At 52.4% G+C, this 57,671-nt stretch carries 54 protein-coding genes, 1 tRNA gene and 1 other annotated feature (2 of these 56 running past the window's edge); of the genes, 18 read left to right on the top strand and 37 right to left on the bottom strand.

What is annotated here, in order from left to right; translation table 11 throughout:
- On the bottom strand, positions 1 to 619 hold the 5' portion of the coding sequence (locus NQU17_02105) for a YegS/Rv2252/BmrU family lipid kinase (GenBank protein UUM12374.1). It extends 275 nt beyond the left edge of the window; the window shows 619 of its 894 coding nt (coding positions 1–619); it begins with the start codon at positions 617 to 619; the stop codon falls past the left edge of the window.
- Between the two features lie 321 nt (positions 620 to 940).
- On the opposite strand from NQU17_02105, the gene NQU17_02100 reads away from it, so the two are divergent.
- The gene (locus NQU17_02100; protein ID UUM12373.1) at positions 941 to 1,477 is read left to right on the top strand and encodes a CDP-alcohol phosphatidyltransferase family protein; all 537 of its coding nucleotides are present in this window, start codon (positions 941 to 943) and stop codon (positions 1,475 to 1,477) included.
- 336 nt (positions 1,478 to 1,813) lie between these two features.
- Here NQU17_02100 and sdaAA read toward each other — a convergent pair whose 3' ends face one another.
- The 3 genes from sdaAA to NQU17_02085 are packed head-to-tail and all read right to left on the bottom strand — an operon-like array spanning position 1,814 to position 4,985.
- Positions 1,814 to 2,722 carry an L-serine ammonia-lyase, iron-sulfur-dependent, subunit alpha gene (gene sdaAA, locus NQU17_02095; protein UUM12372.1) on the bottom strand — a complete coding sequence of 303 codons (909 nt, stop codon included), beginning with the start codon at positions 2,720 to 2,722 and terminating at the stop codon, positions 1,814 to 1,816.
- Positions 2,722 to 3,399: an L-serine ammonia-lyase, iron-sulfur-dependent subunit beta gene (sdaAB, locus tag NQU17_02090; protein UUM12371.1), complete on the bottom strand. Its 678-nt coding sequence runs from the start codon at positions 3,397 to 3,399 to the stop codon at positions 2,722 to 2,724. Before sdaAB ends, sdaAA begins: the two co-directional genes overlap by 1 nt.
- Positions 3,396 to 4,985: a nucleoside kinase gene (locus tag NQU17_02085; protein ID UUM12370.1), complete on the bottom strand. Its 1,590-nt coding sequence runs from the start codon at positions 4,983 to 4,985 to the stop codon at positions 3,396 to 3,398. The genes sdaAB and NQU17_02085 overlap by 4 nt, the downstream gene beginning before the upstream one ends.
- 201 nt (positions 4,986 to 5,186) lie before the next feature.
- On the opposite strand from NQU17_02085, the gene NQU17_02080 reads away from it, so the two are divergent.
- The 3 genes from NQU17_02080 to NQU17_02070 all read left to right on the top strand — a co-directional run bounded on the left by NQU17_02080 (position 5,187) and on the right by NQU17_02070 (position 9,561).
- Positions 5,187 to 5,744, top strand: coding sequence for a CYTH domain-containing protein (locus NQU17_02080; GenBank protein UUM12369.1), 558 nt, complete (start codon positions 5,187 to 5,189; stop codon positions 5,742 to 5,744).
- Between the two features lie 87 nt (positions 5,745 to 5,831).
- Positions 5,832 to 6,035 (top strand) — a binding site (T-box leader).
- Positions 6,036 to 6,246: 211 nt separating this feature from the next.
- Complete coding sequence (gene leuS, locus NQU17_02075) at positions 6,247 to 8,649, top strand: leucine--tRNA ligase (GenBank protein ID UUM12368.1); 2,403 nt, start codon at positions 6,247 to 6,249, stop codon at positions 8,647 to 8,649.
- A gap of 573 nt (positions 8,650 to 9,222) precedes the next feature.
- On the top strand, positions 9,223 to 9,561 hold the full coding sequence (locus NQU17_02070; GenBank protein ID UUM12367.1) for a HesB-like protein: 339 nt from the start codon (positions 9,223 to 9,225) through the stop codon (positions 9,559 to 9,561).
- 98 nt (positions 9,562 to 9,659) lie between these two features.
- On the opposite strand, the gene NQU17_02065 is transcribed toward NQU17_02070, so the two are convergent.
- From NQU17_02065 to nagE, 10 genes are all read right to left on the bottom strand, one after another.
- Positions 9,660 to 11,009: a VWA-like domain-containing protein gene (locus NQU17_02065; protein ID UUM12366.1), complete on the bottom strand. Its 1,350-nt coding sequence runs from the start codon at positions 11,007 to 11,009 to the stop codon at positions 9,660 to 9,662.
- The gene (locus NQU17_02060) at positions 10,993 to 12,069 is read right to left on the bottom strand and encodes an ATP-binding protein (GenBank protein UUM12365.1); all 1,077 of its coding nucleotides are present in this window, start codon (positions 12,067 to 12,069) and stop codon (positions 10,993 to 10,995) included. The genes NQU17_02065 and NQU17_02060 overlap by 17 nt, the downstream gene beginning before the upstream one ends.
- A gap of 5 nt (positions 12,070 to 12,074) precedes the next feature.
- Entirely contained in the window at positions 12,075 to 12,719 is a 645-nt protein-coding gene (locus NQU17_02055) for a hypothetical protein (protein ID UUM12364.1), read from the bottom strand.
- Between the two features lie 278 nt (positions 12,720 to 12,997).
- Positions 12,998 to 13,792 (bottom strand): GTP pyrophosphokinase family protein, encoded by a 795-nt coding sequence (locus NQU17_02050; GenBank protein ID UUM12363.1) that lies wholly within the window; start codon positions 13,790 to 13,792, stop codon positions 12,998 to 13,000.
- 423 nt (positions 13,793 to 14,215) lie between these two features.
- Positions 14,216 to 16,729 (bottom strand): FAD-dependent oxidoreductase, encoded by a 2,514-nt coding sequence (locus NQU17_02045; GenBank protein UUM12362.1) that lies wholly within the window; start codon positions 16,727 to 16,729, stop codon positions 14,216 to 14,218.
- Positions 16,722 to 17,012: a metalloregulator ArsR/SmtB family transcription factor gene (locus NQU17_02040; protein UUM12361.1), complete on the bottom strand. Its 291-nt coding sequence runs from the start codon at positions 17,010 to 17,012 to the stop codon at positions 16,722 to 16,724. Before NQU17_02040 ends, NQU17_02045 begins: the two co-directional genes overlap by 8 nt.
- Positions 17,013 to 17,139: 127 nt before the next feature.
- Complete coding sequence (locus NQU17_02035) at positions 17,140 to 17,838, bottom strand: metallophosphoesterase (GenBank protein UUM12360.1); 699 nt, start codon at positions 17,836 to 17,838, stop codon at positions 17,140 to 17,142.
- A 3-nt stretch (positions 17,839 to 17,841) separates the two neighbouring features.
- Entirely contained in the window at positions 17,842 to 19,068 is a 1,227-nt protein-coding gene (gene tyrS, locus NQU17_02030) for a tyrosine--tRNA ligase (protein UUM12359.1), read from the bottom strand.
- Between the two features lie 201 nt (positions 19,069 to 19,269).
- A tRNA-Val gene (locus tag NQU17_02025) sits at positions 19,270 to 19,345 on the bottom strand.
- A 115-nt stretch (positions 19,346 to 19,460) separates the two neighbouring features.
- A complete protein-coding gene (gene nagE / locus NQU17_02020) occupies positions 19,461 to 20,960 on the bottom strand; it encodes an N-acetylglucosamine-specific PTS transporter subunit IIBC (GenBank protein UUM12358.1) in 1,500 nt (499 codons plus the stop codon).
- 380 nt (positions 20,961 to 21,340) lie between these two features.
- Here nagE and NQU17_02015 point away from each other — a divergent pair, with 380 nt between their 5' ends.
- Positions 21,341 to 22,066 (top strand): hypothetical protein, encoded by a 726-nt coding sequence (locus NQU17_02015; protein UUM12357.1) that lies wholly within the window; start codon positions 21,341 to 21,343, stop codon positions 22,064 to 22,066.
- Between the two features lie 620 nt (positions 22,067 to 22,686).
- Here the strand turns inward: NQU17_02015 and NQU17_02010 are convergent.
- Together NQU17_02010 and NQU17_02005 are read right to left on the bottom strand one after the other, a co-directional pair.
- Positions 22,687 to 23,220: a hypothetical protein gene (locus NQU17_02010; protein ID UUM12356.1), complete on the bottom strand. Its 534-nt coding sequence runs from the start codon at positions 23,218 to 23,220 to the stop codon at positions 22,687 to 22,689.
- A 141-nt stretch (positions 23,221 to 23,361) separates the two neighbouring features.
- Positions 23,362 to 23,778, bottom strand: a complete 417-nt coding sequence (locus NQU17_02005; protein ID UUM12355.1) for a hypothetical protein — start codon at positions 23,776 to 23,778, stop codon at positions 23,362 to 23,364.
- Between the two features lie 299 nt (positions 23,779 to 24,077).
- Between NQU17_02005 and NQU17_02000 the strand changes: the two genes are divergently transcribed.
- The 4 genes from NQU17_02000 (at position 24,078) to trpS (ending at position 26,864) form a co-directional block, all read left to right on the top strand.
- Entirely contained in the window at positions 24,078 to 24,239 is a 162-nt protein-coding gene (locus NQU17_02000) for a zinc-ribbon domain-containing protein (protein ID UUM12354.1), read from the top strand.
- Between the two features lie 405 nt (positions 24,240 to 24,644).
- Positions 24,645 to 24,932, top strand: coding sequence for a hypothetical protein (locus NQU17_01995; protein ID UUM12353.1), 288 nt, complete (start codon positions 24,645 to 24,647; stop codon positions 24,930 to 24,932).
- Positions 24,933 to 24,990: 58 nt separating this feature from the next.
- Entirely contained in the window at positions 24,991 to 25,404 is a 414-nt protein-coding gene (locus NQU17_01990; GenBank protein UUM12352.1) for a hypothetical protein, read from the top strand.
- Positions 25,405 to 25,844: 440 nt separating this feature from the next.
- Positions 25,845 to 26,864, top strand: coding sequence for a tryptophan--tRNA ligase (gene trpS, locus NQU17_01985; GenBank protein ID UUM12351.1), 1,020 nt, complete (start codon positions 25,845 to 25,847; stop codon positions 26,862 to 26,864).
- Between the two features lie 300 nt (positions 26,865 to 27,164).
- On the opposite strand, the gene NQU17_01980 is transcribed toward trpS, so the two are convergent.
- From NQU17_01980 to NQU17_01940, 9 genes are all read right to left on the bottom strand, one after another.
- Positions 27,165 to 27,647 (bottom strand): hypothetical protein, encoded by a 483-nt coding sequence (locus NQU17_01980; protein UUM12350.1) that lies wholly within the window; start codon positions 27,645 to 27,647, stop codon positions 27,165 to 27,167.
- Between the two features lie 12 nt (positions 27,648 to 27,659).
- Positions 27,660 to 28,769: an FAD-binding oxidoreductase gene (locus NQU17_01975; protein UUM12349.1), complete on the bottom strand. Its 1,110-nt coding sequence runs from the start codon at positions 28,767 to 28,769 to the stop codon at positions 27,660 to 27,662.
- 15 nt (positions 28,770 to 28,784) lie between these two features.
- On the bottom strand, positions 28,785 to 29,384 hold the full coding sequence (locus tag NQU17_01970; protein ID UUM12348.1) for an NADH:ubiquinone reductase (Na(+)-transporting) subunit E: 600 nt from the start codon (positions 29,382 to 29,384) through the stop codon (positions 28,785 to 28,787).
- A complete protein-coding gene (locus NQU17_01965) occupies positions 29,384 to 30,049 on the bottom strand; it encodes an NADH:ubiquinone reductase (Na(+)-transporting) subunit D (GenBank protein UUM12347.1) in 666 nt (221 codons plus the stop codon). The genes NQU17_01970 and NQU17_01965 overlap by 1 nt, the downstream gene beginning before the upstream one ends.
- On the bottom strand, positions 30,049 to 30,651 hold the full coding sequence (locus tag NQU17_01960; protein UUM12346.1) for an FMN-binding protein: 603 nt from the start codon (positions 30,649 to 30,651) through the stop codon (positions 30,049 to 30,051). Before NQU17_01960 ends, NQU17_01965 begins: the two co-directional genes overlap by 1 nt.
- 1 nt (position 30,652) lies before the next feature.
- Entirely contained in the window at positions 30,653 to 31,633 is a 981-nt protein-coding gene (locus tag NQU17_01955; protein ID UUM12345.1) for an RnfABCDGE type electron transport complex subunit D, read from the bottom strand.
- A 183-nt stretch (positions 31,634 to 31,816) separates the two neighbouring features.
- The gene (locus tag NQU17_01950; protein UUM12344.1) at positions 31,817 to 32,488 is read right to left on the bottom strand and encodes a LemA family protein; all 672 of its coding nucleotides are present in this window, start codon (positions 32,486 to 32,488) and stop codon (positions 31,817 to 31,819) included.
- An 89-nt stretch (positions 32,489 to 32,577) separates the two neighbouring features.
- A complete protein-coding gene (locus NQU17_01945; GenBank protein ID UUM12343.1) occupies positions 32,578 to 34,563 on the bottom strand; it encodes a DUF2207 domain-containing protein in 1,986 nt (661 codons plus the stop codon).
- Between the two features lie 136 nt (positions 34,564 to 34,699).
- A complete protein-coding gene (locus tag NQU17_01940; protein UUM12342.1) occupies positions 34,700 to 35,155 on the bottom strand; it encodes an 8-oxo-dGTP diphosphatase in 456 nt (151 codons plus the stop codon).
- A 291-nt stretch (positions 35,156 to 35,446) separates the two neighbouring features.
- Here NQU17_01940 and NQU17_01935 point away from each other — a divergent pair, with 291 nt between their 5' ends.
- Positions 35,447 to 35,797, top strand: coding sequence for a hypothetical protein (locus NQU17_01935; GenBank protein ID UUM12341.1), 351 nt, complete (start codon positions 35,447 to 35,449; stop codon positions 35,795 to 35,797).
- Between the two features lie 196 nt (positions 35,798 to 35,993).
- Here NQU17_01935 and NQU17_01930 read toward each other — a convergent pair whose 3' ends face one another.
- Together NQU17_01930 and NQU17_01925 are read right to left on the bottom strand one after the other, a co-directional pair.
- Complete coding sequence (locus NQU17_01930) at positions 35,994 to 36,389, bottom strand: hypothetical protein (protein UUM12340.1); 396 nt, start codon at positions 36,387 to 36,389, stop codon at positions 35,994 to 35,996.
- 12 nt (positions 36,390 to 36,401) lie between these two features.
- Positions 36,402 to 36,800, bottom strand: a complete 399-nt coding sequence (locus NQU17_01925) for a hypothetical protein (protein UUM12339.1) — start codon at positions 36,798 to 36,800, stop codon at positions 36,402 to 36,404.
- 529 nt (positions 36,801 to 37,329) lie between these two features.
- Here NQU17_01925 and NQU17_01920 point away from each other — a divergent pair.
- Positions 37,330 to 38,916 carry a peptide chain release factor 3 gene (locus NQU17_01920; protein UUM12338.1) on the top strand — a complete coding sequence of 529 codons (1,587 nt, stop codon included), beginning with the start codon at positions 37,330 to 37,332 and terminating at the stop codon, positions 38,914 to 38,916.
- Positions 38,917 to 39,109: 193 nt separating this feature from the next.
- On the opposite strand, the gene NQU17_01915 is transcribed toward NQU17_01920, so the two are convergent.
- The 4 genes from NQU17_01915 to NQU17_01900 form a co-directional block, all read right to left on the bottom strand.
- On the bottom strand, positions 39,110 to 39,631 hold the full coding sequence (locus NQU17_01915; GenBank protein UUM12337.1) for a hypothetical protein: 522 nt from the start codon (positions 39,629 to 39,631) through the stop codon (positions 39,110 to 39,112).
- A 104-nt stretch (positions 39,632 to 39,735) separates the two neighbouring features.
- Positions 39,736 to 40,116, bottom strand: a complete 381-nt coding sequence (locus NQU17_01910; GenBank protein UUM12336.1) for a hypothetical protein — start codon at positions 40,114 to 40,116, stop codon at positions 39,736 to 39,738.
- A gap of 196 nt (positions 40,117 to 40,312) precedes the next feature.
- Positions 40,313 to 40,705, bottom strand: coding sequence for a desulfoferrodoxin (locus tag NQU17_01905; protein UUM12335.1), 393 nt, complete (start codon positions 40,703 to 40,705; stop codon positions 40,313 to 40,315).
- Between the two features lie 48 nt (positions 40,706 to 40,753).
- Positions 40,754 to 42,040 (bottom strand): M18 family aminopeptidase, encoded by a 1,287-nt coding sequence (locus NQU17_01900; GenBank protein ID UUM12334.1) that lies wholly within the window; start codon positions 42,038 to 42,040, stop codon positions 40,754 to 40,756.
- Between the two features lie 231 nt (positions 42,041 to 42,271).
- On the opposite strand from NQU17_01900, the gene NQU17_01895 reads away from it, so the two are divergent.
- Complete coding sequence (locus tag NQU17_01895) at positions 42,272 to 43,441, top strand: cation diffusion facilitator family transporter (protein ID UUM12333.1); 1,170 nt, start codon at positions 42,272 to 42,274, stop codon at positions 43,439 to 43,441.
- Positions 43,438 to 44,019 (top strand): hypothetical protein, encoded by a 582-nt coding sequence (locus NQU17_01890; GenBank protein UUM12332.1) that lies wholly within the window; start codon positions 43,438 to 43,440, stop codon positions 44,017 to 44,019. Before NQU17_01895 ends, NQU17_01890 begins: the two co-directional genes overlap by 4 nt.
- Before the next feature lie 191 nt (positions 44,020 to 44,210).
- On the opposite strand, the gene NQU17_01885 is transcribed toward NQU17_01890, so the two are convergent.
- The 4 genes from NQU17_01885 to lepB are packed head-to-tail and all read right to left on the bottom strand — an operon-like array spanning position 44,211 to position 50,510.
- Complete coding sequence (locus tag NQU17_01885) at positions 44,211 to 46,352, bottom strand: AAA family ATPase (protein UUM12331.1); 2,142 nt, start codon at positions 46,350 to 46,352, stop codon at positions 44,211 to 44,213.
- 42 nt (positions 46,353 to 46,394) lie between these two features.
- Complete coding sequence (gene ftsH / locus NQU17_01880) at positions 46,395 to 48,476, bottom strand: ATP-dependent zinc metalloprotease FtsH (GenBank protein UUM12330.1); 2,082 nt, start codon at positions 48,474 to 48,476, stop codon at positions 46,395 to 46,397.
- Between the two features lie 24 nt (positions 48,477 to 48,500).
- Complete coding sequence (locus tag NQU17_01875; protein ID UUM12329.1) at positions 48,501 to 49,961, bottom strand: Sapep family Mn(2+)-dependent dipeptidase; 1,461 nt, start codon at positions 49,959 to 49,961, stop codon at positions 48,501 to 48,503.
- 30 nt (positions 49,962 to 49,991) lie between these two features.
- Entirely contained in the window at positions 49,992 to 50,510 is a 519-nt protein-coding gene (gene lepB / locus NQU17_01870; protein ID UUM12328.1) for a signal peptidase I, read from the bottom strand.
- Positions 50,511 to 50,839: 329 nt separating this feature from the next.
- Between lepB and NQU17_01865 the strand changes: the two genes are divergently transcribed.
- Genes NQU17_01865 through NQU17_01855 form a run of 3 tightly spaced genes read left to right on the top strand, consistent with a single transcriptional unit; the run spans position 50,840 to position 53,896 of the window.
- The gene (locus tag NQU17_01865; GenBank protein ID UUM12327.1) at positions 50,840 to 51,565 is read left to right on the top strand and encodes an ABC transporter ATP-binding protein; all 726 of its coding nucleotides are present in this window, start codon (positions 50,840 to 50,842) and stop codon (positions 51,563 to 51,565) included.
- A complete protein-coding gene (locus NQU17_01860; protein UUM12326.1) occupies positions 51,558 to 53,222 on the top strand; it encodes an ABC transporter permease in 1,665 nt (554 codons plus the stop codon). Before NQU17_01865 ends, NQU17_01860 begins: the two co-directional genes overlap by 8 nt.
- Complete coding sequence (locus NQU17_01855; protein ID UUM12325.1) at positions 53,219 to 53,896, top strand: DNA-3-methyladenine glycosylase 2 family protein; 678 nt, start codon at positions 53,219 to 53,221, stop codon at positions 53,894 to 53,896. The genes NQU17_01860 and NQU17_01855 overlap by 4 nt, the downstream gene beginning before the upstream one ends.
- A gap of 289 nt (positions 53,897 to 54,185) precedes the next feature.
- On the opposite strand, the gene NQU17_01850 is transcribed toward NQU17_01855, so the two are convergent.
- Both NQU17_01850 and ung read right to left on the bottom strand, forming a co-directional pair.
- Positions 54,186 to 54,713 carry an NUDIX hydrolase gene (locus tag NQU17_01850; GenBank protein ID UUM12324.1) on the bottom strand — a complete coding sequence of 176 codons (528 nt, stop codon included), beginning with the start codon at positions 54,711 to 54,713 and terminating at the stop codon, positions 54,186 to 54,188.
- A 14-nt stretch (positions 54,714 to 54,727) separates the two neighbouring features.
- Positions 54,728 to 55,396: a uracil-DNA glycosylase gene (gene ung / locus NQU17_01845; protein UUM12323.1), complete on the bottom strand. Its 669-nt coding sequence runs from the start codon at positions 55,394 to 55,396 to the stop codon at positions 54,728 to 54,730.
- 176 nt (positions 55,397 to 55,572) lie between these two features.
- Here ung and NQU17_01840 point away from each other — a divergent pair, with 176 nt between their 5' ends.
- Together NQU17_01840 and NQU17_01835 are read left to right on the top strand one after the other, a co-directional pair.
- Positions 55,573 to 56,946, top strand: coding sequence for an ISLre2 family transposase (locus tag NQU17_01840; protein UUM12322.1), 1,374 nt, complete (start codon positions 55,573 to 55,575; stop codon positions 56,944 to 56,946).
- 146 nt (positions 56,947 to 57,092) lie between these two features.
- Positions 57,093 to 57,671: the beginning of an ectonucleotide pyrophosphatase/phosphodiesterase gene (locus NQU17_01835; protein UUM12321.1), read on the top strand. It continues 711 nt past the right edge of the window; the window shows 579 of its 1,290 coding nt (coding positions 1–579); the start codon lies at positions 57,093 to 57,095; its stop codon lies beyond the right edge, outside the window.

Genomic DNA, 57,671 nt, shown 5'->3' with positions numbered 1-57,671 from the left:
TGGCCAGTTTCATCCGGCCGACACTGATGCCGTTAAACACGGTGCAGAACAGCATATCTCCCTCATACTGCGCCTCTTTGGCCGTGATCCGGACCTTGACGGTCCGAAGCTCCCGCATCACTTCAAAGGATTTCAGGACATAGGCCAGATATCCGATGCTGGTCTTCAGATCATTGTCCGTCCGCTGCACAAAATCGGTAAAATAACCACCGGCAAAGACGTTCAGGAAATATCGGTCATTGACTTTGCCCAGATCCATCTGCTGCGGCGGCAAGGTCAGAATCTGACGCAGGGATTCCTCGACATTCTGAGTCATTCCGATGTAGGTTGCGTAATCATTGGATGTGCCCATGGGCAGAAATGCCACCGGCGTCTCAATGCCTCGAGCCAGCATTTCATTGACAATAATATCGCAGGTTCCATCGCCGCCGGCGATGAGAATATGATCATACGTATCGGCCGGTTCAGGAAACAGATCCATCTCCTGCGAATTTTCATCCAGCCGCAAGACATCGACCTGATAGCCGTACTTCTGATACATCCAGAAGACAACATCCAGCTGCTTGCGCATCTTGCCGTCTCCGGACTGTGGGTTATATAAAAACTTAACGCGTTTCATCACAATCACCTCATGCAAAATCTGTGCCTGACAAGGCCATTGCTTTATTCTAACTTCATTTTACACGCAAATGCCGGAAGGGTCGAATTGTTTGATAAAAATTCAATCTTTTACCACAAATCCCCTCGCCCAGCTCTTCCGAGCATTCCTGGTCGTGGAGTCAGCGCATTGTCCCAGCGGTCTCTCACTTCCATTGATTCGTTCCTAAAATCTGGAAGGGAGCCCTCAATCTAAACGAATCAGTTTGAAGCAATCGATTGATTGCATCAGGTTATTTTTTTCACGGGAATATGCTAGAATAGGAATTCGGAGGATGCAACTATGAATTTCAAAGAACGTTTTTTTTGCAAGTCCCATGTCCCAAACTGCCTGACGTTTCTCAACCTGGCTTTTGGTGTGGCTGCCCTGATGGAAATCCTGCCCGGGCGCTACGGAAATGCCGGCCTGTTCATTCTGGCAGCTGGCATTGTGGATCGCTATGACGGCCGGATTGCCCGACTGATTGATGCCGAGTCCCTGATCGGACGGGAACTGGATTCCCTGGCGGACAATGTCTCTTTCGGAGTGGCACCTGCGATTCTTCTCTATCAGCAGTTTCAGCTAAGCCAGATTCCGGTGCTCGGAACTCTGATCCCCATCCTGTACTGCATCAGTTCAACCTTTCGCCTGGCCCGTTACAACTCCAGCGAATTTGACGGATATTTCACCGGCATTCCGGTAACGGTGGCCGGACCAGCCCTGGTTGTGGTTGCCCTGTTTATGAAGAACCAGGGAATCGATCCGGCTCCGCCCATGCTGCTGCTGATGCTGCTCTTTGCCTGGCTCATGTCCAGTCAGCTGCGCTTTCGCAAGCAGTAACCGAACTTCGCCGGATCCCGGGACGCAGCACCGGATGACGCTTCACCCAGCATCCCGGAACACTGCTTTGCCGCGGACCAGGCGCACTGCCTGAGCTTGAGATCTATCTCTCCGGTCCCGATCCAGTGTCTGATTTGCTGAGTGCCCGGTCGCCCAAACGCTGATCTGCCTGGTGAGGACCCGCTGACCGACCAGTCGCCTTTGACCGCTCTGCGCAATTATTCTATTTTCGAAAAAAACCGGCTGATCGGGGCTCAAAAAAGCGAAGCGTACAATGAACGCTTCGCTTTTTTCATGCAGCCAGTTCCAGTGGATCGATTGAATCCCGGAATTTGGCTATTTGTGGTCTTTATGGACTTCGTGGATCTCGGCCTCGCCAAATACCATCTGTTTGAGCCGTTTTCCGGTGGGTGTGCCGGCGATTCCGCCGATGCCGGTTTCCCGAAGGTTTTCGTTCATGGAACGGCCTACTTCGTACATGGCGATCACCGCTTCATCAAAGGGAATGCGCGAGCGGACGCCAGCCATGACCATATCGGCCGTGGTCAGGGCGTTGACAGCCCCCTGGGCGTTGCGGTAGACGCAGGGGATCTCAACCAGACCTGCCACCGGGTCACAGACCAGTCCCAGCATATTCATGAAGACAATGGCGCCGGCATCCAGGCACATGGCGGGGGTTCCGCCCAGCAGGTGAACTGCCGCGCCTGCGGCCATGGCCGTAGCGGAACCGGTCTCGGCCTGACAGCCGCCTTCGGCACCGGAGATCGTCGCGTTCTGCCCGATGATGATGCCCATTGCGCCGGCGACGGCCAGCGCATCGATGAGCTGATCCTCGCTGCACTGCCGTTCATCGGCGAATGTTTTCAGGATGGCCGGGACAATGCCGCAGGCACCGGCGGTCGGCGCTGCCACAATGCGGCCCATGGCCGCGTTGACTTCGGAGGAGCTCATGGCAAAAGCCATGGCATTGGTCATGACGCTGCCGCTGATCGCCTGCCCGGTTTTGGCATAGGCGGATATTTTGGTGGAGTCGCCGCCGATCAGTCCGGACAGAGAAAATACCAGACGGCGTTTTCCTTCGGTAGCTGCGACCTTCATCACTCGGATAACCTCCGCCAGATCCGACCGGACCTCTTCTCGGCTCACACCGGATTCTTCCATCTCATGTCGGATGGCGGCTTCCCCCAGATGAATCCCTTCCTCTTCACAGATTTTCAGCAGTTCATGCGCGTATTGCGGAAACATTACTCCACCTCCTGCAGGTTCAGATAGCTGACCATGGATACCCCGGACAAGGTTCTCAGTTCCGCCAGAACCGATTCCGTCACCGCTTCATCCGTTTCAAACACCATGGTGGCGCCGCGGCCGCGCGAGGACCGGAACACTTTCATGAACGCGATGTTGATGTTGGACTCAGACAGCGAGCGGGTGACCTGGGCGATCACTCCCGGCACGTCCGTATGGCGGACAATCAGGGTTGGGTAGTCCCCGGTAAAATCCACTTCATCGCGATTGATGGCAATGATGCGGATATTGCCGCCGCCGATGGAGGATCCGGTAATGGAGTATTCTTTGCCCGCCTCATCGGTGACAATGGTGCGCACGGTGTTGGGATGAACGTCCCCCAGATCGGTAGGGATGAACCTGAACTCAATGCCCCGGCCTCTGGCAATGAACAGTGCGTCCTTAATGTCCTCCGACCAGGTGGAAAAGCCCATGAGTCCGGCCAGGAGAGCTCGATCCGTGCCATGTCCCTTATAAGTCATGGCGAAGGAGCCATGGAGATGAAACTCAACTTTGACAATGCGGCCCGTCACCAGAGCCCGGGCGACCCGGCCCAGCTTAACCGCACCGGCCGTATGTGAGCTGGAGGGACCGATCATGGTCGGTCCCAGAATGTCGAACAAACGATATTTCTTCAATCGAAAAAACTTCCTCCTATGAATTCTCTTAATATGGAGTTGGCAGGCACCAGCTCATCGGGCAGGTCTTCGACAAAGTTCAGCATGGCGGTAATGCGCCGCGCTTCGTCATAGACCGGGGAATCACTGGCAATCGAGGTCAGCAGCGGCAAAGCGTGTTTTTTCAGGATGGGCAGCTCATAAACCAGCGTGGTATTGAACATTTCATCGGCCTGATCCTGAAAGGGGAATATGTTCTTCTTCTCGCCGATTGTAACCCGGGTAAACAGATCCAGGGTCTGTTCCGAGGTCCAGCCGCGCTTGCGGTGATCCCGCACAATCCGGCGGATTTTTCGGACATCGGTAGTGGAAATGCGGTTGTGCGCATCCATGTTGAGCTGGGTCAGCGCGCTGACATAAACCTTGAATTTGAAGCGGTCTTCGATATTGCGCAGCAGCTCCGGATTGAGGGCATGAATGCCTTCAATAATCATGATGCCGTCAGGGGGGATAGTCAGTTCATGGTCCCCCGGCAGGGAGAGCCCCTGCTTGAAGTCAAACACCGGAGGCCGCACCGTTTCGCCGGCCATCAGGCGGCTGATATCCTCACTGAACTGGTCCAGCCGTATGGCATGAATGGACTCAAAATCAAAGGTCCCGTCCGGCAGAACCGGCGATTTGTCCCGATCCACGAAATAATTGTCCATTTCGATGGGATAGGGCTTCATGCCGTTGACCATCATCTGGATCGCCAGCCGGCGGGACGAGGTCGTTTTGCCGGAAGAGGACGGACCGGCGATCAGCACGACCCGGACATCGCCCTTCTGCTTGATCCGGTCCGCGATGTGGGCGTACTTTTTTTCATGCAGCCCCTCGGACACTCCGATCAGGCGCTTGGCATCCCCTTCCCGGATCGCCTGATTGAGTTCGCCAAGAAATGAGGTCCCTAAAATGGCATCCCATTCCCCGGTTTCACGGAAAATCTCATAGAGTTTTTCCTGAGAGTAAAACTCGGGAACCCGGTCCGGGATGGTCTGCGAGGGGTACATCAGGACAAAGCCGGCTTTATAGGGAATCAGGTCGAACAGTTTCAGATCTCCGGTATTCGCCGCCAGCGGCCCGTAAAAGAACCCGATCAGACCGTCCAGTTCATACAGCTTGATTTCGCTGAAATCCGTTCCTTCAAACAGCTTGACGACCTCGGGCCGCCGGCTGGCGCGGAAGCGGCGCAGCGCTTCGGTCTTTTCCATTACTTTCGGGATGATGGGCAGATCTTCCCGGACCAGAGCAGTCATTTCGGCTTTCAGATCCGCCAGTACGGCGTCGGTCACCGGCAACCCCTTCAGCTCACAGAACAGACCGCGCGATATCGAATGCTCAATAATGACGGTGGCGTCGGGATCCAGCCGTTTCAGCGCACGAATCATGAGGAAGCAGATGCTTCTTTCATAGGCCCGGTTCCCGGATGGATGATCCGTGGATACTACCTTGTAGTCCATGGTTTCATCCAGGACTTCCTTGCTGAGTTCGACAAACTCATCGCCGATTCGGATCAGCATTGGCAGGCCGTCATAGCCGTTCTCTCTTAAGATCTCACGATAATTCACTGCGTTACCTCCATGGATGAGTATTAGGTTCATTATACTCGATTCGCCCTTTGCCGTCAGTGGTTCTGGGTCAGTGTGACCGCCATCGATCCGTTTTTTTATCACTTTAATTCACACAATATTCAGAATGAAGATCCTCCTTCAATGCTAGAATGGTAGTAAGTATTCGAACAGGTCCATCCAGGGACAAGGAGGACTTCCATGAACGAAATCGAAGTGAAGATTCTGGATATTGACAAGGCGGGCATCCTGGCCAGACTCCGCGAAATCGGCGCTGAGCTGGTGAAGGACGAAGCGCAGGTCAATACCATTTATGATTATCCCGATCTGCGCCTGCTCGGCAAAAAAGGCTATGCCCGCATCCGGGAGATCAAAGATCGGATCACGCAGCGGGAAGCCGTCTATATGACGCTGAAAACCATGCTTTCTCAGGAAAAGTACAAAATCATGGATGAGCGGGAAACCAAAATCGAAGATGCACAGGCTGGCCACGGCATCTTTACGGGTCTGGGACTGATCGTGCGCAAGATCCTGATCAAGGATCGAATCAGCTATCTCTACAAACACTCCCTCATTGAGATCGATGATGTGAAAGACCGGGAATATCCTTTCCCGCTCCTGGAAATCGAAACGCAATACGAGGAAGAGCTGCGCGAAATTGTCGAACTGCTGGGTTATGCCATGACGGACACAACATCCATGACTATGACGGAAATCATGGAAAAGCGCCGAAACGCCATGAACATCGCTTTAAAATGAGGCTGGTCCCTCAGAAAGAGCCAGTCCCCGCCAGCCATTGACGAAATGGCCGGGGATTGGCTATAATCATTGATAGATTCCATATCATCAACATCGCTGAAATCGGAGCAGTAAGAATTGAAACCACCAAAGAGAGCCCTGGGTCGGTGCGACAGGGTGTGGCTAAAATCCTGAACTCGCCGGTGGAGATGGTCCCAGGCAATGGGGATCCGCAAACCCGCGTGAAGGGAATAGAGTGAAACAACCCTGTTGTTTAACTAGAGTGGTACCGCGCATGACTTCGTCTCTATATCCGAGACGGAGCTTTTTTATTTCTCAAGCCAAAACAGGTCAGCCACGCCACCGTGCAACAGTTCATATGAGGAAAGATCAGTCAGTATCAAAAACGCCCTCATGAGACAACAGACAGAAAAAGAAGGATGAATCATCAAGCAGCATGGCAGCTTCACAAACTGTGCCTGCTTGCGAGCAGAACGAACGAACAATCCCGGGAGGAGATCTTATGATAAACATTCGTGAAACCGAACAAAAATGGCAGAAGCACTGGCTGGAGAATCACACGTTCAGTGCCTCCAATCAATCTGAGAAGGAAAAATACTACTACCTGATCGAATTCCCCTATCCCTCCGGCTCCGGCCTCCACGTCGGCCATTGCCGCAGCCACGTGGCACTGGATGTCATGGCGCGCAAGAAACGAATGATGGGCTACAATGTCCTGTTCCCCATCGGCTGGGATGCCTTCGGCGCTCCGGCGGAGCAGTATGCCGTCAAGAACAAGATCCACCCGAAAAAAGCTGTGGAGGAAAACATCCGGACCTTCAAGGCTCAGGTTCAGTCCATGGGAACTTCCTTTGACTGGGACCGGGAGTTCTCCACCACGGACCCCGATTATTACAAGTGGACCCAGTGGCAGTTCCTGAAATTCTTTGAAGCCGGCCTGGCCTACAAAGCGGAGAAAAACATCAACTGGTGCCCCTCCTGCAAAACCGGTCTGTCCAATGAGGATTCCTCCGGCGGAGTCTGCGAGCGCTGCGGCACGCCCGTCGTTCAAAAATCCAAGGCGCAGTGGATGCTGAAGATGCAGAGCTACGCGGAACAGCTCCTGGAAGGTCTGGATGACACCCATTTCCAGGAGAAGATTAAACTGGCGCAGGTCAACTGGATCGGAAAATCCGTCGGAGCTGAAATCGACTTTGCCATCGCCGGAACGGACGAAAAACTGAGGGTCTTCACCACCCGGCCGGATACGATCTATGGCGTCACCTTCATGGTTCTGGCCCCGGAACACCCCATGATCGAAACCTACCAGGAGCGGATCACCAACCTGGATGAAGTCCGCAGCTATCAGCATGAGGCAACCCACAAATCCGAATTCGAGCGGACGCAGCTCAACAAAGATAAAACCGGAGTGGAAATCAAGGGACTCAAAGCCCTCAACCCGGTCAGCGGCGAAGAACTCCCCATCTTTATCTCCGACTATGTCATGATGGGCTACGGCACCGGAGCCATCATGGCGGTCCCCGGCCACGATCAGAGAGACTGGGAATTTGCCCGTAAATTCAATGTCCCCATCGTGGAAGTCATTGCCGGCGGCGACATGGATAAGGAAGCCTATTCCGGGGATGGCGCCAGCGTCAATTCACCTCTGATCAACGGCATCACCGACCGCAAGGAAGCCATCGGTCGGATCGTGGACCATCTGGTCGAACACCGCACCGGTGAGGCGAAAGTCAACTACAAGCTGCAGGACTGGGTCTTCTCCCGCCAGCGCTTCTGGGGCGAGCCGATTCCACTGATCTACTGCGACAGCTGCGGCTGGCAGAGCGTCCCCTATGACCAGCTTCCGGTGGAGCTTCCGGAAATTGTCGAATATGAGCCGACAGAAGACGGTGAAAGCCCCTTGGCCAACATCGACTCCTGGGTAAATACCACCTGCCCGCACTGCGGCGGATCCGCCCGCCGGGAAACCGACACCATGCCCAACTGGGCGGGTTCCTCCTGGTATTTCTTGCGCTACATGGATCCAAAGAACGACCAGGAGTTCGTCTCCCGGGAAGCCATGAATTACTGGGGCAAGGTTGACTGGTACAACGGCGGCATGGAGCACGCCACCCGCCATCTGCTGTACGCCCGGTTCTGGAATCAGTTCCTCTACAATGAAGGCCTCGTTCCCTACAAAGAACCCTTCAACGTCCGGGTGGCACATGGCATGGTGCTTGGTTCCGATGGCGAGAAAATGAGCAAATCCAAGGGGAATGTCATCAATCCCGATGACATCATCCGTCAGTACGGCGCGGATACCCTGCGCTGCTACATCATGTTCATGGGCGACTATGAAAAGGAAGTATCCTGGAACGACCACGGAGTAGCCGGTTCGCGTCGGTTCCTCGACCGGATCGTCAAGGTCGGCGATAAAGTACGGGACGGCCAGAGCTATAGCCCCGCCCTGGAAAAAACATACCACAAGACCATCAAGAAAGTGACCCGTGACATCGATGAAATGAAATTCAACACGGCCATCGCCAGCCTGATGATCCTGATGAATGAGATCGATGAACAGAGCACCGTCACCCGCAAGGATTACCGGACCCTGCTGCATCTGCTCAATCCCTTCTGTCCGCACCTGACCGAAGAGCTCAATGAACAGTTCAGCCTGGGCGAAGAACTGTCCCAGTCCGCCTGGCCAACCTATGATGAAGCGAAAACCATTGACCAGGAAAAGGAAATCGCGATCCAGGTCAACGGCAAAGTCCGTTCCACCATCCTGGTGCACCTGGATGACACCGAAGAAGCCATCAAAGCCAAAACTCTGGAAGATGAAAAGGTTCAGAAGTTCCTGGAAGGCAAGACCGTGGTCAAAGTCATCGTCATCAAAGGCAAGATCGTCAATATCGTCGTCAAATAGCAGTCCATTCAACAGGTTGAAGCCAGCCCCCTTCTGCAGCAGCAATGGCTGATCTGGCCGTCGTGCAGTTCAACGATCCGATGAATCGGCTGACGGATCAACCGATGAATCGGCTGACGGATCAACCGATGAATCGACTGACAGATCAACCGACCGATCAGTAAGAAACTGAGCCCCAATCCCAGGGGCTCAGTTTCTTTTCAGTCAGGCAATCAAGTACGGATGAAATGCGATCCAGGGAACCAGGTCATGGATTCTGCTCTCCCAGGAATCCGGTCATTCATATCCGAGTACTTCACTAAACATTAACATTTTGTTCACGTTTCGTTATTGATAATGACTATCATTAGATGGAGTGGTATGGTATATTGGAACTACGGAAGATAGTAAGCAGCCACTTAGTATTTTCATATTTCCCCCTTTACACGATTAGTACAGTTACCTTGAAAGAGCAGTTCCCCCGACTGCTCTTATTTTTTTTCATCGTCTTGTAGAGTAATCAAAAAAAAGATATAATACGTAATGATATGGTAAATCAGATCAAAACACTATGATTTAAAAGGAGAACGTACTATGGCAATGATTAACATCAGCGATGCAGCTTACAATGAATTCAGAGAGCTGCTGACAGCAAACGATATAACCGACACTACCGTTCGGATCGCCCTGGCCGGCTTTGGCTGTTCCGGACCAAGATTCGGACTTATGGTGGACGAGCCCACAGAGAATGACGCCACCGAACTGGTGAAGGAACTCAATTTCGTGGTGGAAAAGGAACTGGTGGAAGAATACGAAGGCTTCACCATCCTCTCCGATGAAGAAAACGGCGGAGGCGGAATGTCCTTAAGACCTCTGCGTCTGGACGAATCCGCATCAGGCTGCTCTTCCTGCGCCAGCGGCTGCTCCGTATAACATCATCCAAGCATAAATGGAAAAACCAACCGGACCGGGATTGCTCCCGGTCCGGTTGGTTTTTTTGCCGGCTCTGTTTCATTGCTGAATCCAGATTGTTAACGGGCCCATTCATGGAGCAGTTCCCGCATCGCCTCCAGACCGAAGGTCGCGTTGCGGACTTCCTGCTCCCGATTCAGCCGGATCACTTGGCCAAAGGGCTTTTTCACACTGAGCGAATCGCCGGTCACAATCCAGAGCACCTGATGCTGCGGCTTGAGCGTCAGTTCAGCCTCTCCCTGACCATCGGTAAAGTAGATCAGGAAGCACTGGCGCAGGCCCTCATCCCGCAGCCGCTCAAAGACAGGTGAGAAGGCGGTGCCGCCCCGGCGTCTGGTCATGGGGCGGATATCCGTCAGTGCAGCGATGCGATAATCCGCCTGGATTTTGTCATCGCATTCGATGACCCGCAGACTGCGGCGATAGGCTTTGGTTATCCCAAGGATCTCACTGAGAAAGTGTTTAAGGTCATGGTCCTGAATGGAGGCGGAGATGTCGATGGCTACAATGACTTCCGGAACGTAATCCCTCAGTTCGCCCTTAAGATCCAGCCGGTGGGGCTGACGGCGGTTGCGCCGGGTGATGGTTTTGCGCCGGCCCGCCGGCATGGAAATCAGAGCCCGCCGCAGCGCGTCGCTCCAGGACAACTTCGCCGGCCCGGAAGCCTGAATCAGATTCTTGAGTTCCTCCGGCGTTCCGCCCTTGCCGGCTTCCCGCAGCATGGCGTTGAGTTTTTCGCGGGAAGCCTCCTTTTTCAGGTCATTCCCCCGGTTCCAGGCATCGTGGACCCTGGAAAAATCGATGCCATGCTCCTTCTGATACCGGGCAGCCGCTTTGCGATCTCTGGCCAGCGCCCGGTCAATGTCCCGGGCATAGGTCTCCAGCGTTTCATTGAATTTCAGATCCAGCTCCAGCCGGGCATTGACCGAATTGAGCTTTTCACTGAACGCCGGCAAAAACTTAATGTACTGGTTCACCGCCACATCCATGGCCAGGTTGATGGCCAGGCTTGAATAGCGGTTCTTCAGGGCATGTTCCCGCGAATGATGATCCAGAATCAGGTGCAGCACCTCATGCTTGATCAGCGCACGGGCTTCCGCTTCGCGCAGAAATAAGAACGAGATCGGATTGACCAGTAGCTGGATTTCACTGCCCTTGACCACCGTGGCCAGAGGCCAGGTCAGGCTGAAATCCACCCCTCGTTTCATTTCCCGGGTGAACCGGGCATAAAAGTCCTCCCCGTCTTTCACCAGCTGAAAATCGATGTCGCGCAGGTATTCAAAAAAATCCCGCATGAACCCCTGGCGCAGACCGTTTCCTTCGGTATAAGCCACGACATCCCGCAGCAGATGCCGTCGGGCCGTTTCAAACCGGTCGGAAGGCTCATAGCGCTTATCGATAGCACTCAAAGAACGCCTCCAGGAAAAGGTCATCCTCCCGCAGCAGCAGATACAGATCTTTGCCGTACACTTCCCGGATTTCCTTCATCAGTGAGATTCTCAGATCCCTGGGATACAGGAGCAGAATCTGGGATACGCGCCGGACGCGTTGATCACTTACCTCACCTTTGAGCTCCTTGAGCAGGTTCATCATCAGAATGTAGAGCCTGGAATGAGAGGACTGCGCAATTTCATCCTTCACGCTCTGGGTAACCTGGTCCAGCTGGAACAGGTCCCTGGCCTTGAGCAGAGGATTTTCATTTTCTTTCAGAAAGCCCATGAAATCCTGCGCGATTCGGGTGCCGACATTTCCCCGGACAAAATGATACAGGGTCTCCCGGGTAAAATGAGTGCTCCGGTCCATCACCTTCAGGGCATCGGATACGCGCTCCCAGCTGCGCGGTGTAGCTTCGATGAATTCTTCCTCCGAAGCGGAATGGAGATATTCGTCAAAGGACGAAATGAACTCAATGACCTGGGCGTGAATATCGCCTTCCTGCAATCCCCAGAGAATCCACTCTCTGGCATCGGAATCCATGTTGAACCAGACAAAACGGTTCTCCTGAGCCGGATCCATTTCCACCACCTGATACTCGGTGTGCTTGAAATCTTCCATCCGGGCGGAGGGATTCATGGCCGAAGCCACAATGACCCGCTCATCCAGATGGTAGCCGTTGATTTCCCGGTTCAAAATCAGATTCATCAGTTCCTGCTGCACCGCATGGTCACAGCGGTTAATTTCATCGATGAACAGCAGGCAGCCCTTATCCCCCCGCTCCAGCAGCTCATCCATCTGAGCCAGCTTGTGGTGCGTCGCGTAAAAGGTGCGGCCCTTCTCCACCGTGGGAAGACCACCGATTTCGCCTTCTTTCAGGAGATTGGCATCGATATTGACCAGATACAGGTTCATTTCCTGGCAGTAGCGCCGGATCAGAGCCGTCTTGCCAATGCCGGACTCTCCGATGATCAGGGGCACGGCTCCCGCGGCCAGAGTCAGTTCCACCGCGTGATAAGTTTCAATGAAATTCATGGTGTCTACCTCCCCAGCACGTAATCCATCAGCTTCTGACGGGTTGATTTCGATCCGTTGGCGCCGACAAAGGCAATTTTGTCCAGATCCAGAATTTCCAGTTCCATGAAGTCCCGCAGGTAGACCGCGTCAGCATCCCCCTGGAATACTTCGGTCAGGATCCGGATCAGTTCGTCCATTTCCACCGAATCATAAATGTACTTTAAAATATTGATGTTCTGCTTCAGATAGCCTTCCAGCTCTTCTGCCGAAAAGCCTCCAATGTAGGCAATTGCCTGCTCATTCCGGCTGACCGCCAGCTCTTTGGCCGTCTGGCAGGGCGAGGCAATATAGCGGATGGCATTCCAGGATCGCTCCACGGCCCGAACCTGGACCTCACAGTCCGGATCCGCAATGTATTGGATGGCATCCGCATCCCGTGACACGGCCAGAAGCTGCTCCTCCTGAGTCGGCGTAGCAATGTACTGAATCGCCCACCCCTTGTTTTCAATGGCTGCCCGCCGCACCGCCGGCGAAGGATCCTGGAAGTACTTCAGATTGTTCCAGGCATTGCCGACAGCATACAACATCAGTTCTTCCGAAGGATTTTCCAACTCCCGGAGGAACGTGGCCTGAGTTCGGATCTTTTCTTTGATTTGATCATCCAGCATATTATCTTCCTGCTTTCTTTGTATCGTTCTTTCTTGATATTCTAATCAATTTTCCTTGGCTTTCTTCATGAATTCCTTAATGGGTTTCATTCATGGTATCTCTACTGATATCTCATATTATTTTCTTTTTAATTATTTTTACGCCTGTCCACTGGACCTTGGTTTGTTCCATGGCCCATCGGACCGGATGTTATGTCAGGGAATCACGAGGACCTGATGTTTTCTCAGTGATTGCCTGAAACGGAAAAGAAAAGCACCGGGGTTCCGGTGCCTGATTGCTATAAGTGACGGAACCGCTTCACATCGCGGCTGACATCCTCCAGCAGCAGCTGGAGTTCATCCACATTTCCGGTTTCAGCCAGCTTGTTAAGGGCCAGCTGGTGCTTGGAGGCTTCCCGACCGCGGTCCAGGGAGGTTAACAGCAGGATCTGGTCCATGATGTTGGAAACCAGATCTGACTTCACTTCGAAGAGCAGCTGGGCATCCTTGATTTCATCCTTGATTTCCATCATGACTTCATCGAGCAGATAGGCAGATTCAGCCGACAGCTTCAGCTTCTGCCGGATGTTTTCCGGAATCTGCTGCTTATATTTGTAATTCAGGGAATGCTCCGCTGTCGCCCAGAAGTTCATTGCCAAGGTGCGGATCTGGATTTCTACCAAAATATCCACTACACCCTCGGCCATGTAAACCGGATACTTGAGAACCATATGATAGGACCGGTAGCCGCTGGGCTTAACGTTGGTGACATAATCTTTTTCATACATCACGGTCATGTCCTGACGGCTGCGGATCAGCTCCACCACCGTCCAGATGTCGTCAACAAACTGAACCATGATGCGGATTCCCGCAATGTCTTCCAGCTCGAACCGGAGCCGGTCATGCGGAATATTGAATTTATTGGCTTTCTCCAGCATGCTGGAGAGTTCCTTCACCCGCCCCGTAATGAACTCAATGGGCGAGTATTCATTTCGTTTGCGGTATTCCTTGCGAATGCCCCTGAGCTTGATCTTGAGTTCCTCGATCGCCTGCTCATACGGTACATAAAAGGATCCCCAATCTTTTCTTGCCATAATCCCCCATCCCTGTTCCAGGTTCTTCTTCACTGAATTCAAGGCAGGCCTGCCTTGCATACCACCAGTATATTATATCAGATTTCCCGAGTCTTGATGATAGTTCACGAACTGTGATGTTCGTTTGTTGTTTCTTTGATATCAGCTGTTTCCATCGTATTTTTCCATTTCCGGGCACTTGCGGTCGCCTGGAGAAACCTCAAGAGTCCCGGAAACATCCGGTAGTTGACCCTGACATCCCTGAGGCTTGAACGAGCTCCCGCATCCGAGAAAACAATGATCCCTGACAGCGTAAGTCTCACGCTGTCAGGGATCTCAAGGCATGACCGCTTTTGTTCACTCCGAGAAGCTCTTTGAGAAGCTCTTTGGGGAGCTCTTTGAAAAGCTCTTCGAGGGCTCTTCGAGGCGGCAGTCACTGGTTATTTAGATGAACAGATTGACTGCTGATTCCTCGGCGTCGCCCAGGTAATAGCCCACGCCGCCGACTTTGACGCCGTCGATGAGTTCTTCCAGCTTCAGGCCCAGAAGGTCCATGGACATCTGGCAGGCAACCAGTTCCACTCCGTTCTTCTGAGCGGTCATCATCAAGGATTCCAGGGAGTCTACATTCTTGTCCTTCATGATCTTCTTGATCATGGCCGGACCCATGCCCGCCATGTTCATTTTGGACAGTCCCAGCTTGCCGGCGCCGCGCGGCATCATCCGGCCGAAGAGACTTTCGATGAAGTTCTTCTGAACGCTGACCGGGGTCGACTTGCGCAGAACATTGATGCCCCAGAAGGTGAAGAACATCGTGACTTTTCCGCCCATGGCGGCTGCGCCGTTGGCAATGATGAAGGAGGCGATGGCCTTGTCCAGATCCCCGGAGAAGACCACCAGGGTCTTATTCTTGGAGGGCTGCTGGCAGGTCGGATCCACCGGTAGGATGCACTCTTCCAGAGAAGCCGCCTTCTTCAACTGAACATCGACGAAGCCTTTTGCCTTTGACAGAGACAGCACTTCGGTTCCGGTGCGCCGGGCCCAGGCCTTGACGTCTTCATAGAAACCCGGATCCGAGGCCCTAATGTGCAGCACTTCGCCCGGATTGATCTTGTCCATGTTCTCCTTCATTTTCATGAGGGGGCCGGGGCAGGAAAGACCGCAGGCATCGACTTCAATCACCCGGACCGGTTCAGCCGCTGCCATGACAGCTTCAGCGGCAGCCTGGACATGCTCTTCCGGCAGAACCTGAGTTCCGTCTTCATGGGTTGTCATCACGTCCTGCTTGCCTTTGTGACCGCCGGTATGAGTTTCTTCTACCGTGCCCAGAGCCAGCAGCCGGGTACCGCCTGCCAGGTTAAAGGCTTCAAAGCCGTGCTGGGTCAGGATCCGGTTGGCGGTATAGCCTCTCAGACCAATGGAACAGTAGGTCCACAGGCGCTTGCCTGCCGGAATTTCACCCAGGCGTTCCCGCAGGGAATTCAGGGGAATGTTGATGGCGCCGGGCAGTGCGTGCTGCTCGAATTCCACTTCTTCCCGGACATCGATGATGAGGTCGGTTTCTTTGTTGTATTCTGATTCAAACTGCAGGAAGGTTCTGGATTTGACCAGTCCCTCCAGGTCATTCTGAGCCGTGAAGCCAGCCATGTTGGCCGGAGATTTGGCCGACAGGAACGGCGGTGCATAGGCCAGATCCAGATCTGCCAGGTCATTGACGTCACCTTTCATCCACAGAACGGCTGCCAGTACGTCGATGAACTTGTCGACGCCTTCGTATCCAACCGCCTGTGCGCCCAGGAGCTTGCCCTGAGGATCCACCAGGATCTTGGCCGTGAGCTGCATGGCTCCCGGGTAATAGGTGGCATGGTTCATCGGGTGAACGAAGTAAGCCCGGTAATCGATGCCCTTTTGGCGGAGCTGCCGCTCGTTGTTTCCGGTGGAAGCAGCCACCAGGTCAAAGATCTGCAGAATGGAGGTTCCCTGGGAGCCCTTGTAGGTCCGGTTAATCCCCATAATGTTGTCAGCGATGATGCGGGCCTGCCGGTTAGCCGGTCCTGCCAGGGCAATGGTTGCCGCTCCGCCGGTCACGGAGTCAAACGTCTCCACGGCGTCGCCGGCTGCCCAGATATGATCCGCTGAAGTCGCCATTCGCTCATTGACCTTGATATAGCCTCTTGGGTTCAGCTCAATTCCTGATTCTTTCAGGAAAGCGGTGTCCGGACGGACTCCGATGGCTGCAACCACAAAATCGGCATCGATCTGACGGCCGGAGGCAGTTTCTGTCCGAATGCCGCCGCTGATTTCAGTGAAGCTCTTGACTCCGTCATTGATGATCAGCTCAATGCCGTTATCCCGCATCTCCTTCTCGCAGATCATGCTGATCTCGGTATCAAGGGGTGCCAGAATGTGCGGCGCGGCTTCGATCAGAGTGACGTTCAAACCGCGATGAATCAGGTTCTCCGCTACTTCAATGCCGATGAAGCCGCCGCCGATGACGGCGCAGGACTTGGCTCCGCCGTCCACGATTTCCTTGATCTTGTCCATGTCCGGAATGTTGCGCAGGCTCTTCACCAGTTCGTGGTTGATTCCGGGAATGGGCGGAGTCAGCGGCATGGCGCCGGGTGACAGGATCAGCTCATCATAGCTTTCCTTATACTCCGAGCCGTCCTTGGCCCGTACGGTTACTTCCTTTGATTCGGGATGAACTGCGATCACTTCGGTTTCGGTTCGAACATCGATGCGGTAGCGGTTCCACAGGGCTTCCTTGGTGGTGACAACCAGGTTGCTGCGTTCCTTGATCACTTCACCGATATGGTAAGGCAGGCCGCAGTTGGCGAAACTGACATAGGGGCCGCGCTCAAACATGATGATGGACGCGGTTTCATCCAGTCGGCGCAGACGAGTGGCCGAAGTTGCTCCGCCGGCGACGCCGCCGACAATTAAAATTTTCTTACTCATGATTCTTAACTCCTAAGGTATGCAGTATTTCGATGATCCTCTGATCTTTCAACTGGTAATAGATCTCAGTGCCTTTGCGCAGCGTTTCAACGACCCCTGCATCCCGCAGGATGCCCAGGTGGGTTGATACCGTGGACTGCGGCAGATCCAGTCCGCATTTCATATCCGTGACATTGCAGTAACCTTTTCGCTCCAGTCCCATGATGATGCAGATTCGCACCGGATGGGCGATACTCTTCAACAAAGCAGCCGTGTCTTCATACTCGTGAAATATTGGCTCCATGCGTCCCCCTTTTATATCGAATTTTTACGATGATTCATTCATCAAGATTTTACGATATATTCGTTTAAAAGTAAACAACCGTTCTCACGGTTGTTTACTTTTTATGATTTCACAGATAAATCACGGTTTATTCGATTCCTTTTTCAATAAGTACGGGATCAAACTGAATAAAATCGCCGGAAGTCATGATATACTCCACGCCATTTCGTAAGCCCTGAAAAACATTCTTCAGCGCCTGTCCATGCAGATGCCCGTAAATGACCTTGCGCACGCCATACTGTTCCATCAGATCGGTAAACACCGAGTCCTGACCGTATTCGTTCATCGGCGGATAGTGAATCATAGCAATGATATCTTGGTATCCGGCGGCCCGGGCGGCCTTCAGGCTGTTTTCGAGACGGATCCCCTCTCTGCGGTAAATCGGCGCGTCCGCTTCCGTGAATTTCTCTGAGCCCTGGCAGACCCAGCCGCGAGTGCCGCAGATGGCCGTATTTTCCCAGGTGAAGAAATTATTCTGGATAAACGAAATGTTGTCGTACATTCCATTGAGTTTGGTAATGGAACTCCACCAGTAGTCATGGTTGCCCTTGATGGCGATCTTGCGGCCGGGCAGCGCGGCAATGAAATCCAGCTCCTTGACCGCTTCCTGCAGCGTCATGGACCAGGACAGGTCGCCACCCAGGAGGACTGTGTCTTCTTCCCGGATCTTGGCCAGCCAGTTGGCGCGAATTCGTTCATCATGATTGACCCATACCTCTCCGAAGACATCCATCGGCTTGTCGTCGGTGAAGGAGAGATGCAGGTCGCTGATTGCATACAGTGCCAAGAACTAGCCCTCAGTCCGTACCATGCGGTAGAACTTTTTCTTGCCCTTGCGCACCATGGCATCGCCTTCCGTCAGGTCTGTTTCGTTCAGCGTCCGGTTAACATCGCTGATCTTTTCATCATTGAGGGTCACTCCGCCCTGCTCGATGTTGCGCCGGCCCTCTGACTTGCTCGGGAATACCCCGTGCTCGGTCAGAATATCGAGCAGTGTCCGCCCAATATCAGCCGCTGACACGGGAATCTGAGGGACAGCCGAAAGATCACTGCCGCTGCCAAACAGGGCTTGAGCCGCTTTTTCAACCGCCTGGGCCTCTTCTTTGCCATGAATCAGACTGGTGACCTCAAAGGCAAGTATCCGCTTGGCTTCATTGAGCTGCTGGCCGGTCCATTCCCGCTCCATCCGCTCGATCTCTTCAATGGGGTAGAAGGTCAGAAGTTTCAGGCACTTGATGACATCCGCATCATCCACATTCCGCCAGTACTGGTAGAAATCATGGACCGATGTTTTATTTTTATCCAGCCAGAGCGCGCCGTTGACGGTCTTGCCCATTTTCTGCCCCTCTGAGTTGGTCAGAAGCGTGCAGGTCATGGCAAAGGCATCTTTGCCTTCCTTGCGCCGGATCAGATCCATTCCGCCCAGCATGTTGGACCACTGGTCATCGCCGCCCAGCTGCATGATGCAGTTGTATTTCTGATGGAGCACAAGGAAATCGTAGCTCTGCATCAGCATATAGTTGAATTCAAGGAAGGACAGGCCACGTTCCAGCCGCAGCCGGATGGAATCTGCCCGCAGCATGTTGTTCACGGAGAAATGCACGCCGACATCACGCAGGAAATCAATGTAGTTGAGATCGAAGAGCCAGTTGGCATTGTTATCCATGATGGCACGGCCTTCGGAGAAGTCGATGAGCCTTTCCATCTGCTTCTTCATGCATTCCGCGTTGTTGTCAATGGTTTCCCTAGTCATCATGCTGCGCATGTCCGTTTTGCCCGAAGGATCTCCGATCATGGCAGTGGCTGCCCCCAGCAGGGCAATCGGAACGTGACCGGCCCGCTGCATGTGGGCCATGAACATCAGCGCGATGAAGTGACCCACATGCAGCGAATCCGCCGTGGGGTCAAAGCCAATGTAGAAGACAACCTTGTCCTTTTCCAGCAGATTCTTAATCTCTTCCGGGTGCGTCAGCTGCTTAATATACCCTCTTCGGGTCAGTTCTTCAAATACTGTCATGTTGGTGTCCCTCCTCCTGCCGGGTTCCACACAACCCGGTCAATCAATAAGAATATAGTATCACAGCCACGCAAAAAATTAAAAGCGTGCCGCAAAAAACCACTCAGACCATCAATCTGGCAAAGCCCGCTGGATTTTCCCGCAGATCCGGATCCAGCCCAGGGGCAAAAGGAAAGACTTCAGGCTTGACCTGAAGTCCGGTGGTGGGATGTATAGGACTCGAACCTACGACTTTTGCCATGTGACGGCAACACTCTCCCAGCTGAGTTAACATCCCCTGTATTTCTATTTATACACCGAACAGCGCCGGATTTCAACAGAAATCGCAGAAAATACAGAGTCCATGCCCTTTCAGGGTTCTTTCGCCCGCAAAAGGGATCCGCCGGAGCGACTTACTCAGCATTCGTCTCCTGCGCCACCTCATGCATGGCATCTGCCACAAACTGGACCTTTGGCCCGACAATGACCTGGACATTCCTGGGTCCATTGATCAAAACATTGGTAATGCCGGCAGAACGGATCAATTCCTGATCAATCTGACCGGAATCCCGCACCTCTACCCGAACACGGGTGGCACAGCTGTCAAAGGCCACGACATTGGCCGATCCCCCCAGGCCCTGATATATCCTGCGGGCCGTCTGCTGATAGAGACTGCTTCCGGACAATGCCTCCGAGTTCGGGGCAGACATGCTCTTCTCCCCAGCGGACACGGCACCGGGATGATCCTCGGCGGAATCGGCTTCCCGTCCGGGCGTCTGGAGATTGAACTTCAGAATGAACCAGCGGAAGACCACATAGTAGATCACAAAGAAAGCCAGTCCCTGGACCAGAAGCATGACGGGCTGATTCGCCAGCGGCATGAAGGTAGAGAAGAACCAGTCGATGAGGCCGGCTGAAAAGTTGAATCCCGCAGTCCACTGCATGAAGGCAGACAGAAACAGCGATACCCCGGTCAGCAGGGAGTGCACCAGATACAGCAGCGGCGAGAGAAACATAAACAGGAACTCAATGGGTTCCGTCAGTCCCGTGACGAAGGCAGAAATGGAGCCGGCCAGAAGCATGGATCCCACGACTTTCTTGCGCTCGGGCCGGGCTGTGTGATACATGGCCAGGGCCGCTCCGGGCAGTCCAAACATCATGATGGGGAAGTAGCCGCCCATATAGCGGCCGGTAATTCCCTGGATTCCGTGGGATGCCCAGAAATTGCCCAGATCATTGATGCCGATGGTATCAAACCAGAAAACGGCATTCAGCGCGTGATGCAGACCGGTCGGGATCAGCAGCCGGTTCAGGAAGCCATAAATGCCTGCACCGAGAGCTCCCATCCCCTGGATGGCGGTACCCACCTCAACCAGCCCGCCGAACAGAATCGGCCACAGGACATAGAGGATTCCGGCCAGAACAACGCTGGACAGAACGGTCAGGATTGGCACCAGGCGTCGCCCTGAGAAAAAGGACAGAGCTGCCGGCAATTCCTTGCGGCTGAACCGGTCATAGAGGAGAGCGGCCAGAATTCCGACCAGGATTCCGATAAATACATTATCGATCCGGCCAAAGGCCGGATTCACTTCCGCCACCGTGATTTTGCGGTACATGGCGACGGACTCGGGGCTCAGCAGATTGCGCAGCACCAGAAAGCCGGCCAGCCCGGACAGCGCCGCCGCCCCATCCCGATCCTTCGACATGCCCACCGGGATCCCGACGGCAAAAAGCAGGGGTATATTATCAATGAGAGCGCCGCCTGCCTTAATCAGAATGGCAGCCACAATGCTGTTCTGGCCCCATCCGCGGTAATCCAGAGCAAAGCCCAGGCCGAACAGGATGGAGATGACCGGTAGGATCGAAACCGGCAGCATAAAGGATTTTCCAAGTTTTTGAAAGAAATTATTCACTGAGTTCCCCTCCTGGGATGGGCCTCTCTCGATCGATCGGTCGGCTGGAGTCTGCCCGGGAATATATTTGGATACTGTAAATTGAAATCAATGGTGCTTGATCGTGAATTAGCACTTGATCAGCAATGGTTGTTAATCACCTGGTGATAATTTGCACCATTTCACTTTCATTATACCGTAACCATCGTCAGATAAATGACCCCGCAAAAAAATCTGATTGATCAAAGGTCCCGCAGCCTTTCCAGCCAAACCCCAGTTTTGACCAAGGAAATAATACTGAATATCCGATTGAATTCAAACCCTGCGAGATCAAAGATACCAAGATCAAGGAGCAACTTCGGAAAAGTCTGTGTTTATTTATTTGTTTATTTATTTGTTTAATGATGTTATTTAGTGCCCCTCTATCTTCAAAAGCTTATGCTAACACCACCACGTTTTTATCTGGACAAGATAAATCGTTTTATAGTGAAATGGACACTCTAGATAAGGAGTTCTCAGAAGAGATTCCTCTAGATAAAATTGTCTCAATCAATAAGGTAGACCATTCATTTTATAGCCCTACTTCTTCAACGAACTATACTGGAAGCGAATATGGTCCGCTAGGGTATTCTGGAGAAATTAGGCCTCAGAAAATGAGCCTTTACATTGCCGTATCACATATATCTGAATCTAGATATAAAATTTATACATTTACTACTTGGAAAACCACCACTTTACAAACCATGACTGATTTGCTAGCTATTGCATGGGGAGGAGGACATACGCTAATAAGCGACTCTATGAAAGTCGAATTTACAAATGGTTATGTTCGATATCCTGTTGGAACATTAAAAGATGTAAGTCCAAACATTGGAGTCTCAAGAGCTTTTAGTACGAGTAGATATATACCAGGGGAAAGAATTAGCTATGATGCTAAGAAAATCACATATGTAGCCATAATCGAGGCTCATGGTAGGGGTACAAGTAACGTTGTTGCTGGCTATGCTCATAAAATCTTTGGCGTAACTGGAATTGGGGCATCTTTTTCCGATGGAAAGGTTTCATTCGGTGCTGGGTTAGATGTGCTCATGGATATTTTTACTAATTATACCCATTTTTATCATTAGTTCGGTTGATTTAAGCAAAGCATTAAATTAATTTACAGTGAGAGGAGTTTAATATGAAATATTTAATTATCTCATTATTTACCTTTATTTTGATTTTTCTATTAGCTGCGTTGTTTTCTCCTAATGACAGCAGTTTAATGGCTGGATCCCTAATATATTGGGCTATCGTTTTGAAGGAGTTAAAAAGGGATAACTTTAAACTGTAAGGAGAGGTGAAGAAACCTGTTAATAACCCCAGGAGGCAAAATCTAAAATGATGATTCATTCATCAAAATGATGGAGAGATGGAATCTCATGATGAAAGTACTTATCTTACAGTCAAAGAGTCTGGATCGAAAGTTCTATTAGCTCAGGATAAAGGCTTTGCTACAACAGATTTAGAACTTATTAGGTTGGACTTAAGATCCAAGAAAATAAGTTCACCACTTGACTTGAGATATTCGTCCATAGAAATGATTAACATTATTTTTAACGATACTCCATGTTGTATTGGTTAAAATTGGTTTTGCAGTTGAATTCACACAACCGCCGGGAGTTCTCTCCCGGCGGTTGCGATATGGTTCCTTCACCACAACGGAGATTCGGAGGATTTCCAGTCAGATAAATCCTCCCGAATAAGCTTATGGCTTATCCTGATCATCAGCCGACAGCGAAAGATCTCTTTCGCTCTCTGTTGAGTCATCCTTGGGAAGCCCTTCCGGCCTGGGCGGTATGTTGTAGCTGTAATTGGAGGCGTTCTCCTGACGCTCCATTCGGAGCGGCTCTCTTCTGGGCAGAAAGATCAAAAGTCCCATCACCACAACTCCGAGAAGGCTCTGCCCAACCCCTCCCAAATCTCCCATAAGCAGGCTTTGGAATGCGGTTATGACCGGCGGAATCGCATAAAGGATATAACCCCAGGTATTCTTGAATATAATAAGCAAAAGTCCGATAATCACCATCCCGCTCATAACGAGCTGCATGGGTATTTCTGCCCTCAGTGCCTGAAGTTCCTCTTCGGTAAATAACGCCATGCCCTTCATGGATTCCCGGATCAGCTCCGGGTCCCTCAGAAACAGCAGCACGCCTGCTACGAGGAACAGGTTAATGACTAAAATAACCCCCGCTAAAATCCTGGCCCCTTTGGGCACATCCCGTTTGAATAATTGATTCATTCCCTTCTCCTTATCCTAATCCTTCATTTTATGCCTGGTACGAGACAGAAAAACGATGGAGTGCTTCAGACACGCTCCACCGTTCCAGGCTGTTCTGTTGCTGAAAAGACCAGGGGCGGATCACCTGTCCGCCCCATTGGATCATTCTATTTCAACCTTATACTTTTTGAGGTACTCAGGCGTTTGTTCCGTGTCATTCAGGGCAAACAATACGGTGATTTTATTGTCATCGGACAATTTGCTCAGTTTTTCGAACTCCTTTTCTGCGTCTTCTTTTGAGAAGTCCATTTTGCCCATCAGGCCGTCCACATAAACCATGTCGACATCGTAGTCCTGAGCCACGATCCCGCATACAAAACCATACAGAGAATTTAAGTCTTCAATTTCATAGCCGTCGGTGTTAATAAATCTGATGTCTCGGTCCAGTTCATGCATTGCTCTGTTGTCATCGTCAATGAACACCACGTGTCCCTTCGTTTCTTTCATAGCTGTATTCGCGTGGCTGATCATATACTTACTTTTGCCGGAACCCCGTTTGCTCATAAATACCTGTATCATGATAATCACACCCTTTTAAGTATTTGGTTATTCTGTTGTTTATATTATAGTATTGGACTACTCGAATTACAAACGTTTAAACCCGGATTCCGCCTAATTTTTGTTGATATTGTTGAGGAATTTCTCTTTAAAATTATTTTTTGTGTACATTCCATTAATTTCCTTGTTTCTTTTCCCATTCGGCTGTGTTACAATCTAGTTGAGCCCATGAGGGCTTAATCCTACAGTCAAAAACCATCGGTCCGTCCTTCCAGGCAGCCAATGTACGTTTTATGATCTGTTGCCACAGGAGGAAAAAAATGGAAGACAAAAAGTTAATCTGCAGAGATTGCGGCGCTGAATTTGTGTTCTCCGTTGGAGAGCAGGAATTCTACAAAGAAAAAGGCTTCGAAAACGAACCAGTTAGATGCCCAGAATGCAGAAGATCCAGAAAAATGCAGAAAAATAACAGAGACAGATAAGAACCTTAAGGGAAAGCATTGCTTTCCCTTTTATTATTTTCTACTCTTTTCCCCGTTCCGGTCTTTTCCTCTTATTCTTTCTCTGCTCTTCTCCTAGCTGCTCTTCTCCTAGCAAATCTTCTCCTAGCTACTCTACCCTACTCTCCTCTTCTATTATCTAATTTTCCGATCCACATCGGTTCCTCCTTGTTCGGTGAGATCACGTTGGTCAAACACTCAAACCATTCTAATGCTTGTTGACCCCTTCCCCTCTTTCGGTTTCTTTCGTGCCGCAGCACCCGATGGATTCCTGACCCGTATGCCCCCTTGGGCCTTATCTCGACTCTTTCCGCCGTTTCAGGAAAAGAGTATGATATAAGTAAGAAATCGGATCAATTCTCTGTCGTATAGTGAGGAGGTGATTCCATGAATTTAACACTCGCACCCAAAACCAAACTGGGCAGGCGTGCCTTCGGCCTGTCGGCAATCATGCTCCTGGTCAGTTATCTGCTCTATCTTCTGACAGAGCAGTGGAACCTCATCCAGTCCGATCTGGTGGTATCAGCGGTAGCCACCCTGTCCGTCGCCGGTCTGGTCGCAGCTTCCGTCATGGGACTGGCGGCCCTGTTCCGGCAAAAGGATTTGTCAATCCTGGTTATACTCTCGATCACTGCCGGCATTCTCGTCCTTGCCATTCTCGCAGCCAATCTGTGACCTGGCAGGGTGAACGAATGTCCCAGATGTCCGGTTCAGTGGCGAAAGGAGGATCCCCATGCTGCGCCCAAGTATTGTCCTTGATACATTGACCATTGACTGCAAAGAAGAAGATATACCGATCCTGATGGATTTTTATGCCAATCTCACTGGCTTCACGCCGGAGCCTTGTGATGAAGATGAACTGATTCCCACGCTGATCGGACCTTCCATGGCCATCTCTTTTTTTCCGGTGAACAATTATCATGCGCCCACCTTCCCCTCTCCGGCCATCGGACGTCAGATGCACCTGGATTTCTATGTGACCGACCTGCCGGCAGCCATACGCTTCGCCCGCTCCATCGGGGCCAAAGACTCCCCCAAGCAATTCCATGACTCCTACCACATTCTGTTTGATCCCATCGGTCATCCCTTCTGCCTGACCACCAATGGTCCGACCATCCCAGACAAAGACTTTGTGTCAGAAGAATGACTTCCTTTCAGGCAGACAACGGCATCGTTCAGGAAAAACGCCTGCTCTTGAAAATACCAGGACAACGCATTATACTGTTAGGTAACGACGCAACAGAAGAAAGCAAGTAGGAAGGGTCATCCGACTCAAAGAGAGCCTTTGACGGTGGAATGAAGGCAGTTGGATCCTTGTGAATGGGTTCTTCAATGTCCCTGATCTGAACTTGAAGTAGGAACAGGCGGGCATGGCTCTCCGTTATCTTTGAGCCGGGATCTGACTGGATCCCATGAGGAAGACTTCGTCTTTGAAAACAGGTGGTACCGCGTAAATACGCCCTGTGTGCACAGCACACAGGGCTTTTTGTCGTATCTGACCGAGCCGTCTGCTTCCTTGTGAAGTTCAGGCTGGAACCAGTTAAATCAACCCGAATCCGTTAACCAATCCGAAGGAGGAACTACACAATGACTGAAGCAGCAACCCCCAAAAAGAAAATTGTTTTTTCCGGAATACAGCCCAGCGGCAGCCTGACCATCGGCAATTACCTGGGAGCGATCAAGAACTGGGTGAATCATCAGGATCTATATAATAATGTGTTCTGTATCGTTGATATGCATGCCATTACGGTTCGCCAGAACCCGGCTGATCTTCGTCGCCGCAGCCTGGAAGTAGCCGCCATCTATCTGGCCTCCGGCATTGATCCGGAAAAGTCAGCCATTTTCATTCAGTCCCATGTACCGGCACATGCTCAGGCGGCCTGGGTGTTAACCTGCAACGCCTATATGGGTGAACTTTCGCGGATGACCCAGTACAAAATGAAAACTCAGAACAAGGAAGGCGAAGCCATCGAAGCCGGCCTTTTGTACTACCCCGTTCTGATGGCTGCTGATATTCTGCTCTATCAGGCCGACTACGTACCGGTAGGCATCGACCAGACCCAGCATGTGGAACTGACCAGAGATCTGGCCATCCGGTTCAATAACTACTACTCCCCCACGTTTACCGTACCGGAAGTACTCCTGATGAAAGCCGGTGCCAAAATCATGGATCTGCAGAATCCCGAAAAGAAAATGTCCAAATCCAGCGACAACCCGAATTCCTATATCATGATTATGGATAAGCCGGAGGATATCCGTCGTAAAATCTCCCGGGCCGTTACCGATTCCATCGGAGTGATCAAGTACTCCGATGACCAGCCAGGCATCCAGAATCTGATCAACATCATGTCCGCTATCAACGGACAGTCTCCGGAAGCAATTGCCGCCCAGTATGCCGCAGCAAGCTACAAGGAGTTCAAGGAAGCGGTGGCAGAGACCATCATTGCCGAACTCACTCCCGTCCGTGAAAAGGTAGAGGAACTAATGGGCAGCGGCCGGTCCGAGCTGGAAGCAATCCTGAAGGAAGGTGCTGCCCGGGCAGACCACATGGCACAAAAGACCCTGCGCAAAATGTACAAAAAAGTAGGCTTTGTCCCTTCCTTCTAACTCACCGCTCTTCCATCGCCGGTGGCGCCAGCCCGAGATCTCTGACCAGCCTGAGCCATCTGAACAGACTGGTCAGGCATGATCTGCATTCAGGGATTAAGCATCCTTTACCGTACCGCAGCATCGCAGTTTGATCCTGCTGCAAACTGCGATGCTTCAAATGCGCTACTTCAACTGCGATGCTTCAAACGAAAAAGGAATATTAATCATTTCCGCAATGACTTTAGCAGCAATCCAAAACACCGGAGCCTGACGAACAGGCTCCGGTGTTTTGCGTTTGTTTTTTTCTCGGGTTTGACCTTACCTGGCTGGTTCCTCACTCTGGCGCTGCTGCATCCGCAGAAACTCCACCAGTTTGACTGGTTCCAGGCGGAACGGCGAACCGATTCCCTGGAAAAATCCATGGTCCTTGATCAGATGAATTCCGACATCGGTCCAGTTGAGGTGTTCTCCGGTGGCAAGATCCGTCACATTGGTGATGCGCTTGCCGAACTTGCGGTTGTCCTTGAAGGGACATCCCAGCCAGCCCATGTACTCGGTAACTTCCACCTCAAAGCCGTCAAACACGACCGGTTCCCCCTGAGCCTCCATCCCCGCGCGGGTCAGCCGCCGCATGACTTTGCCGATGGCTTCTGCGGTGACATTGAAGTCTTCCAGCACCATGCGGTCTTCATTGATGATGGTTTCAAGGGATCTGGTGTCCTCTCCGAGATAACCGTCCAGCGTCAGCCGGCCGGGCTGCATGTCCTGTTCGATGGGTTTCATTTCGGGCCTGACTTTCATTTCCGGCACCTCCTAGAATTCGTCATAGAATATCTGGGTTTCCTTGTCGAAGCCCTTTTTCATCAGCATTTCATTCACGGACTTCAGGAACCCCGGGGATCCGCACAGATAGGCTTCCTTGCCCTGGGCGCCGGTTCCGTCTTCCAGATCTCGATCCAGCAGATCGGTGACACGGCCCTTGTCGCCGGTCCAACCCTCATCCGGCCGGGACAGGGTGGGAATAAATGTAAAGTTTTCGTTTTCCTCGGCCAGCTTGGTGAACTCTTCGATGTAGTAGAGATCATCCTGGGCTCTGGCTCCGAAGTAGAAGACCATGTCCACGGGCACCTTCTTATGCAGGTTGTCGTAGATCAGAGAGCGCATCGGCGCAAGTCCTGAACCGGCCGCTACCATGATCATGGTGTCGCAGTTGCCTCGGTAGTAGAAATCTCCGTAGGGGCCGGACAGCCGGACCTGATCCCCTTCCTTGAGATGCTTGTGGACATAGGTTGAGCAGAGGCCTTCCGGTACCTGGCGAATGACCAGTTCCACATGATTGTTGTCCTGAGGGGGTGATGAAATGGAATAGGCCCGGAAGACCTCTTCCTTCACCTTGTCATAGGGTTTGGTATAGAACTGCATGAACTGTCCCGCCTTGAAATTGACGGTTTCACCGGCCGGGAGCTCCATGCGCAGCTCTTTGATGTCGTAGGTCAGATCCTTCAGGGAAACCAGTCTGGTATTGTATTCCTTGATGTTGAACAGTTCTTCCGGAATGCCCAGTTTCATGTTTCCTTTGACCTTGATCTGACAGGCCAGTCGGTAGTGGTTGTCCCGTTCTTTCTGGGTCAGGTAAGGTTCCTCAGTGGGCAGCAGAGGGCCGGCCCCTTCAAACACCTGGACCTTGCACAGGCCACAGGTGGCTTTGCCGCCGCATGCGGAAGGAATAAAGAGCTTTTTGTCGGATAAAGTGGTCAGAAGATTGTTTCCGCCGTCCACCACCAGTTCCTTGGTTCCGTCATTAATGTCGATCTTGCATTCGCCGTAGTTGTTCAGGTAGCGCTCCGCCACCGAAATGATCACGGCCAGGCCGCCGGCGATGGCTGTAATACTAAAGGTGCCGGTCAAAATATCTTGAATCATGTTTTGCTCGCCTCCCTACTGTATTACGAAGATGCCGGAGAATCCAATGAACGCCAGGGCCATGATGCCGGTGATGATGAAGGATATGCCGATGCCCTGCAAACCGCGCGGCATCTTGTTCTTGGAGATCTTCTCCTTGATGGCGGCCAGCATGGAAATGGCCATCCACCAGCCAATGCCGGATCCCAGGTTGAACAGGAACGTCTGCAGGAAGCTGTAGTTGCGGATATCCTGGAACAGGGTAGCTCCGAGCACGGCACAGTTGACCGTAATCAGAGGAAGGAAAATACCCAGCTTGGAGTGCAGATCCGGCAGATAGCGATCCAGCGCCATTTCCAGGATCTGGACAATGGCCGCGATGACCATGATGTAGATAATGAAGGACAGATATTCAATGCCAAGAGGCATGATGACGTACTTGTTCAAAAGCCAGTTCACCGAGTTGGTGATGACCAGAACCAGAACAACGGCCTTGCCCAGTCCGTTGGCTGTCTTGAATTCACTGGAAACGGAGAGGTAGGAACACATCCCCAGGAAATTCGACAGGATCATGTTGGATGTGAAAATCGACGCGAAGAAAATGACAATCGGGCTGATATTCGGTGCAACTTCCATTAGTTCGTTCCCCCTTCCGGTTTTTTCTGGACGGTCAGACTGCCGGAGCGGACAATGCCCTGGCGTTCTTCTCGGCCGGCCTGGTAATTGTTGACAGCCCAGACCAGTGTGCCAATGATGAAGAAGGCGGCAGGCGGCATGACCATCAGGGTCCACTTAGTGAATTCAAAGGGCAGCGCCATGCCGAACACGGTGCCAAAGCCCAGAATTTCACGGATGAAGGAAATGATCAAAAGAACGATGGTGTAGCCAAGACCGGCGAACATTCCGTCCAGCATCGAGATCAGCGGAGGATTCTTGGCCGCGTAGGCTTCCATCCGGCCCATGATGATGCAGTTGGTAATGATCAGACCGACATAGGGTCCCAGCTGTTTGGAAATATCCGGCAGGAAAGCCTGCAGGATGATGTTGACAATGATGACGTAGAAGGAAATGATCAGAACCTGAATGATCATACGGATCCTCTGCGGGATCAGATTCCGCATGGCGGAAACCGTGAGGCTGGACAGAGCGGTGGCAAACAGCACACCGAGCCCCATAACCAGAGAATTCTGCATCCGGTTGGTTACCGCCAGGGAGGAACAGATGCCAAGAATCTGGCGCAGAACCTGGTTATCGGTCCAGATATTTCGGATCGCGACTTGTTTTGCTGATTCGGTAGCCATTATTTTACCTCCCATTTGGAAATGACGTTTTGCTTCAGTATGTTCAGTGCTTTTGTCACTGCCGTGGAAGACTGGGTTGCTCCGGAGATGGCATCCACCTTCTTGTCGCCGATGATGCCATAGGCCAGATCGCCATCGGGCAGCGGCACACCGCGCCACTGATTCTTGAAGGGTTCTTCATCAATTCGTCCGCCCAGACCAGGAGTTTCGTTCTGCTCGGTAAAGGTCAGACCCTTGATTTCTTTCAGGTCTTCCGTCACGGCGAGATAGCCACGGATGGTCCCCCACAGGGCAGGGCCGTCGAAGGGGAAGGCGTAGCCCTTTACCTGGCCGGCATCATCCACCAGCTGGAACGCTTCAATGGACGTTCCCTCGATGGTCCGGGTATCCGGCTTGACGTATTTGTCATAGGTCTGGCTGACCTCCTCATTGGTCTGGCCGCTGGGAACGTCAAAGGCGTACAGAATGGCCTGACGGCGGGCGATCTCCTTGTTTTCGGCAATCTTCGGATTCATGGCCGTCTGCGCGGTGGAGAGCAGTGCGGTGAAAAAGCTGGCAACGATGATCATGAAGATAACGGTATACTGATATCCTTTTTTCATGCTATTTCACCTCCTTGAATGGTGGGGGAGCGGCTTTCGCTTTTTTCTTCGCCTCCCAGTTCTTAACGTTCAGGTCAATCAGGGGGGCAAAGGAGTTGGCGATCAGAATGGCAAACATCATGCCTTCCGTAAAGAGAGAGAAACTCCGAATGACCATGGTGACAAAGCCGATCAGGATGCCGTACAGGATCTTGGAGGTATCCTTCATGGGAGCCGATACCGGATCCGTGGCCATGAATACGGTACCGAACAGGAAGCCGCCGGACAGAATCGAGAACACCGGATCCCCCTGCGGGCCGCCCAGGGCGCCGAACAGCAGAGTAAACACGATGCCCGAAGCAGCTACTGAGGCCATAATCTTCCAGGAAGCAGTCTTAGTATAGATCAGGTAGGCTGCAGCCAGAAGAATCAGAATGGCCGAGGTTTCACCCATGGATCCGGAAATATTTCCGATGAACAGGTTCAGTGGATTGGTGGACAGTCCGTTGACTTCCATGTCGATCATGGGCGTCACGGAAGTAGCCAGATCCGCAGTGCCTGCCCAGTGCATGAATCCGCCGGGGAACCCGCTGAACGGCTTCTGCCAGTTGACCGTCATCTGAATCGGAAAGCTGACATAAACAAAGGCGCGGCCAACCAAAGCCGGATTGAAGACATTCTTGCCGAATCCGCCAAAAATGGCTTTGCCAAAGATAATGCCGAACAGAGTGCCGACCACTGTGATCCACAGCGGAATGGTGGGAGGAAGCGTCAGCGTGAAGAGTGCTGCGGTGACCAGAGCGGCTTCCGATACCTTGGCCTTGTCTCCATTAATCATTCGCATGATGACCAATTCACCGGCAAATGCGCTCACAAGAGATACGGCCAGCACCAGGAGAACCCTCCAGCCAAACAGATAGATCGAAAATAGATAGATCGGAAGCAGACTCCAAAGAACTGTCCTCATCATTTTCTGTTTGGTTAGGTACTTTGTAATTTGCATAATAAGACCTCACAGTAAATATTTTAACACTTCTAATTATAACCCAACTCGTTTACAATTCTGCTTTATTTTAAATTTATTCATGAATTGGGGCCAGATTATTCTCCTACAATCGTTTTTTAGTAACTAATTGTTAAAAAAAGAACAGGACCCGGTGAGTCCTGTTCACAGTGCATGATGCGGTTACTGGTTCCGTCCGTTCTTCAGATCGTCCAGACTCTGCGGCGTTCCGGCCGTATCCGTCTTGGGCGCCTTCTGAGCGTAGGCATCGTTCTTGTTGTAATTGGCGTCATACATGCCGGAGAAATCAACCCGCGGAGCCTGCCGTTCGGATTCGGTAATCTCGAAGAAGCGCTCTGCCCGGAATCCGAACATGCCGGCGATGATATTGGACGGGAAGACTTCGATCTTGGTGTTGTACTTTTGAACCGTATCGTTGTAGAACTGGCGGGAGTACCGGATTTTTTCCTCCGCATCCTTCAGTTCGCCCATCAGCTGCTGGAAATTGGCATTGGCTTTCAGCTCCGGATAATTTTCGACCAGAAGCATCATGCGGTTCAGGGCGGAAGTCATCTGATTGTTGGCTTCCATGGCTTCATCCGGCGTGGCCGCATTCATGACGGCCGATCTGGCCTGAATGACGGCTTCCAGCGTGCCGCGCTCGTGGCCGGCTGCGCCTTTTACGGTTTCCACCAGGCCAGGGATCAGATCCGCCCGGTTCTTCATCTGCACATCCATCTGCGCGTAAGCGTTGCGCACTTGATTGCGCATGCTTACCAGTCCGTTGTACATGGAAATGACCACCAGGGCCAGTACCACGATGATTCCTAATAGTACCCAGAATAATGTTGGCATCTTGTTTCTCCTTTTTCTTCCTGTATTTTGATCCGTTCTGAAATTTTAGATATGAATTGGCGATGATTTGCGCTGCGATAAAGATCTCTTTAGAAGACACCACCGCCACCGCCGCCACCGCCGCCGCCAGATGAGCCGCCGGAGAACCCGCCGCCGCCGCCGGATGAGGAGGAGCGCCTGGAGGCTGCCACTGCTTCGGCTTTCTGAATGGTCTGATTGGCTGTCGAAATGGCCTGATTAAGTGAGCGGTCCATCATCATATAGCCTCGGCCAAAGTAGAAGTCCGGATAGAAGGTCCGGGTGAAGGTAGGATCCTGCAGCTGCTGCATGGTGTATACCTTGGGCAGCTGGTCGATGACTTCCTTGGCCACGCCCAGTGAAGTGGCGTAGACCAGATAATGGTTCCAGATTGCAAGAGCTGGGATTTCGGCCTTGTCCATGTTGGAGAAGGTCAGCAGGAAGTTCTTGAAGGCCTTCCACATCGCCGTCTGGTCCGCTCCGTACTGGGTCAGCTTGCGCTTGAAGTACATCGAGGCATTCACCGCAATGACGGCCACGCCAGCAATAATCGGCACCACGCCGAGGAAGTTGAAATAGCGCAGCAGCACAAACGCGCCGCCAGCCATGAACACCAGACCGACCAGGTAGAACACGGCCGAGCCGGTTGTTTTGTTGGCTTCGCGGAATCCCATGGCTTCGCCCTGTCCGGTCACGTAGCCCTTGAACTGGGCATAGTCCCGATTGAACTGATAGGCGTTGGCCTGGCGCTTCATCAGGCTTTCCAGATCGTCCATGGCCAGTGTCTGACCATCACCCAGGTCATTGATGAACCAGTCGTAGAGGAACCGCTCATGGGCCATCAGCTTCGACAGCTGCTGCTCAGTTGGCCCCTGACTGCGAAGCCGGTAGTCGGTTTCCGACTTCTCCCCGAACAGGGAACGCTTCACCGTCTGATAGGGCTCAATCGAGAGGATGTCCTTGCGGGCCAGATCCATCAGTGTTGCCATGATGTCCTTGGACTGAGTACCGCGCTCCAGCAGATAACTCATGACAGCCGGCGTATAGTCTCCCGGCAGTTCGCGGTAATAGTCGCCGGTGAACTGAGGTTTGCGTTCCCGGCCATAGCGGATTCCGATAAAGCCGGCGACGGCTGCTCCGATGGCGCCCAGTGCCAGAATAAACGGACTCAGGGTCCTGCCGGTTTCCCGCCGCAGCCGTTCGTCTTCCAGCCGCTTTTTCTCGGCTTCGACACGGGCTTTGGCTTCTTCCCTGGCCTGATTGGCTTCCTCCGCATACCTGGCTTCTTCCTCCAAAATTCTGGGAAGTTCTGTAACCGCCACGATATTCTGCGAGTCCGGAACAAGGCTCAGAGGAAAGATCACCAGATTTTCCACAACCGCGCCCGGATCCACCAGCGGGATCTCGACATTGAAGGTTGTTTCATTCAGGATCTCATTGAAGCCAGTCAAATCACCATGCGAGAAGATCTTGAGATCTGATTTGGCGGCACCCCGCGGGATCCGAATCGTAATTTTGACATTTTCGATGGGGACGCCCCAGTTGGCATCAACCATATTCCAGTTGAGTGTGGCAATGTCATTGAATTTGACAACGGCATTGGTCAGGGTATAGCGGAAGCGGATGCTTTTCCGCTCATCGCTGGAGGGCTCAAACACCTTGAACCGGTAAATGTTCTGTTTGTCTCCTTCATAGAATTCAAACAGACCTGCTCGTCCCGTTCCCTCATCGGTCATGTAGAGCACGCGTTCTGTTCCGTTCTCAACCACCGCTGCGCTGACAAAGTCGATTCCGACCGGCTTGGCTGTGGTATTTCGCAGGCGATCCCCCAGGTTAGTATCCACATCCCGAAAGACGCCGTTGATATCCCCCTGGATATCAAACTCAATGGTTTCAGTCACCTTTACGGAACCGTTGGATTGCACCTCATAGGTCGCTTCATAACGGCTGATGCCGAAGCTGCCGGCAGCCAGGGCGGTCCTTCCCGGAAGCAGCGCGGCTGCAAAGGCCAGGATCAGCAGGAGAAGCGACGGCAATACTTTAAATTTTCGGAACATCGATGATTCATCACCATCCTTTCTTCTGTCATTAATATCTCCAGTCAATTTCATCTTAGTATAGCTCCCCTTCAGTTACAATGAAGCAGTCCAAATGTTCAAACACTGTCTACAATTCCCCCCCATTGGTTCTCCGCTACAAATTTCTGCACTGCCAGGCACCATCTTCCAGCCAATGGTAATTCTCAGACAGCCCATCCTGGTCAAACACCTCCAGCATCTGCCGAAACCCATCGGATAAGGTCAGCCCGTCCAGTTCCTCCCGTCGAATCCAGAATACTCTGCCTTCTCTGGAATCCTTGATTTCCCCTTCAAAGGAATCGCTTTTAAAGAATAGGACGACATACCGGAACGCTCCGTCCTTCTGCGTCCATTGCTTGACCCCGCACAGGGATAAATGGGAGACAGTCAGACCGGTTTCTTCCCATACCTCTCGCCGGGCTGCCTCGATGAAGGACTCCCTCGGCTGAACATGGCCTCCCGGAAACGTAACGCCGGGCCAGTCCGGATTCAGGCGCTCCTGAACCAGAATCTGATCCCCCCGGTAAATCATGATCATGTTCGTCAATTCCACAGGTTCAATTCGATTCATAATCCTCCCCCAACCGGCACCACGTAAAAGCCGATGCCGATTCCAATCTTTTTCTCGTACTGCATGACGCCGGCAGCTTCTCTGTGAAACCTCCCGGCATCATCCATTCCGCAATGCTTTTATTGTGCAGCGTCCGGGTTAAGCCAGGGTTAAAGGCGGCTTTCGGTAAAATTAAAATTTCCTTTACAAACTGGAACTACTTTGGCCAGTTTCTTGTGTTACGATACGGTCAAGACCAGTACTCGCATCCTTCTGCCAACCCTTTGGACGATGCCTGAAAGGAGGCCCCTTATGGTGACACATTATTCTTCAGACAAAGAACATGACCGCAGCAAAGCCGAGGAACGAAAGCCCGTCACAGAACAGCCGGACCAGACACCGGAGCCTGAAATGAAAGAGGAAATCAGGAAGCCGAAGGTTGAAAAACTGCCTCTTGGCACAGGTTATGAGGTGGAACACCTGCCAACTGAGGTGATCCGGCCGGAAATCAAGCCGGTTAAGCAACCCCTCCCTGATCTGGTGCGTTCCAAAGAGCTGGAAACCTGCTTGTCGGAGGAACCAGTTCCTTCTCCGGAAGATGAATTCTATGACTTCGAGAAAGATATCTATGGCGACGAGGTCGAGATCCGACCGGACCTATAATGGTACCCCGCACCTGAGCTCAATCACCTGGATGAAAAACAGCCGATGCTCACTGGATCGACCAGAGGGCATCGGCTGCTTGAGTGTTGCGATCGATCGAATTCGCAGTCAGGGAACATCGCCATGACCACGCGCAAAGGACCGATCGCCGTCCAAACGTCTTCCTTCCGTGAAGCTTCAACTTCATTCAGAATTACTATCGGATCAGCTGATACAGCGCGCCGGGCGCGACATAGTGAAGCAGGAGAAGTCCCGCGATTACAAATGCCATCATCCGATGAGCTTTGAACAGACCTTTCTTCTTGGTCCGGTAGAAGGCGCCGCCCAGACCGGCCTGGACAATGACGGTTGCATAGAGCAGGGTTCCGGTATGAAGGGAAATGCCGCCCAGGGCCAGGTAGCCGTGGATGAGCCCCGTTGCCAGAAATACAATCCCTAATGGCTTATGCAGCTTCCGCAGGAATTTGGTGACGTCTTTCATGGCGGCTTTTGCCTCGGCTGACAGATATCGGCTGATCCGGTTCAGGATAAACGGCAGAATCAGCAGTCCCACGATCAGAACGTTGAGGTAACCAAGGAGTCGGTAATCCATCCGCTGTACCCCCTATTTTTTCAATTTGCCGACAGCCGGAACATTGCCCAGCTTGGAAACTCCATGCGGTGACACATTCTTGATTTCTTGCGTGAGATCCTTGCCGGCCGTAAAGCCGTTGTGGCCTCCGCCCTTCCAGGCCGGGGAATTCGTCACGTCGTAGATGATGCCATCCACTGCCACATAGGCAGGCTGGCCGTTCTTTCCGTCATATTTTGCCAGTTCTTCCAGCGTCAGTTCCAGTTCCGTGGTCTGAGTCCCCGGCTGGGTCGTAGCTGGTGCAGCGGTTGTCACAGCAGAGGTTGCCGCCGAAGTAGTGTTTGCAGGCGTACCGGCGGAACACCCCACCAGCAGTGAACCGGCCATGAGTCCTGCCAGCAGCAGTCCGGTACGTTTCGTATGTCTATTCATCCTGTAGTCACTCCTTGTTTTTATTTAAATCGAACAATTCGTCGATGAGATCCGGATCCTGACCACACCGCAGGTTTCCTTCAGAAAGTCGTGTCGGCTCAGTCAAGGGTGAGATGGCGACCAAGCCGATCTTCACCTTCTTCCCCGGCTCAATCAAGTGTGATCGCAACATCATAAATCACTCGAAATTTATACGTTTATTTTACTAAATTAAGCTCTTTAGTGCTCATTCGATATAAAATGTTCTCATTTTTTTCTTTTCCAACAGAAATAATGAACTTTTTTAAACCAGCAGTACTTAACCAGCAATCCTGAACCAGCAGTCCTGAGCCAGCCGAAAACATCCGATCACTTTCCAACCACTTACTGACAATTTCCCGATCATTTCCACACGCTATCCATGTCCTACCGGAATCAGATCGGGAAACAGCCTGTTTACGAAATCCACTTTTTTTTAATCCTTATTTCGTATATACTTGTAATGTTTGATTTTTTTTAGAACTGTGACTATGAAATCGGGAGGTTTCCCATGGACGATATACGTAAGGAAATAGAAAGACGGCGAACGTTTGCCATCATATCCCATCCGGATGCCGGTAAAACGACACTGACGGAAAAATTGCTGCTGTACGGAGGCGCGATCCGGGAGGCCGGTTCGGTCAAAGCACGCAAGGCTGCCCGCCACGCAACCAGTGACTGGATGGAAATCGAAAAACAGAGGGGAATCTCCGTAACCTCCTCCGTCATGCAGTTTAACTACGACGGATTCTGCATCAACATTCTGGATACTCCCGGACATCAGGACTTCTCGGAGGATACCTACCGGACCCTGATGGCGGCGGATTCAGCGGTCATGGTCATTGACGGAGCCAAAGGCGTGGAGGAACAGACGAAGAAGCTGTTCCAGGTCTGTTCCCTGCGGGGAATCCCGGTTTTTACCTTTGTCAATAAAATGGACCGGGAAGCCCGGGATCCCTTTGAGCTGATGCAGGAAATCGAGGATGTCCTCGGCATCCGGACTTATCCCATGAACTGGCCCCTGGGTTCCGGCAAGGAATTTTCCGGCGTGTATGAACGTGAAGCGGAACGAGTCCTCCTGTTCTCCGGCGGAAAGCACGGATCCAAGGAAGCCGATACCGAAATCATTGATCTGAACAATGAGTCAGAACGGGCCCATATCGCGCCGCATCAGCTGGATAAGCTCAAAGAAGACATCGAGCTGATGGACATCGCCGGCGATGATTTCAATTTCGAAGCCGTCTCCAAAGGGGAACTGTCTCCGGTCTTCTTTGGTTCTGCCCTGACTAACTTCGGTGTAGAACCCTTCCTGGAACATTTCCTCAAGCTGACACAGGCTCCGCTGAAACGAAATTCCGATCAGGGATCCATCCATCCCTTTGATCCATTCTTCTCGGCCTTCGTTTTTAAAATTCAGGCCAACATGAACCCGGCTCACCGCGACCGAATCGCCTTTATGCGAATCGTATCCGGGAAATTTGAACGGGGCATGGAAGTATTCCATATGGAAGGCAAGGGCAAGATTAAACTGGCACAGCCCCAGCAGTTCCTGGCGCAGGACCGTGAAATTGTCGAAGAAGCTTATGCCGGCGACATCATCGGTGTATTCGATCCGGGCATTTTCTCCATTGGAGATACGCTCTGCCCGGCGTCCAATAAGTTTAAATTTGATCCCATCCCGGCATTTGCCCCGGAACATTATGCCCGGATCCGGCCGGTGGACACCATGAAGCGCAAGCAGTTCGTCAAGGGAATCACTCAGGTGGCCCAGGAAGGCGCTATCCAGGTTTATAAAGAAGACTATGCCGGAATGGAAGAAATCATCGCCGGTGTAGTGGGTGTCCTGCAGTTTGAAGTTCTGGAATACCGACTTAAAAATGAGTATGGCGTCGACATTCGCCTGGATCAGCTCTCCTACTGCCATGTCCGCTGGATTGAGCACTGGGATAAGGATCCGGAAGCGTTGTCTCTGACCTCTGACTCCAAGCGCCTGGTTGACTCCAAAGGCCGTCATGTCATCATTTTCTCCAACGAGTGGGGCATCGCCTGGGCTCTGGACCACAATAAGGGACTGGTTCTGTCTGCCCTGGGCAGCTAAGGGTATCCGATCTGCCATTTCACTTTTATCCAGGACTTGGATCAAAGCAAAGGATGCAGTCTTGGACTTAGTCCTGGATGAAGTCCTGGATGAAGTCCGGGATGAAGTCCTGGATGAAGTTTCTAACCCCAAACAACATAAAAAAACTGGAGCCATCAATGCTCCAGTTTTTTTATGTTGTTCAATATCCAAGTTACCGGTCAACGGACCGGGCATCCTGCATCATGCGGCGGATCTGTTCATGCTGGTGGGCTACAAACTGATTGAAATCCTGATTGACCCGCTGCATCTGCTGGCGGTTCTGTGCCCACAGGACTCTGGATTCCGTCATTTCATCGCGCAAATAGCCGGAGGCTTCCTCATGATTATGGAAGGTTGACTTAACCAGGGGACTGTTGTTGCCGCGCATGGTACTGTCCGATTTCATGGCTGAATTGGAAAATTTGGAAGCCTGGGCTTTTTCAGCCGCTCTGCGTCCGACGTGGGTTGAATTCTGGAGGGAATCATTCAGCCGCTTCTCCAGGTCCTGCCAGCTGGTCTTTGCCTGAGCTGCCTGTCTTGGCTGAGTGGTGGCTGACGGCGGATTAATGAGCCCTCCCGGCTGATTGGGCTTTTGATAGCCTCGGTATTGGCCCCCGGTCCGGCTGGCCTTTCCGGCACCGCCAATCCAGGAGATAATACTAATGATGATAATTAAAAAAAACAGGAAATCCACAGACATCTCCTCCATACATAATGATTCTCGGTCTAACTTAATGATTATGATTCATGTTGATTCACATCATAACACAGATCGATTAAAACAGAATGAAGAGTTCATTACTCCTGCCACTGATTTTGATACCGGGTCATCATCAGCCAGTGAACCAGCCACACAAACGCTCCGAAAAGAAATCCCGCGATCAGGCTCAGTATGATCCAGGGAAAGCGCTGGGTCAAGGTATCGATCGGAACGAAAAACGGCGCGGCCAGAACCAGGGCGCTGGTCAGATAGAACAGCATGGTCTGCCGGAACGTTCTCTCCCGCCGGATCCGGGGCACCAGCCAACCGAGAAATCGTGCCTGAATTAAGGTGAATACCAGGAGGATCAGCCCGATGATCCAGAAACCGGCAGGCGGCGGGAAATCCGCCCCCACCAGAAAGACAGTCAGACTGATGGTAAAAAAGCCAATGGATTCCCTGCTGATAATTTTTTTCATTGTTACCCCGTTTCTCAAAAATGGAAATACTGAGTGCACCAGTCCTCGAGACAATTGGGAGGCGGCACAGATCAAAAGGAAGTCTGAGGGCAGCTCCGTGCAGCAGTTTCTGGATTGCTGCCTGGATTATGATGTCACATGAAAGGCAGGGAAGCGTTGGCTCCCCTGCCTTGTCCATATGTGGTCTTTCTCGTGATTAAGCGTTGGCTTTGACCCAGAGTCCATGCAGGTTGCAGTATTCTCTGGCAAGTTCCACTTCGTCAATGGCGACCTGGAAGAAGGCCTGCGGTGCATCGCCGGGGTTGAGATCCTGGCGCAGTACCTGACCGTTTTTGGTGAGAACTTCAATGGTGGAAATCCAATGTTCCGGGAGCATGGGATGAGCCACAGATCCAACTTTCACCCATACGCCGCCTTCAGCAGCTTCAATAACCGGAACGTGTTTTTCCAGAGCAGCGTCCACTGTGTTCTCCTTGAGCAGTTTCATTTCCTCTCCGCAGCATACCAATGCGCCGCCTCCGGCGAGCAAAACCTCAACCACATTGCCGCATACATTGCATTTGTAGATTTCTTTTACTTCAATTGCCATTATATCTCCTCCTTGAAATCGTGGATTAGTACTGTCTCTATTATAGCCTTAATTCCCGTAAAAAACTTTGAATGCTTGGTAAACAAACCAGTGGTCATCGACTCCGGCCAGTTCGCGGATGGAGTGCATGCCCAGGATCGCATTGCCAATGTCGACGGAACGGATCGGCAGGACCGTGGAAGAGATGGGGCCGATGGTTGAGCCGCCGGATTTATCAGAGCGGTTCACATAGGTCTGACAGGGAACGCCGGCTTTTTCACAAATCGCCTTGAACACAGCGGTGGACTGAGCATCCGAGGTGTAACTCTGATTGGCGGCGATCTTGATCACCGGTCCCTGATTCATGCGCGGCCGGTTGGTCGGATCGGCGAATTCACTGAAGTTGGGATGAACCGCGTGAGCCAGGTCCGCGGAGACCATGAAAGATTTTTCCAGAGCCTGGAGGTAGTCCGCCCGTGAGCCGCCCAGGGCATAGACGAGCCGCTCCAGAAGATGGGCCAGAGTGGGGGCACCGGCTCCCTGCTTGGTGCGCGATCCGACTTCTTCGTTGTCGTAAACCGCTGCCACGCGGATTCCCTTTCCGGTGGTTTCCAGCATTGCTTTCAAGGAAGCATGGGCCATAGCCAGATTATCCATGCGCTTGGAGGAGATAAATTCTTCCTTGAGTCCGACCAGTTCTCCCCTGGCTGTCTCATAGAGGTACAGTTCGTAATCGAGAATGTCCTCAACCTCAATCTCCAGCTTCTGGGCAATCAGCTGCTGGAAGATCTTTTCTTCCGTGGCTGTTTCTTCCAGGCAGACAATTGGAAGCACCTGAGTCTGAGGATTCAGTTCAACGCCCTTGTTGACTTCCCGGTTCATGTGGATGGCTGGATTGGGAATATAGAGCACCGGACGCTCCAGATCAATATTCATCAGCTGGGGGGCCATGGGGTCATTCGATTTCACCGCGACCCGTCCGGCTACCGACAAGGGCCGGTCAAACCAGGTGTTCAGGATCGGGCCGCCATAAACTTCTGTATTCAGACGAACGAAACCTTCTGAACGCATTTCGCAGTTTGGCTTGATCCGAAAGGAGGGCGAATCGGAATGGGAACCGATCAGCCGGAATCCATTGTGATAGGTGCCTGCTCCAAGGTCCACTGCGAAGATCGAGGATCCGTTCTTGATGTAGTAAACTTTATCCCCTTCTTTTACGGACCAGTCCGCGTCTCCTTTCAGTTCCCGGTAGCCCGCGCGCTCCAAAGTATCGGCGATGTCCGCCACCGCCTGGTAGGCGCTGGAGCCGCGATGCAAAAAGTCCATCAGATCCTGTGCCAGTTCTTTCTTCGTCATAATCTTCCTCCTGTTTCTTTCCGGGCTTTATTCAGCCTCTTTTCATACAGTACCAGTATAGCAAACAAAGGCCCCTCCTGAGATTGATTCTCTCCATCATGCCGTTAATTTTCCTTGAATTCTCGCCCTGGAGACGGGTATGATATCTCACGTGTGCTATAGTGAAATAATTGGACTGGGCACTGCCCGTCAAAAATAAAGATCCACCTGGTATCGTGAAAAGAGGAACCCATGACTGATTTTTTAATTAAGCGTTTTATTAAGAGTGACAATGTTCAGGATCCGGCCGTACGGGAAAAATACGGTTATCTGGGTTCGGCGGTGGGTATTCTTGTCAATATTGCCCTGTTTGGACTGAAGCTCACGGTGGGTCTGTTGATGAACAGTATCTCCGTCATCGCCGATGCGTTCAACAACCTGTCGGATACTGCCTCATCCCTGATTACCATGATCGGCTTCCGCCTGGGCAACCGCCCCGCTGATGAAGGACACCCCTATGGCCACGGACGGATTGAATATTTTTCCGGCCTGATTGTCTCGGTGCTGGTACTCTACGTCGGCATCCAGTTTCTTGTGACGTCTGTCCGGCGAATCTTAAACCCCACCCCGCTGGAATTCCGCTGGATTCCTATCATCCTGCTGATTGTCTCCATCTTCTCAAAAATCTGGATCTCCGGTTTCAATCATACTATTGGAAATAAAATCAACTCCTCGGCGCTCAAGGCATCTGCCCTGGATGCCAAAGGAGACGTCATGATCTCCTCCACCGTCGTGGCCGGGCTCCTGTTTTCCCACTTCAGCCATATCGAAATTGACGGCTACATTGGATTGTTTGTCGCCGGCATGATCGTGAAAAGTGCCTGGGAGCTGATTCGGGAAACCTTGAATCCCCTGCTTGGGACTCAGGCCGACGAAGAGCTGATTGAACGGATGAATCAAATCCTCCTGAGCAACGAAGAAGTTTTTGGAGTTCATGATACGGTGACCCATAATTACGGACCTAGTACGGTTTTTGCCACCACTCATGTCGAGGTGCGGGATGACATCTCCGTAACCGAAATTCATGACATTATTGATGATCTGGAAAAACGGGTCCTACGCGAACTCGACGTAGAACTGGTAATCCATATGGATCCGATCCGGATGGCGGACGAGAAAAAAGTGGCCATCGTCCGTCATCTCAGGGATGAACTCCTCCAGGTCGATGGCGTTCGCTCGCTCCATGATGTGAGACTGCGCGAGCACGAGACCCGATACATCGCTGAACTGGTAGTAGACCCGGAAACTGATCTGGCCTCCACTCAGCGAGTTGCTGAGCAGATTGTCCGGGATCATCAGCTGGAACCTGACCTTCACCTCGAGGTACACAACCTCATGAGTCACGGCTGGAGTAAATCATGAGATCTTATCGCTTAAGCCGTCCTTTTGACATTTCTCTGGAGAGCTATGGAGGCAGTCAGATGTGGTTTCCCCAGAAGTATCAGCTGCAGACGGGCTGCGGACCGGTGGCACTGGCCAACCTGTATGCCTGGTACCGCAACCTCCGCCTGAACCAGTCGGACATAACCCGCCTCCAGGAATTGATCACCCGCTTCCTGAGCGGACCGGTGGTACTTCCCCAGCAGTTTATCCGAGGGGCCAGACGCCTGTTTGAGCGCTCCGGCTTTCACCTGGATCCTATCCGGCAAACCCTCTTCCGGCATAGCCCGAAGGGGCGGGAACGCGTCCTGCGCCTCATCATCAGCTCCCTGGAGACGGATCATCCCCTGCCCCTGCTCATGGGACCCAACCGCCCCGGCGCTGTTTATCGCCGGGACTTTAAAAATCACTGGGTCCTGATCACCGGACTGGACCTCGAGGCCGATCGGGCCATGCTCCACGTCAGCTCCTGGGGCAGTCCCTTCGAAGTCGATCTGGATCAGCTCATTCAGTCCAAGCTGTTTCTCTCTGTGCTGTCCCTCCGGGTGAGCAGGCAGTAAATGCTCAAACCAGACCAATGATCCGCAATCCCATCTGAATTTGGCTGTATTCTATAAATGTTATATTTGCATTCGCAAAGGCGGCCCCTGTTATATCCTCAGGATACGACAGGGGCCGCCTTATTGTTTCATCCCTCTCTATTGAGAGGCGGGATGAAAGTCATGAAGTTCTCTTTGCAGTGCTTATATGCCTACTTCGAACCATCCGAGAAATTGACGTCTTCGTTCTGTGTCTCAATCACATGGAGACGGTGCAGGGCACGCGTGCTCATGATGTATTTGACCAGGTCCGGTTTGGGGCGGTTGGGTCTGGTATCCACCAGAATGACTCCGTCAAATTCCAGGCCCTTGGCCAGGAAGGCCGATAACAGCAGGGTGCTGGAGGAATACACGCCATCCTCAGTCCGGATGAACTTATAGTAGATTTCATTCTTCAGAAGCTGATGCAGGTCCTGCGCACTGTCCAGGTCACGAGTCAGAATGGCGATGGACTCCACGCCGTCTTCCCGCATCCGGGCATACTGCGCCTTGACCAGAGCCGCCGCCGACGCAAGGTCCGGCGCTGATTCCACCTGGACCGGCTCCCCGCTGCGCAGGGATTCGGATGTTCCATTGGGCAGGAATGTATCGGCGTATTTCACAATTTCATCCGTGGAGCGGTAGCTCTTGTTCAGTTCAAAGATCCTGACATCCTCAAACAGACGGCCCAGTTCAAGGAATCCGGCATCCTCCCATTGAATCAGCCGCTGATTGAGATCTCCGACGATGGTTGCGTTGACGCAGCCGGTGATTTCCTTGATCACGCGGAAATGATTCAGGGACAGGTCCTGGGCTTCATCGATGATCAGGTATTTGACTTCGTAGGGAAGCTTCACGCCCTGAAGGCGATGCTTCAGATACAGCATAGGTGCCAGGTCCTCATGGGTCAGGATCCGCATCGTATTGCCAGCCTGATACAGTTCCAGAATGCTGCCTTTTCCCAGATAAGTGATCTGCTCCCGGAATTGTACAACTTTCTCGACAAGCTGGCGTACGCTTTGCCAGCGTGACAGTGATGCATCTTCATTGAGGGTCGCCCCGCTCTCGACCTTTTTCTGGAGGTCCCGGTACCTGCGGTCTATTTCCCGCAGTTCCCGGTTGCGGACTTCGCGCATCCGGTTAATAATGACCCGCTTGATTCGCAGCGCACGCGGAATCAGGGGCATGTAGGCAAAATCGCGGGCCATGGTCTGGTGCATTTCATTCCGGCTCATCAGGACTTTCCCTAAGAAAACAATGTCCTGCTCCGGGTAAAGCGATGCTTCCAGATCCTTCACCAGCCGATCCATCCGGTCAAAGCTGGCCTCCGAGCGTTTGCTGGCCGCATCCCGATAAAGATCCTCATCCCCGGAGGCAATGGCTTCAATAAAGTCCTCCTGGGGGAGCAGATCCAGATTGGGCTCGGCGAGGAGTTCCAGCATAAAGTCCACCATGGTGTTCTGACGAACTCCGGTTTCACCCAGGGTGGGCAGAACCTGAGAAATGTATTCCATAAAGATGTTGTTAGGGCCCAGGATCAGCACCTTGTCTTCCAGCTTCTTGCGGTAATTGTACAGCAGCCAGGCGACCCGGTGCAGGGCGATGGTCGTCTTACCTGAACCGGCGATGCCGTTCACCACGGCGACACCCTGCGGGCGATGCCGGATGATTTCATCCTGCTCCCGCTGGATGGTCATAACGATGTCCTTGAGCTTCTCTCCGGCACTGGATGACAGGACATACTGCAGAATTTCATCTCTTACTTCAACGTCTGAGTCGAACATACCGAGCAGGCGGGAAGCCTTGATGATGAACTGGCGCCGGGCCAGAATCTCAGCCTGGGCGTCACCTGCCGGGGTTTTATAGCTGGCCTGTCCCAGGCCGCCATGATAGAACAGTGTGGCAATAGGGGCCCGCCAGTCGATGATGAGGGGCTCCATTCTGGCATGGTCAATAAAACCATACTTGCCGATGTAGATTTCTTCCTGGTCACTTCCTTCGGAAAAAGCGATCTTCCCGAAATAAGGAGTGTCGATGAGATCCTGGAGTTCATTGATCCGCCGCAGAACGGCTTTGAAGTTCTCTTCCTTGGCGAACATTTCATGATCAAATGCATCCAACGGCATGTCCTCATCAAATTTATTTTCTTCGATCATCTGCTTGCGATAATCCACCAGATACTCCGTGAGTTTCTGCTTCTGTCCGGCCAGGTCCGCGACTTCCTGATTCAGTCTCTGAATGACTCCATCCAGATGGCTGAGCTCCACCTGAACCTGAGGTCGTGAGCGATCGAGATCGATAGTTGCTTTTGACAAATTGATATTCCTCCCCAAACGGGGTTTTCTCCCCAGTGTTGTTTATTCGATTGTGTCAGTGGGCTGCTCGGTGTCCGGTGCCGGCAGGACAATATCCTGCTGGGCTATCGGAACTTCCTGGACTTCCGGTGCCGGCAGGAGCGTATCCTGCTGGGCTTCTGGAACTTCCTGGACTTGCGGTGCCAGCAATCCAGCATCCGGTTCGGTTGGCCGAATTCCTTCGCCGGCCGAATGATGGGCTGCGTCTTCGTCAGAGCTCTTCATGAAGTCCTCACCCTTGAACGCCCGGATGATTTCTACCAGCTCAGCTCCGGTAAGGGTTTCCTTTTCCAGAAGCTTTTCCGAAGCCTTAACCAGAAGTTCCTGATTGTCTTCGAGCAGCCGGCGGGCAGTGGCATGGCAGTCTTTGATGATCATGGCCACTTCCTGGTCCAGTCTGGTCTGAGTTTCCGGACTCACGTTAGAAACCGGACGGCCATCCAGGTACACATTGGTGTTGGATTCCAGTGCCATCATGCCGAAGGCATCACTCATGCCGTACATGGAAACCATGCGCCGGGCCATGGCGGTTGCCCGCTCGATGTCATTGGACGCACCGGTGGTGATGCTGCCAAACTCCACTTCCTCAGCGGCCCGGCCGCCCAGGAGGATGGTGATTTCCTGCAGGATCTCTTCCTTGCTCATCAGGTACTTGTCTTCCATCGGCACCTGCATGGTATATCCGAGGGATCCCATCGTTCGTGGGATGATCGTGATCTTGACGACCGGATCCGTATTTTTCTGGAGGGCTGCCACCAGGGCATGCCCGATCTCATGGAAGGAGACAATTCGTTTTTCCTTGGGCGACATGATCCGGTCTTTCTTCTGCTGTCCGGCAATGACGACTTCAATGGCTTCCATCAGGTCTTCCTGCTTGACGAACTGCCGGCCATTCTTGACCGCGCGCAGCGCGCCTTCATTAATGATATTGGCCAGATCAGCACCGACGGCGCCGGGCGTGGACTTTGCCAGCTCATTGAGATTGACATCATCGCCCATCTTGACATCCTTGGAATGAACTTTGAGGATCGCTTCCCGACCGCGCAGGTCCGGCGCGTCGACAATAATGCGCCGGTCAAAGCGGCCCGGACGCAGCAGCGCCTTGTCCAGCACTTCCGGACGGTTTGTGGCCGCCAGGATGACAATTCCCTTCTGGGAATCAAAGCCGTCCATTTCGGCCAGCAGCTGGTTGAGGGTCTGTTCGCGCTCATCATTGCCGCCCGGCAGTCCGCCGCTTTCGCGGCTCTTGCCGATGGCGTCGATTTCGTCGATGAAGATGATGCAGGGAGCCTTGGCTTCGGCTTCCTTGAAGATATCACGGACCCGGGCTGCGCCCATACCCACGAACATTTCCACAAATGCGGAACCGGACTGGGAGAAGAACGGCACATCCGCTTCTCCGGCTACGGCTTTGGCCAGTAAGGTTTTTCCGGTACCGGGAGGTCCCACCAGAAGGGCGCCTTTGGGCAGACGAGCGCCAATGGCTGCGTATTTCTGAGGATTATGCAGGAAATCCACAATTTCGGTGAGGGATTCCTTGGCTTCTTCCTGGGCTGCCACATCCTTGAAGGTCACGCCGGTGGACTTTTCATACAGCTTGGCCGTGCTCTTGCCCAGACCCATAATGCCGCCGCCTTTGGCGCTCATGGACTTGGTGAACATACGCAGGATGAAGAAGAAGAACACCAGCGGCAGGATAAAGGAAGCCAGGTTGAGCACCGTGGTCATAATGTCGGTGCTGTTGGTCAGGCTCGTCGGAATGTTCTTCTGAGCGGCCTGATTGATGACTTCCGAAGCCAGAAGGTCAATGGCCTCCGTGCGGTAGAGGGTGTCGCCGGAGTTCAGCTGATAGGTGATGATTCCGGCGCCGGTATCGTATTTGAGGGATTTTACCTTATTTTCATTCAGCGCCGCGGTCAGGTCCGTATATCCGGCCTCCACCGATTTGGGCGCTCCAAAGTCCTTCATGTTCCAGAACATGACCAGCATGCTGATCAAAAGGACCACCATCAGAACCAGATTGCGTGAATCCGGTTTCGGCGGCTCCGGCCGTCCGGATTTTTTATTTTTATTGTCTTCGCTCATTTTGTTCCTCCCTGTCGGGTTTCATTACAAATTGGATAAAGCAAGGATGGCTTTTGCGTAGATATGGGTCCAGGTCAGCAGATCTTCAATCCGGATGAATTCATCCGCGATGTGATCGACTTCTTCACGCCCCGGCAGGCCGGGTCCGAAGGCCACCACATTGTTCATGGACTTGGCGTAGGTGCCGCCGCCGATGGCAATGGGACGGGCGGACTCATCGCCAGTTACTTCCTGGTATACACTCATCAGTGACTGGATCATGGGCAGATCCTCGGGGTAGTAGAGCGGCGGTGTAAATTCACCGAAGGACAGTTGGTAGCCCCGGGGCGCAAACTTCAGGCGCAGCGCGCTGATGACGTCTGCGTCGGTAAAGGTCACCGGGATTCTCAGGTCAAGCACCAGCTTCATCTGACCGCCGTCGCACATTAGCTGTCCCAGGTTACAGGTCAGTTTGCCGGAGGGCTCATCGGACAGTCCGATGCCCAGATGCTCGCCGTTGACATCGGCAAATGCATCCAGCAGGAACTCCATTTCCGGTGCCAGCCGGCGATCCAGCTGCTTCATGCTGCGGAATAACTTCAGAATGGCGTTATCCCCCAGTTCCGGCGTGGAGCCATGAGCTGACAGGCCTTTGAGCGCCAGTTTGGTGGACTCTCCGTCCAGACAGTAGCTCAATGTAGCTTTATCGGGAACCATATTGGGCGCGCTGCCCCCCGTCAGTTCAAGAATCTCAATGTCCGAGGTCTTGAGCGGCTTTCTCAGTTCAACCCGCAGGATCCCCTTTTCCGCGTAGATCACGGGGAAGGAGGCATCCGGGGTGAAGCCGGCTTTGGGTTGCGGCGCTGACTTGAGATAGGTTTCGATATCCGGTCCGCCGGTTTCTTCACAGGTCCCCATAATCACACGCACCGGGGAAGTCAGAACCGCACCTTCTTCCCGAAGTGCTTTCAGGGCGTACAGAGCGGCTACCAGCGGACCTTTGTCGTCATTGGTCCCGCGGCCGTAGATTCTTCCGTCCCTGATTTCTCCAAATGGGTTGGTGGTCCAGTCGTTTCCGACCGGAACAATGTCCAGATGACCCAGGATGGCGACATAGTCATCCCCCTGGCCATGGGAAGCTTCTCCCACCCAGCCTTCGACATTGCGGGTTGACAGGCCCAGTTCTCTGGCAATGGCCAGAGCTTCCTCCAGACACTGCGCTACCGCTTCGCCGCAGGGTGCGCCGGTCTTGGGCTCTCCTGCCACCGAATCGTGAGCTAGCAGCCGGTTCAGATCCCGGAGCATGTCTTCCTGATAACTTTCTATTCTTGCTTTTAAATTCATCGTGGTGCCCTTCCTTTTGTTGCTGTCCCATTGGGACGGGTTGTCGCGGCTGGACGGACCGTATCTGGTCCGGCGCCGGAATTGATCAATGCCATGGTCAAACGTTTCGAAAAGGGACTGCGGGAAACGGAAAACTTCCTTCTGCTTCCTGAAGATCCACATCAGTTCATTGTATAGAGCTTAGATTAAATTTTACTTAAGATATCCCATTCGTCGGATGGGTCCGAACCGCAGAATGACTTTCCCCATGATTTCACGCCGGCGAACAAAGGGTTCCTGCCAGACTCTGGCGTCATGCGAGTCTTCGCGGTTGTCTCCCAGAAAGAGACAGGATCCGAGGGGGATGTGAAAAAGGTGCTCTCCTTTGGTATGTCCCTTAATATAAGGCTCATTCAGAGGAGTGTCATTGACATAAATCTTTCCCTGCCGAATTTCCACCGTTTCTCCGGGCAGACCGATCAGCCGCTTGATCATGACCAGGCTGCCGTCGCCCTTTTGCCGGGCCGTGGATCGAAACACCAGAAGATCGCCCCTTCGGATCGTTCCGCTTCCCGTGATCCGCCGGACCAGCAGGCGATCACCCGGCTGAATCAGCGGCAGCATGGATCCGCTGGGAACCTGGATCCGAAAGAAAGAGAACCACATCAGGTACAGCCGCAGGCCGGCCAGAAGCAGCAGGGTCAATCGAAATGCGGTTTCAGTACTAGGCATGCCGGACCTCCCATTGTAAAAACTCAAAAAAGCTCTTCTCCTAAGTATATAGCAAAAACCGGTTTGCTTCAAAAAATACCCCGGAACCTGTGTCAAATCTGTTCGTCGGTTCGACGGTACCGAAAACCGAATTATGACAGTTCTAGGTTCAGGACTTCATGGATTAAATCCGTCCATCGACCGGATGGCGAATCTGTTATGGTCTTCATAAAAGTTTAATACAAGTTTAATATGGCAATCCTATAGTTAACTCGATGTGAATGATTTCACAACACAGATTGTGATATCATTATATACGTAAAAATAAGACAGGATACGAGGTAGCAAACATGATTCGTTTTGATGAAGTCACCAAAGTCTACAACGGTACGCATAAGGCCGTTGACGGGCTGTCGCTTGAAATTCAGCCGGGCGAAATCTTCGGCTTTCTGGGACCCAACGGCGCCGGCAAGACCACCACGCTGAAAATGCTGGTCGGGATCACTCCGCCGACATCCGGACAGATCGAAGTCAACGGCATCGATATCCTGAAGGATCCCATTCAGGCCAAAAGCCAGTTTGGCTATGTACCGGACAATCCGGACATTTATATCCGCCTGCGGGGAATTGAATATCTCAACTTCATGGGAGATATCTATAATGTACCGCCCCAGGACCGGCAGCAGCGAATCGAGCAGATGGCTCGCGATTTCGAGATGACTTCGGCGCTGGGAGACAAGATTCAGAGCTACTCCCATGGTATGCGTCAGAAGATCGTCCTGATGGGTGCTTTGATCCATGAACCGAATGCCTGGATTCTGGATGAACCAATGACCGGCCTGGATCCCAAATCCTCCTATATTTTGAAGGAGCGCATGAGATCCCACGCCGACCGGGGCAATATCGTCTTCTTCTCCACCCATGTGCTGGAAGTAGCGGAAAAAATCTGCGACCGGGTCGCGATTATCAACAAAGGTAAGCTGCTGTATGTCGGAAACGTGCAGAATCTGCGAGAAACACTGGGTGAAAACACCAGTCTGGAGCAGATGTTCCTGGAGCTGACGGAAAATGAATAAAACACTGCTTCTATTCAAAACAATGTTTCGATCGGAGGATGTGCTGGAAATCAACATGCAGCGCTCCGGTCGGATTAAGGGGATTTTTAAGGTCATCGGACTGATCCTGCTCCTGCTCTTAGCCGGAGTGTCCTTCGCTCCCATCATCGCGGAACTGTATCCCCCATTCAAAATGATGGGAATGCAGGATCTGCTGCTGAAGCTGCTGCTGTTCGGAGCTTCCTTTATCGTTCTGATTTTCGGCTTTTTCTATGTCATGAGCGTCTTCTATTACTCCAGCGACATTGAGAACTACCTGTATCTGCCGATCAAGCCCGGAGCTCTGGTTCTGGCCAAGTTCATGATCGTAGCTTTTTACGAAGTCATCAGCACCCTGGCTATTTTCTATCCCTCCTTCGTGGTGTTCGGCGTCATGGATGGACAGGGACCGCTGTTTTATCTCAAAGTGCTCCTGACCATGATCATACTGCCCATTGCACCTCTGGCGATCATGGCGATCCTGTGCATGATCCTGATGCGCTTCTCAAAGCTCTTCCGGAACAAGGATCGCTTCACCCTGCTCTCATCCCTTGTAGGTATTTTCATTGCTCTGTCTATGTCCAGCATTATGCAGCGCCTGGCCAACAGCACTTCGGACGGTCTCCCGGCTCTGCTTCAGACTCAGGGAACACTGTTCAATGTGCTTTCCGCGGTATTCCCCGCCACCACCCTGATGCACCGCGCAATCTTCGGTTCAGCCGGCACCTTCCTGCTCTACACCGGACTGGCTCTGGCCGTCTGCGGCGCGTTCATCTTCGTATTCTATCAGCTCGGAAACATGCTCTATATCGACGGCGCCAAGGGCCTGAAGGAATCCGGCATGCGCCGCAAGTCTCTCAGCGTCAAGGAAATGTCCGCTTCCACCAGAAGAAGCAGTGCCATGATGGCGATTGCCGTCAAGGAAATGCGCATTCTGCTTCGGACTCCCCCGTATTTTCTCAACTGCATTCTGGTGAGCCTGATCATGCCGGTGTTCTTTATCTTCCCGGTCCTGTTCGGCGGAGACCTGAACGAACTGGCTACAGAGATCGGAATGTCTGATTTCAATCAGATTCGGCAGTATGTCAAGCCGGACATGGTCATTATCGGCATTATGGCCCTCATGGCCTTCTATGCCGGACTTAATCTGATTGCTGCCACTGCCATTACCCGGGAAGGCAGCAACTTCAGCTTTATGAAATACATTCCGGTTCCCTACCGCACCCAGCTCATGGGCAAGCTGATCCCCGCCATGGTCGTTGAACTGGCAGGAGTCATGATCCTTCTGGTCCCCGCCATTATCCTGCTTCGGCCGGCTGCCTGGGCAGTGGCCGCCGGAATTATCCTGGGCCTGCTCCTGTCGCTGGCGCTGAACTTCGCCATGCTCAGCCTGGACATCGTCAAGCCCGTCCTGACCTGGACCACGGAACAGAAAGCGGTCAAGAACAATTTCAATGCCATGATTTCATCCTTCGGTTCGATGGTGGCTGGAGCTCTCCCCGTTGTCCTCTATCTGTTTGTTCCCCTGGATAAGTTCGTTCTGTTCGCGGTGTTCTTTGTCGTTCTCGCGGTCTTGAACGCGCTGATCTATCGGCAGCTGCCGATTCTGGCACAGCGCTCATTCCAGGACAGACCATGACGCAGATCACTCCATCTCCGGTCTTTCCTTACGGCCCCAAGGAAATCGAAGAGCTGGCCCGCAGGGATGAACGCCTGGCTCAGGCCATCCGGCGAATCGGCCTCATTCAGCGGCCGATTGTTCCGGACCTGTTCGAAGCCCTGATCTCTTCCATTGTCAGCCAGCAAATTGCCAAAAAAGCTTATGAAACGGTCTGGAACAGACTGAAGACTCTGACAGGGCCGGTTACCGCCCGGAATATCCTGTCCCTGGATCGCGATCGCATCAAAGCCTGCGGACTTTCCTACAAAAAGACGGACTGGATCCTGACCATTGCCGGACAGGTTGATTCAGGGGAACTGGACCTGACTCAGCTCCACGACCTGCCGGATGAAGAAGTAATCCGCCGGTTGAGTCAGCTGCCCGGAATCGGCCGCTGGACGGCCGAAATGCTCCTGATCTTCTCCCTGCAGCGGCCGGATGTCTTGAGCTACGGTGATCTTGCCATTCGCCGGGGCATTCAGACCCTCTACAGGATGGAAGCCCTGACCAAAGCCCAGTTCGAAGAAATCCGCAGACGTCTCTCCCCTTACAACTCCATCGCATCCCTCTACTTTTGGGAACTGTCCCATGAACCGATTCCATCCGCTGCGGTCGCCCAACAAGACCAGGGTTCACCAGGTGCCACGGAATGACACCGGCCCACCCCCAAAAGCAGAATGTCTCCGGGAATACTCCATGGACTATTTTATGTAATATCTCCTGAAGTAAACACTTGTAATTTCTTTTGAATTAAACATTTGTAATATCTTCTAATGTATACACTTGATTTATGTCTTGAAACAAACTCCCGGAAGATCATAAGCCGCTGTCCAATCTTTGGACAGCGGCTTGACTCTTTGGGCAGGATCCGGAATGATCGCACCTCTTTTTCTTTCGGTTAGTTACTCAAAGAGTATCTGCCGAAGCATCGCTCCTTAGGAATTAGAACTCACGCAGGCTCAGATAGAACATGGCGCAGATGGTCTTGGAATCCTGAATCTGATTGGTACGGATCCATTCCAGGACCTGGGACCGTGGAACAAATTCCCACTCGAGGAACTCGTCTTCATCGCGGTGTTCCTGGCCCTCGGAGAGTCCGCGGGCCAGGTAAAGCGAGATTTTCTCATCTGAATATCCGGCAGCCAGGGCCACATCCCCCAGGTATTCCATGGACCGGGCTGAGAACCCGGTTTCTTCTTCCAGTTCCCGGTGAGCGGCCGCCGTCCGGTCTTCCGCCGGATCAACCTTGCCGGCCGGAATCTCCAGGATGACTTCGTCTAAAGCAGTCCGGTACTGGTACTCCAGCAGAATTTCATCCTCGTCATTGATGGCAAGAACTGCCACCGCCCCCGGATGGCGGACAATGTCCCGGATCCCTTCCCGTCCATTGGGAAGTTCCACCAGCACGCGATCCACCTTCAGGAAATCCCCTTGAAATACCTGTTCCTGCTTTTTGATAATTTCTTTCATTGTCTTCTCCTTTCTCAGCGGATCGTCCAGTCGATGGGTCCAAGTCCGTTCTGTGCCAGAAACTCATTGGCCTGCTTGAAATGTCCACAGCCCAAAAAACCGCGGTGCGCCGACAGCGGAGAGGGGTGCGTGGTTTTCAGGATCAAATGTCGTTCTGAATTAATGAGCCGGGCTTTCTGCTGAGCCGGGGCTCCCCAGAGCAGGAACACCATGGGCTTTTCCCGGTCATTCAGGCGATGTATGATCGTATCCGTGATTTCTTCCCAGCCACAGCCCTTATGGCTCAGCGGCTTGCTTTCCCGCACCGTCAGAATCGTGTTGAGCAGCAGCACCCCTTCCTTCGACCAATCGGCCAGGTAGCCGTGGTTGGGAATGGGACAGCCGAATTCGGCATGCAGTTCCTTGTAGATGTTCATCAGCGAAGGCGGGATTTTCACACCCGGCCTGACCGAAAAACACATGCCGTGGGCCTGGTTTGGCCCGTGATAAGGATCCTGGCCCAGGATCACGGCCTTGACCTCACCAAACGGGGTGGCCTTCAGGGCGTTAAAAATATCATGTTTGGGCGGATATATGGTCTGGGTGCGGTACTCCTGGATTAAAAATTCTCTCAGCCTGAGGTAGTGTTCCGACTGGAATACATCTTTGAGGACATCGTCCCAGTCATTGCCGATCTGAATCATGTTCTGTCTACTCCTTCCTGGGGTTGTCTGCTTCTATTGTACTATAACTTCCGGGGCCGAACTCCATCCCGGAACTTAGTGTAAAGTTACTGTAGGTCGAAAATGAAAGAGAATAAGCCCAAGTGCTAGAATGTTAGTAACAACAACAAACAAACTACACGAAAGGACTTATTCTCATGCCTATCTTAACAGATTTCAACTCAATGTTCACCTCTCTCAGACAAGGTTTTGATTCAAGAATGGCAAGCGGTACCCTCACCATGGATCAGGTGGTCCAGGAGACTCACGAGCTGACGGATCGGATTGCCCGTGAGCAGATCCAGGATTATGTTCAGGTACTCGATGAGCGCCTGAGGAACTCACAGTTACGCAAAAAGGATTACTCCATCGAACGGCGTAATCAAACAAAAACCATCGCTACTACAGCCGGACCTGTGGTCTTTGACCGGACGTACTTTCGGGATAAAAAGACTAATCACCATGTGTGTCTGGTGGATCGTCTTCTGGGCCTTGAGCCCCATCAGAGAATCAGCCGGGAACTAGCCTCGTGTCTTCTCTCCAGTGCTAAAGATATTTCTTACCAGGGGACGGTGGAGCGCTATGCAAGCAGCGGAATTACCAGCCGCACTACGGTAATGAATCTGGTCCATCGACTGGGGAACATTGAGTCTTCTGAGGGACCCCTGCCTCAGAAAAAAGTGGTATCTCGGATCTATATTGAGGCCGATGAGGATCATGTAGCTATGCAGGACGGTTCCAATCAGCAGATGCGGCTGATCTACGTCCATGAGGGGCAGCAGAGTGTCGGGAAGAGACGCAAGGCCTTAATGGGTGTACGTCGATTTGCAGGCTTCTACAAGGGCAACTCGGATGAACTGTGGTACGAAGTGTTCGATTACCTGAACTCGGCTTATGAAGTGGATAAGATCGAGGAAATCTCCTTATCAGGGGATGGGGCGTCCTGGATCAAGATGGGTGCCCAGATTCTGCCTCGATGCAAGCTCTATCTGGATAAGTTCCACCTGGAAAAGGCCCTGCGCCAGGCGGCAACGCCGATTGATTCCTACAAAGGGACAAAGGATGAATATTACTGGTACCTCAAAGACGCCATCAGCATGGACTCCCTTGAGGACATCAACACATTCTTCGAATCAGCGGCGGGATTGCCGCTTAAAAAGACCCAGGAAAAGAAGTTAGGCGAGATGAAAACCTATCTTTTGTCCAACTGGGAATCGATCCAGAACGCGGCCAAGTCGGGCTATCAGGGCTGCAGTGCGGAAGGGCATGTCAGTCATGTGCTTTCCTCACGGTTATCATCACGCCCGATGGGGTGGAGCACAGTAGGTGCTGAGAATATAGCGCGCATGCGAGTTTTCGTCCTCAATGGCGGGGATCTCATGGGCTACTTCGCTGCCAAAGAGAAAGAAAAGAAGAAGGAAGCCCGACTTTTGAGGCTGGAAAAACGGATCGTGAAGAATAGCCGGGTCTACCCGGTAAAACAAGGTTCAATCAGCTATGCAACGCCTCATTTTGGGTGGTATAAATCGTAAAACCCGGGCTACTTGGAATCCGCACGGCAGGCCTATTCAATTTTTGAACCGAAAGTAAGTTGACACTATCATCCCGGAAAGTGAGCTACCCGGTTATGGCCAGTTTGGTATACAATGAAAGCAATACGAGAAAGGAATGATACACCATGCACGAACACATCGTCGTGATTTCACTGGATGCCATGGGTACAGCTGATTTCAATCAGTTGAAAGACACCCCTGGATTTCAATATCTCCTGGAAAACGGGACTTACTGCGACCAGGTCACCAGTGTCTGCCCCTCCCTGACCTACCCGGCCCATTGTTCGATCGTTACCGGTAAAATGCCGCGCAATCACGGCATCATTAATAATACAAAGATCCAGCCTGATCGGGATCAGCCCGAATGGTTCTGGTACCGCAAGGATATCCACGGTGAAACTATCTGGGATATCGCCCATAAGCAGAAGAAGTCCGTAGCTTCCCTGCTGTGGCCTGTTACAGGGCGCAGCAATATCAAGTACAACCTTCCGGAAATCATTCCGGTCAGAGCCTACCAGACGCAGGTCTCGCAGGTGATGGCGGCCGGCAGCCCCAGATACTGCCTGGAACTCGACAATAAGTTCAAGCATCTGCGCAAGGGCATCGCTCAGCCCTGGCTGGATCATTTTGTCCATGCCAGCGCCAAATATACCTTCAGCAAATATCAGCCCTATCTGACTCTGGTCCATTATGTCGATCTGGAT

The organism is Clostridiaceae bacterium HFYG-1003 (genome assembly GCA_024579835.1).
Lineage (GTDB): Bacteria > Bacillota > Clostridia > Clostridiales > Clostridiaceae > JG1575.
Note: the sequence above shows the minus strand (reverse complement) of the source record. Positions and strands in the feature narration are given on the sequence as shown.

Coding starts and splice junctions, on each gene's coding strand:
- NQU17_02080 (UUM12369.1), top strand. CDS start 5,187: ATGAACGAAATCGAAGTGAAGATTCTGGATATTGACAAGGCGGGCATC.
- NQU17_01920 (UUM12338.1), top strand. CDS start 37,330: ATGGACGATATACGTAAGGAAATAGAAAGACGGCGAACGTTTGCCATC.
- NQU17_01970 (UUM12348.1), bottom strand. CDS start 29,384: ATGGAAGTTGCACCGAATATCAGCCCGATTGTCATTTTCTTCGCGTCG.
- NQU17_01890 (UUM12332.1), top strand. CDS start 43,438: ATGAGATCTTATCGCTTAAGCCGTCCTTTTGACATTTCTCTGGAGAGC.
- tyrS (UUM12359.1), bottom strand. CDS start 19,068: ATGACAGTATTTGAAGAACTGACCCGAAGAGGGTATATTAAGCAGCTG.
- sdaAA (UUM12372.1), bottom strand. CDS start 2,722: ATGTTTCCGCAATACGCGCATGAACTGCTGAAAATCTGTGAAGAGGAA.
- leuS (UUM12368.1), top strand. CDS start 6,247: ATGATAAACATTCGTGAAACCGAACAAAAATGGCAGAAGCACTGGCTG.
- NQU17_02000 (UUM12354.1), top strand. CDS start 24,078: ATGGAAGACAAAAAGTTAATCTGCAGAGATTGCGGCGCTGAATTTGTG.
- NQU17_01900 (UUM12334.1), bottom strand. CDS start 42,040: ATGACGAAGAAAGAACTGGCACAGGATCTGATGGACTTTTTGCATCGC.
- NQU17_01840 (UUM12322.1), top strand. CDS start 55,573: ATGCCTATCTTAACAGATTTCAACTCAATGTTCACCTCTCTCAGACAA.
- NQU17_02015 (UUM12357.1), top strand. CDS start 21,341: ATGATGTTATTTAGTGCCCCTCTATCTTCAAAAGCTTATGCTAACACC.
- NQU17_01960 (UUM12346.1), bottom strand. CDS start 30,651: ATGAAAAAAGGATATCAGTATACCGTTATCTTCATGATCATCGTTGCC.
- NQU17_01895 (UUM12333.1), top strand. CDS start 42,272: ATGACTGATTTTTTAATTAAGCGTTTTATTAAGAGTGACAATGTTCAG.
- NQU17_01935 (UUM12341.1), top strand. CDS start 35,447: ATGGTGACACATTATTCTTCAGACAAAGAACATGACCGCAGCAAAGCC.
- NQU17_02005 (UUM12355.1), bottom strand. CDS start 23,778: ATGATACAGGTATTTATGAGCAAACGGGGTTCCGGCAAAAGTAAGTAT.
- lepB (UUM12328.1), bottom strand. CDS start 50,510: ATGCCTAGTACTGAAACCGCATTTCGATTGACCCTGCTGCTTCTGGCC.
- NQU17_01990 (UUM12352.1), top strand. CDS start 24,991: ATGCTGCGCCCAAGTATTGTCCTTGATACATTGACCATTGACTGCAAA.
- NQU17_01995 (UUM12353.1), top strand. CDS start 24,645: ATGAATTTAACACTCGCACCCAAAACCAAACTGGGCAGGCGTGCCTTC.
- NQU17_01875 (UUM12329.1), bottom strand. CDS start 49,961: ATGTGGATCTTCAGGAAGCAGAAGGAAGTTTTCCGTTTCCCGCAGTCC.
- NQU17_02010 (UUM12356.1), bottom strand. CDS start 23,220: ATGAATCAATTATTCAAACGGGATGTGCCCAAAGGGGCCAGGATTTTA.
- NQU17_01910 (UUM12336.1), bottom strand. CDS start 40,116: ATGAAAAAAATTATCAGCAGGGAATCCATTGGCTTTTTTACCATCAGT.
- NQU17_01945 (UUM12343.1), bottom strand. CDS start 34,563: ATGTTCCGAAAATTTAAAGTATTGCCGTCGCTTCTCCTGCTGATCCTG.
- NQU17_02070 (UUM12367.1), top strand. CDS start 9,223: ATGGCAATGATTAACATCAGCGATGCAGCTTACAATGAATTCAGAGAG.
- NQU17_01905 (UUM12335.1), bottom strand. CDS start 40,705: ATGGCAATTGAAGTAAAAGAAATCTACAAATGCAATGTATGCGGCAAT.
- NQU17_01855 (UUM12325.1), top strand. CDS start 53,219: ATGACGCAGATCACTCCATCTCCGGTCTTTCCTTACGGCCCCAAGGAA.
- NQU17_02050 (UUM12363.1), bottom strand. CDS start 13,792: ATGGCAAGAAAAGATTGGGGATCCTTTTATGTACCGTATGAGCAGGCG.
- NQU17_01860 (UUM12326.1), top strand. CDS start 51,558: ATGAATAAAACACTGCTTCTATTCAAAACAATGTTTCGATCGGAGGAT.
- NQU17_01950 (UUM12344.1), bottom strand. CDS start 32,488: ATGCCAACATTATTCTGGGTACTATTAGGAATCATCGTGGTACTGGCC.
- NQU17_02100 (UUM12373.1), top strand. CDS start 941: ATGAATTTCAAAGAACGTTTTTTTTGCAAGTCCCATGTCCCAAACTGC.
- NQU17_01940 (UUM12342.1), bottom strand. CDS start 35,155: ATGAATCGAATTGAACCTGTGGAATTGACGAACATGATCATGATTTAC.
- trpS (UUM12351.1), top strand. CDS start 25,845: ATGACTGAAGCAGCAACCCCCAAAAAGAAAATTGTTTTTTCCGGAATA.
- NQU17_02060 (UUM12365.1), bottom strand. CDS start 12,069: ATGAATTTCATTGAAACTTATCACGCGGTGGAACTGACTCTGGCCGCG.
- NQU17_01930 (UUM12340.1), bottom strand. CDS start 36,389: ATGGATTACCGACTCCTTGGTTACCTCAACGTTCTGATCGTGGGACTG.
- NQU17_01965 (UUM12347.1), bottom strand. CDS start 30,049: ATGGCTACCGAATCAGCAAAACAAGTCGCGATCCGAAATATCTGGACC.
- NQU17_01925 (UUM12339.1), bottom strand. CDS start 36,800: ATGAATAGACATACGAAACGTACCGGACTGCTGCTGGCAGGACTCATG.
- NQU17_01980 (UUM12350.1), bottom strand. CDS start 27,647: ATGAAAGTCAGGCCCGAAATGAAACCCATCGAACAGGACATGCAGCCC.
- ung (UUM12323.1), bottom strand. CDS start 55,396: ATGATTCAGATCGGCAATGACTGGGACGATGTCCTCAAAGATGTATTC.
- NQU17_02045 (UUM12362.1), bottom strand. CDS start 16,729: ATGAGTAAGAAAATTTTAATTGTCGGCGGCGTCGCCGGCGGAGCAACT.
- NQU17_02055 (UUM12364.1), bottom strand. CDS start 12,719: ATGCTGGATGATCAAATCAAAGAAAAGATCCGAACTCAGGCCACGTTC.
- NQU17_01850 (UUM12324.1), bottom strand. CDS start 54,713: ATGAAAGAAATTATCAAAAAGCAGGAACAGGTATTTCAAGGGGATTTC.
- NQU17_01865 (UUM12327.1), top strand. CDS start 50,840: ATGATTCGTTTTGATGAAGTCACCAAAGTCTACAACGGTACGCATAAG.
- ftsH (UUM12330.1), bottom strand. CDS start 48,476: ATGAGCGAAGACAATAAAAATAAAAAATCCGGACGGCCGGAGCCGCCG.
- NQU17_01975 (UUM12349.1), bottom strand. CDS start 28,769: ATGATTCAAGATATTTTGACCGGCACCTTTAGTATTACAGCCATCGCC.
- NQU17_02040 (UUM12361.1), bottom strand. CDS start 17,012: ATGGAGCCAATATTTCACGAGTATGAAGACACGGCTGCTTTGTTGAAG.
- NQU17_01955 (UUM12345.1), bottom strand. CDS start 31,633: ATGCAAATTACAAAGTACCTAACCAAACAGAAAATGATGAGGACAGTT.